General features: G+C 64.2%; 60 protein-coding genes, 3 tRNA genes and 1 pseudogene (2 of these 64 running past the window's edge). 43 read left to right on the forward strand and 21 right to left on the reverse strand.

Going from position 1 to position 54864, the window contains the following annotated elements:
- The 13 genes from cbiE to istA all read left to right on the forward strand — a co-directional run.
- Positions 1-35, forward strand: partial view of a precorrin-6y C5,15-methyltransferase (decarboxylating) subunit CbiE gene (gene cbiE / locus C1877_RS05525; protein ID WP_114568622.1) — the 3' end only. Its footprint begins 1438 nt before the window's first position; the window shows 35 of its 1473 coding nt (coding positions 1439-1473); its start codon lies off the left edge, out of view; its stop codon occupies positions 33-35.
- Positions 32-1414 carry a cobyrinic acid a,c-diamide synthase CobB gene (locus C1877_RS05530; RefSeq protein ID WP_206671494.1) on the forward strand — a complete coding sequence of 461 codons (1383 nt, stop codon included), beginning with the start codon at positions 32-34 and terminating at the stop codon, positions 1412-1414. Before cbiE ends, C1877_RS05530 begins: the two co-directional genes overlap by 4 nt.
- Positions 1407-2549 (forward strand): nicotinate-nucleotide--dimethylbenzimidazole phosphoribosyltransferase, encoded by a 1143-nt coding sequence (cobT, locus tag C1877_RS05535; RefSeq protein WP_114568623.1) that lies wholly within the window; start codon positions 1407-1409, stop codon positions 2547-2549. The genes C1877_RS05530 and cobT overlap by 8 nt, the downstream gene beginning before the upstream one ends.
- Complete coding sequence (locus tag C1877_RS05540) at positions 2546-3094, forward strand: bifunctional adenosylcobinamide kinase/adenosylcobinamide-phosphate guanylyltransferase (RefSeq protein WP_114568797.1); 549 nt, start codon at positions 2546-2548, stop codon at positions 3092-3094. The genes cobT and C1877_RS05540 overlap by 4 nt, the downstream gene beginning before the upstream one ends.
- Positions 3091-3858, forward strand: a complete 768-nt coding sequence (gene cobS, locus C1877_RS05545) for an adenosylcobinamide-GDP ribazoletransferase (protein WP_041238701.1) — start codon at positions 3091-3093, stop codon at positions 3856-3858. Before C1877_RS05540 ends, cobS begins: the two co-directional genes overlap by 4 nt.
- A 41-nt stretch (positions 3859-3899) precedes the next feature.
- Complete coding sequence (locus tag C1877_RS05550) at positions 3900-4856, forward strand: histidine phosphatase family protein (RefSeq protein WP_197533049.1); 957 nt, start codon at positions 3900-3902, stop codon at positions 4854-4856.
- Positions 4856-5830: an adenosylcobinamide-phosphate synthase CbiB gene (gene cbiB, locus C1877_RS05555; protein ID WP_114568624.1), complete on the forward strand. Its 975-nt coding sequence runs from the start codon at positions 4856-4858 to the stop codon at positions 5828-5830. Before C1877_RS05550 ends, cbiB begins: the two co-directional genes overlap by 1 nt.
- Positions 5764-7050 carry a pyridoxal phosphate-dependent aminotransferase gene (locus tag C1877_RS05560; RefSeq protein ID WP_114568625.1) on the forward strand — a complete coding sequence of 429 codons (1287 nt, stop codon included), beginning with the start codon at positions 5764-5766 and terminating at the stop codon, positions 7048-7050. The genes cbiB and C1877_RS05560 overlap by 67 nt, the downstream gene beginning before the upstream one ends.
- A complete protein-coding gene (locus tag C1877_RS05565) occupies positions 7043-8542 on the forward strand; it encodes a cobyric acid synthase (protein ID WP_227156063.1) in 1500 nt (499 codons plus the stop codon). Before C1877_RS05560 ends, C1877_RS05565 begins: the two co-directional genes overlap by 8 nt.
- Positions 8539-9054: a cob(I)yrinic acid a,c-diamide adenosyltransferase gene (locus tag C1877_RS05570; RefSeq protein WP_015538671.1), complete on the forward strand. Its 516-nt coding sequence runs from the start codon at positions 8539-8541 to the stop codon at positions 9052-9054. The genes C1877_RS05565 and C1877_RS05570 overlap by 4 nt, the downstream gene beginning before the upstream one ends.
- On the forward strand, positions 9055-9696 hold the full coding sequence (locus C1877_RS05575) for a precorrin-8X methylmutase (protein WP_015538672.1): 642 nt from the start codon (positions 9055-9057) through the stop codon (positions 9694-9696).
- The gene (cobK, locus tag C1877_RS05580) at positions 9693-10466 is read left to right on the forward strand and encodes a precorrin-6A reductase (RefSeq protein ID WP_049783966.1); all 774 of its coding nucleotides are present in this window, start codon (positions 9693-9695) and stop codon (positions 10464-10466) included. Before C1877_RS05575 ends, cobK begins: the two co-directional genes overlap by 4 nt.
- 157 nt (positions 10467-10623) lie before the next feature.
- Positions 10624-11748, forward strand: a complete 1125-nt coding sequence (gene istA, locus C1877_RS05585; RefSeq protein WP_167536567.1) for an IS21 family transposase — start codon at positions 10624-10626, stop codon at positions 11746-11748.
- Here the strand turns inward: istA and C1877_RS15995 are convergent.
- Both C1877_RS15995 and C1877_RS05595 read right to left on the reverse strand, forming a co-directional pair.
- Positions 11662-12120: pseudogene (locus C1877_RS15995) on the reverse strand (transposase); the annotation flags it as partial. The gene istA and the pseudogene C1877_RS15995 sit on opposite strands and share 87 nt — an antisense overlap.
- Entirely contained in the window at positions 12117-12524 is a 408-nt protein-coding gene (locus C1877_RS05595) for an IS110 family transposase (RefSeq protein ID WP_114568627.1), read from the reverse strand. The gene C1877_RS05595 and the pseudogene C1877_RS15995, both read right to left, overlap by 4 nt.
- Before the next feature lie 1109 nt (positions 12525-13633).
- Here C1877_RS05595 and C1877_RS05605 point away from each other — a divergent pair.
- Together C1877_RS05605 and C1877_RS15130 are read left to right on the forward strand one after the other, a co-directional pair.
- Positions 13634-13984 carry an HNH endonuclease gene (locus tag C1877_RS05605; protein WP_244909802.1) on the forward strand — a complete coding sequence of 117 codons (351 nt, stop codon included), beginning with the start codon at positions 13634-13636 and terminating at the stop codon, positions 13982-13984.
- A 99-nt stretch (positions 13985-14083) separates the two neighbouring features.
- Positions 14084-14872 carry a hypothetical protein gene (locus tag C1877_RS15130; RefSeq protein ID WP_147274514.1) on the forward strand — a complete coding sequence of 263 codons (789 nt, stop codon included), beginning with the start codon at positions 14084-14086 and terminating at the stop codon, positions 14870-14872.
- A gap of 117 nt (positions 14873-14989) precedes the next feature.
- On the opposite strand, the gene C1877_RS05610 is transcribed toward C1877_RS15130, so the two are convergent.
- The 4 genes from C1877_RS05610 to C1877_RS05625 form a co-directional block, all read right to left on the reverse strand.
- On the reverse strand, positions 14990-15976 hold the full coding sequence (locus C1877_RS05610; RefSeq protein ID WP_114568799.1) for a nucleotidyl transferase AbiEii/AbiGii toxin family protein: 987 nt from the start codon (positions 15974-15976) through the stop codon (positions 14990-14992).
- The gene (abiEi, locus tag C1877_RS05615) at positions 15966-16505 is read right to left on the reverse strand and encodes a type IV toxin-antitoxin system AbiEi family antitoxin (RefSeq protein WP_114568628.1); all 540 of its coding nucleotides are present in this window, start codon (positions 16503-16505) and stop codon (positions 15966-15968) included. Before abiEi ends, C1877_RS05610 begins: the two co-directional genes overlap by 11 nt.
- A gap of 197 nt (positions 16506-16702) precedes the next feature.
- Positions 16703-17437 carry a hypothetical protein gene (locus tag C1877_RS05620; RefSeq protein ID WP_114568629.1) on the reverse strand — a complete coding sequence of 245 codons (735 nt, stop codon included), beginning with the start codon at positions 17435-17437 and terminating at the stop codon, positions 16703-16705.
- 10 nt (positions 17438-17447) lie between these two features.
- A complete protein-coding gene (locus C1877_RS05625; protein ID WP_114568630.1) occupies positions 17448-18773 on the reverse strand; it encodes a hypothetical protein in 1326 nt (441 codons plus the stop codon).
- A 149-nt stretch (positions 18774-18922) separates the two neighbouring features.
- Between C1877_RS05625 and C1877_RS05630 the strand changes: the two genes are divergently transcribed.
- Positions 18923-19375, forward strand: coding sequence for a hypothetical protein (locus C1877_RS05630; protein ID WP_114568800.1), 453 nt, complete (start codon positions 18923-18925; stop codon positions 19373-19375).
- Positions 19363-19770, forward strand: a complete 408-nt coding sequence (locus C1877_RS16000) for a sugar transferase (RefSeq protein ID WP_114568631.1) — start codon at positions 19363-19365, stop codon at positions 19768-19770. Before C1877_RS05630 ends, C1877_RS16000 begins: the two co-directional genes overlap by 13 nt.
- Before the next feature lie 120 nt (positions 19771-19890).
- Here C1877_RS16000 and C1877_RS05640 read toward each other — a convergent pair whose 3' ends face one another.
- The 4 genes from C1877_RS05640 to C1877_RS05650 form a co-directional block, all read right to left on the reverse strand.
- Positions 19891-20496, reverse strand: coding sequence for a hypothetical protein (locus C1877_RS05640; protein ID WP_154248838.1), 606 nt, complete (start codon positions 20494-20496; stop codon positions 19891-19893).
- Positions 20497-20640 carry a hypothetical protein gene (locus tag C1877_RS15460; RefSeq protein WP_173014854.1) on the reverse strand — a complete coding sequence of 48 codons (144 nt, stop codon included), beginning with the start codon at positions 20638-20640 and terminating at the stop codon, positions 20497-20499. It lies immediately after the preceding gene.
- Complete coding sequence (locus tag C1877_RS05645; protein ID WP_114568632.1) at positions 20624-21613, reverse strand: hypothetical protein; 990 nt, start codon at positions 21611-21613, stop codon at positions 20624-20626. Before C1877_RS05645 ends, C1877_RS15460 begins: the two co-directional genes overlap by 17 nt.
- 242 nt (positions 21614-21855) lie before the next feature.
- On the reverse strand, positions 21856-22455 hold the full coding sequence (locus C1877_RS05650; RefSeq protein WP_015538739.1) for an ATP-binding protein: 600 nt from the start codon (positions 22453-22455) through the stop codon (positions 21856-21858).
- 221 nt (positions 22456-22676) lie between these two features.
- Between C1877_RS05650 and C1877_RS05655 the strand changes: the two genes are divergently transcribed.
- From C1877_RS05655 to C1877_RS15295, 8 genes are all read left to right on the forward strand, one after another.
- Positions 22677-22856 (forward strand): sugar transferase, encoded by a 180-nt coding sequence (locus C1877_RS05655; RefSeq protein ID WP_227156046.1) that lies wholly within the window; start codon positions 22677-22679, stop codon positions 22854-22856.
- The gene (locus C1877_RS05660) at positions 22822-23604 is read left to right on the forward strand and encodes a glycosyltransferase family 4 protein (protein WP_181813798.1); all 783 of its coding nucleotides are present in this window, start codon (positions 22822-22824) and stop codon (positions 23602-23604) included. The genes C1877_RS05655 and C1877_RS05660 overlap by 35 nt, the downstream gene beginning before the upstream one ends.
- Positions 23529-24482: a glycosyltransferase family protein gene (locus C1877_RS15135; protein ID WP_147274515.1), complete on the forward strand. Its 954-nt coding sequence runs from the start codon at positions 23529-23531 to the stop codon at positions 24480-24482. The genes C1877_RS05660 and C1877_RS15135 overlap by 76 nt, the downstream gene beginning before the upstream one ends.
- 47 nt (positions 24483-24529) lie before the next feature.
- Entirely contained in the window at positions 24530-24796 is a 267-nt protein-coding gene (locus C1877_RS05670) for a glycosyltransferase (protein WP_049783969.1), read from the forward strand.
- Positions 24760-25920 carry a glycosyltransferase family 2 protein gene (locus tag C1877_RS05675; RefSeq protein ID WP_114568636.1) on the forward strand — a complete coding sequence of 387 codons (1161 nt, stop codon included), beginning with the start codon at positions 24760-24762 and terminating at the stop codon, positions 25918-25920. The genes C1877_RS05670 and C1877_RS05675 overlap by 37 nt, the downstream gene beginning before the upstream one ends.
- A 9-nt stretch (positions 25921-25929) precedes the next feature.
- On the forward strand, positions 25930-27348 hold the full coding sequence (locus tag C1877_RS05680; RefSeq protein ID WP_015538735.1) for a flippase: 1419 nt from the start codon (positions 25930-25932) through the stop codon (positions 27346-27348).
- Positions 27349-27696: 348 nt separating this feature from the next.
- Positions 27697-28191, forward strand: a complete 495-nt coding sequence (locus C1877_RS05690; protein ID WP_015538734.1) for a hypothetical protein — start codon at positions 27697-27699, stop codon at positions 28189-28191.
- Between the two features lie 29 nt (positions 28192-28220).
- The gene (locus C1877_RS15295) at positions 28221-28391 is read left to right on the forward strand and encodes a hypothetical protein (RefSeq protein WP_015538733.1); all 171 of its coding nucleotides are present in this window, start codon (positions 28221-28223) and stop codon (positions 28389-28391) included.
- A gap of 61 nt (positions 28392-28452) precedes the next feature.
- Here C1877_RS15295 and C1877_RS05695 read toward each other — a convergent pair whose 3' ends face one another.
- On the reverse strand, positions 28453-28692 hold the full coding sequence (locus tag C1877_RS05695; protein ID WP_015538732.1) for a hypothetical protein: 240 nt from the start codon (positions 28690-28692) through the stop codon (positions 28453-28455).
- A gap of 98 nt (positions 28693-28790) precedes the next feature.
- Between C1877_RS05695 and C1877_RS15895 the strand changes: the two genes are divergently transcribed.
- From C1877_RS15895 to C1877_RS05710, 3 genes are all read left to right on the forward strand, one after another.
- The gene (locus C1877_RS15895) at positions 28791-28856 is read left to right on the forward strand and encodes a helix-turn-helix domain-containing protein (RefSeq protein WP_302319824.1); all 66 of its coding nucleotides are present in this window, start codon (positions 28791-28793) and stop codon (positions 28854-28856) included.
- A gap of 145 nt (positions 28857-29001) precedes the next feature.
- On the forward strand, positions 29002-29271 hold the full coding sequence (locus C1877_RS16005) for a type II toxin-antitoxin system prevent-host-death family antitoxin (RefSeq protein ID WP_041238756.1): 270 nt from the start codon (positions 29002-29004) through the stop codon (positions 29269-29271).
- Entirely contained in the window at positions 29261-29566 is a 306-nt protein-coding gene (locus C1877_RS05710) for a type II toxin-antitoxin system RelE/ParE family toxin (RefSeq protein ID WP_114568638.1), read from the forward strand. Before C1877_RS16005 ends, C1877_RS05710 begins: the two co-directional genes overlap by 11 nt.
- A gap of 17 nt (positions 29567-29583) precedes the next feature.
- On the opposite strand, the gene C1877_RS05715 is transcribed toward C1877_RS05710, so the two are convergent.
- Positions 29584-30198, reverse strand: coding sequence for a flavodoxin family protein (locus tag C1877_RS05715; RefSeq protein WP_114568639.1), 615 nt, complete (start codon positions 30196-30198; stop codon positions 29584-29586).
- A 119-nt stretch (positions 30199-30317) separates the two neighbouring features.
- On the opposite strand from C1877_RS05715, the gene murI reads away from it, so the two are divergent.
- From murI to C1877_RS05740, 5 genes are all read left to right on the forward strand, one after another.
- Positions 30318-31259 (forward strand): glutamate racemase, encoded by a 942-nt coding sequence (gene murI, locus C1877_RS05720; protein ID WP_154248841.1) that lies wholly within the window; start codon positions 30318-30320, stop codon positions 31257-31259.
- A 95-nt stretch (positions 31260-31354) separates the two neighbouring features.
- Positions 31355-31969, forward strand: a complete 615-nt coding sequence (gene rdgB, locus C1877_RS05725) for an RdgB/HAM1 family non-canonical purine NTP pyrophosphatase (RefSeq protein ID WP_114568640.1) — start codon at positions 31355-31357, stop codon at positions 31967-31969.
- A gap of 208 nt (positions 31970-32177) precedes the next feature.
- Positions 32178-32254 (forward strand) — tRNA-Pro (locus C1877_RS05730).
- Positions 32255-32381: 127 nt separating this feature from the next.
- Positions 32382-33035, forward strand: coding sequence for a hypothetical protein (locus C1877_RS05735; protein WP_114568641.1), 654 nt, complete (start codon positions 32382-32384; stop codon positions 33033-33035).
- On the forward strand, positions 33025-33456 hold the full coding sequence (locus tag C1877_RS05740) for a hypothetical protein (protein ID WP_015538728.1): 432 nt from the start codon (positions 33025-33027) through the stop codon (positions 33454-33456). The genes C1877_RS05735 and C1877_RS05740 overlap by 11 nt, the downstream gene beginning before the upstream one ends.
- On the opposite strand, the gene ligD is transcribed toward C1877_RS05740, so the two are convergent.
- A complete protein-coding gene (gene ligD, locus C1877_RS05745; RefSeq protein ID WP_114568642.1) occupies positions 33426-35978 on the reverse strand; it encodes a DNA ligase D in 2553 nt (850 codons plus the stop codon). The genes C1877_RS05740 and ligD overlap by 31 nt on opposite strands.
- Positions 35979-36071: 93 nt before the next feature.
- Between ligD and C1877_RS05750 the strand changes: the two genes are divergently transcribed.
- Positions 36072-36145: transfer RNA gene (locus C1877_RS05750), tRNA-Gly, on the forward strand.
- Between the two features lie 129 nt (positions 36146-36274).
- Here the strand turns inward: C1877_RS05750 and C1877_RS05755 are convergent.
- Positions 36275-36517, reverse strand: coding sequence for a glutaredoxin family protein (locus C1877_RS05755; protein WP_041238749.1), 243 nt, complete (start codon positions 36515-36517; stop codon positions 36275-36277).
- 174 nt (positions 36518-36691) lie between these two features.
- Positions 36692-37957, reverse strand: a complete 1266-nt coding sequence (locus tag C1877_RS05760) for an MFS transporter (protein ID WP_181813799.1) — start codon at positions 37955-37957, stop codon at positions 36692-36694.
- 114 nt (positions 37958-38071) lie between these two features.
- Between C1877_RS05760 and C1877_RS05765 the strand changes: the two genes are divergently transcribed.
- Complete coding sequence (locus C1877_RS05765; RefSeq protein WP_220149900.1) at positions 38072-39028, forward strand: helix-turn-helix transcriptional regulator; 957 nt, start codon at positions 38072-38074, stop codon at positions 39026-39028.
- A 231-nt stretch (positions 39029-39259) separates the two neighbouring features.
- Here C1877_RS05765 and C1877_RS05770 read toward each other — a convergent pair.
- Positions 39260-39335 (reverse strand) — tRNA-Arg (locus tag C1877_RS05770).
- A gap of 536 nt (positions 39336-39871) precedes the next feature.
- Between C1877_RS05770 and arcA the strand changes: the two genes are divergently transcribed.
- The 4 genes from arcA (at position 39872) to C1877_RS05790 (ending at position 45015) form a co-directional block, all read left to right on the forward strand.
- Positions 39872-41089 (forward strand): arginine deiminase, encoded by a 1218-nt coding sequence (arcA, locus tag C1877_RS05775; protein WP_015538726.1) that lies wholly within the window; start codon positions 39872-39874, stop codon positions 41087-41089.
- A 176-nt stretch (positions 41090-41265) separates the two neighbouring features.
- Entirely contained in the window at positions 41266-42261 is a 996-nt protein-coding gene (gene argF, locus C1877_RS05780) for an ornithine carbamoyltransferase (protein ID WP_015538725.1), read from the forward strand.
- Positions 42262-42288: 27 nt separating this feature from the next.
- On the forward strand, positions 42289-43242 hold the full coding sequence (arcC, locus tag C1877_RS05785) for a carbamate kinase (RefSeq protein WP_015538724.1): 954 nt from the start codon (positions 42289-42291) through the stop codon (positions 43240-43242).
- Between the two features lie 150 nt (positions 43243-43392).
- Positions 43393-45015, forward strand: a complete 1623-nt coding sequence (locus C1877_RS05790; protein WP_015538723.1) for a YfcC family protein — start codon at positions 43393-43395, stop codon at positions 45013-45015.
- A 93-nt stretch (positions 45016-45108) separates the two neighbouring features.
- Here C1877_RS05790 and C1877_RS05795 read toward each other — a convergent pair whose 3' ends face one another.
- Complete coding sequence (locus C1877_RS05795; RefSeq protein WP_114568645.1) at positions 45109-45546, reverse strand: GNAT family N-acetyltransferase; 438 nt, start codon at positions 45544-45546, stop codon at positions 45109-45111.
- Positions 45547-45770: 224 nt separating this feature from the next.
- Here C1877_RS05795 and argS point away from each other — a divergent pair, with 224 nt between their 5' ends.
- Positions 45771-47498: an arginine--tRNA ligase gene (gene argS / locus C1877_RS05800; RefSeq protein ID WP_041239914.1), complete on the forward strand. Its 1728-nt coding sequence runs from the start codon at positions 45771-45773 to the stop codon at positions 47496-47498.
- 246 nt (positions 47499-47744) lie between these two features.
- Here the strand turns inward: argS and C1877_RS05805 are convergent, their stop codons facing one another.
- Both C1877_RS05805 and C1877_RS05810 read right to left on the reverse strand, forming a co-directional pair.
- Positions 47745-49790 (reverse strand): Na+/H+ antiporter, encoded by a 2046-nt coding sequence (locus tag C1877_RS05805; protein ID WP_041238746.1) that lies wholly within the window; start codon positions 49788-49790, stop codon positions 47745-47747.
- A 117-nt stretch (positions 49791-49907) separates the two neighbouring features.
- Complete coding sequence (locus C1877_RS05810; RefSeq protein ID WP_114568646.1) at positions 49908-50483, reverse strand: DUF1836 domain-containing protein; 576 nt, start codon at positions 50481-50483, stop codon at positions 49908-49910.
- A gap of 164 nt (positions 50484-50647) precedes the next feature.
- On the opposite strand from C1877_RS05810, the gene C1877_RS05815 reads away from it, so the two are divergent.
- Entirely contained in the window at positions 50648-51502 is an 855-nt protein-coding gene (locus tag C1877_RS05815) for a DegV family protein (protein ID WP_114568647.1), read from the forward strand.
- Positions 51503-51516: 14 nt separating this feature from the next.
- On the opposite strand, the gene C1877_RS05820 is transcribed toward C1877_RS05815, so the two are convergent.
- Both C1877_RS05820 and C1877_RS05825 read right to left on the reverse strand, forming a co-directional pair.
- Entirely contained in the window at positions 51517-52974 is a 1458-nt protein-coding gene (locus C1877_RS05820) for a sensor histidine kinase (protein WP_114568802.1), read from the reverse strand.
- A gap of 2 nt (positions 52975-52976) precedes the next feature.
- Complete coding sequence (locus tag C1877_RS05825; RefSeq protein ID WP_206671507.1) at positions 52977-53726, reverse strand: response regulator transcription factor; 750 nt, start codon at positions 53724-53726, stop codon at positions 52977-52979.
- A gap of 177 nt (positions 53727-53903) precedes the next feature.
- Here C1877_RS05825 and C1877_RS05830 point away from each other — a divergent pair, with 177 nt between their 5' ends.
- Positions 53904-54740 (forward strand): ABC transporter ATP-binding protein, encoded by an 837-nt coding sequence (locus C1877_RS05830; RefSeq protein WP_041238742.1) that lies wholly within the window; start codon positions 53904-53906, stop codon positions 54738-54740.
- Positions 54730-54864 carry the 5' end (the start) of an ABC transporter permease gene (locus tag C1877_RS05835; protein WP_114568648.1) on the forward strand. 1968 nt of this gene lie beyond the right edge of the window, so 135 of the gene's 2103 nt are visible here — the first part of the coding sequence; the start codon lies at positions 54730-54732; its stop codon lies beyond the right edge, outside the window. The genes C1877_RS05830 and C1877_RS05835 overlap by 11 nt, the downstream gene beginning before the upstream one ends.

A 54864-nucleotide genomic window follows, 5' to 3' on the forward strand; every position in this document is an offset into this window, starting at 1 on the left:
GCAACGCCGCAGATGGGGAAGGCGGCGCCCGGTGAGCACGTCCATCCCGCACTTCATGGTCGCTGCGCCCTCGAGCGGGAGCGGCAAGACGGTCGTAACGTGCGCGCTCCTGCGCGCGCTCGCGCGCCGCGGCCTTGCATGCGCGGCCTTCAAATGCGGCCCCGACTACATTGACCCGCTCTTTCATCGCCGCGTCGTGGGCGCGCGCTCGGGCAACTTAGACGGCTTCTTCACCGACGCCCCGACGCTGCGCGCCCTGCTCGCACGCGGCGCCGCGGGCGCGGATGTCGCGGTGCTCGAGGGGGTCATGGGCTTCTACGACGGCATGGCGCCCGGCGTGGCCGACGCGAGCAGCTACCAGGTTGCGCGCGACACGGAAACGCCGGTCGTTTTAGTGGTGAACGGGCGCGGGGCGTCTTTATCGCTCGCCGCCGTAATCCGCGGTATCGCCGAGTTCCTGCCTTGTGCGAACGTGCGCGGCGTCGTGCTGAACAAGACGAGCGCCGCTGCCTGCGCCTACGCGGCGCCTGCGATCGAGAAGCACACGGGCGTCGCGGTTTTGGGGAATATCCCCGCCGACGAGGCGTTTTCGCTCGAAAGCCGGCATCTGGGGCTTGTGACCGCCGACGAGGTCGAGCAGCTCTCCGCGCGCATCGACAAGATGGCCGAGCTGGTGGAAAAGAGCGTCGACGTCGACCGCTTGCTCGAAATAGCGGCGACGGCACCCGATATCCGCGAGGAACCTTACCGGTTGGAGCCGATCGCGGGAGCGCGGCCCATCGTCGCCGTCGCGCGTGACGAGGCGTTCTCGTTCTACTACGAGGAGAACCTGCGCGCGCTCGAGGACCTGGGTTGCGAGCTGGCCTTTTTCAGTCCCCTGTGTGATAGCGGGTTGCCCCGGGGGACAAGCGCCCTCTATCTGGGGGGCGGCTACCCGGAGCTCCATGCGCGGCAGCTCTCCGAGAACGCGCCGATGCGCGAGGCGGTGCGGCGCGCGGTGGAATCCGGCATGCCGACGGTCGCCGAATGCGGTGGGTTTCTGTACCTGCAGCGCGAAATCGCCGATAGCGAGGGGCGGCGCTGGCCTGTTGCGGGCGCCCTTGAGGGCGCAAGCGAGAACGGGGGAAGGCTGTCCCATTTCGGGTACGTGGAGCTCACTTCCCAACGCGACGGGCTCTACGGGCCGCGCGGCACACGCATCCGCGCGCACGAGTTCCACTACTGGCAGTCCACCTGCCCGGGCGGCGACTTCTGGGCGCAGAAGCCCCGGCGCGACAAGGGCTGGCCGTGCATGACGACCACTCCGTCCCTGGTGGCGGGCTTCCCGCATGTGTACTATCCTGCGAACCCCGACGTTGCGCGCGCGTTCGCGTCTGCCGCAGCGTCGTTCGCAGAGAGGAGACGGCATGGCTGAAGCAACCGAAACCGCGCTTGCCTGCATCCGCGAGGAAGTCGAGCGTGCGTTCTCATCGGCGCCTGGCGCCGTGCTCGAAGCCGCGCTCTCCCGGATCGCGCCCGCAGACGAGTGCGCCCGCGCCGCCGCGTACGCCGCGTGGGACTCCATCGCGCACCCCTTGGGGGGATTGGGCGACTTTGAAGACGCCGTCGCGTGTATCGCCGCAGCTCAGGGGAGCGCCGAGGTGGCCGAGTTTCCCCGTGCGCTCGCGGTATTCTTCTCCGACAACGGGGTCGTTGCCGAAGGCGTGTCGCAAAGCGGGCAAGACGTGACGCGAGCCGTCGCGCGCAACATGTGCGAGGGGGCCACGAGCGCCTGCCGCATGGCGGCGTTCGCGGGTGCCGAGGTCGTGCCCGTCGACGTGGGCATGGCCCGGGGCATAGAAGACGCGCGCATGGTGCGCGCGAACGTGCGGCGGGGGAGCGGCAACATCGCGCACGGCCCCGCTATGTCTCGCGATGGGGCCGTGCGCGCGATCGAGGTCGGAATCGCCGTCGCGTGCGGGCTTGCCCGCGCCGGCGTGCGCCTTCTCGCCGCGGGCGAGATGGGCATCGGCAACACGACCACCTCGGCGGCGGTGGCCGCAGTGCTCCTCCGGGCGGACGCGCGGAGCTTCGTCGGGCGCGGCGCGGGGCTCTCGGACGCCTCGCTCGCGCGCAAGCGCGACGTGGTCAAGCGCGCTATCGACGCGAATTCGCCCGATCCCGCCGACCCGATCGACGTGCTCTCGAAGGTGGGCGGCTTCGACATCGCGGCGATGTGCGGCTTCTACCTGGGGGCCGCGGCCTCGAAGGCGCCGGCGCTCCTCGACGGGGTCATATCCTGCGCGGCGGCCCTGTGCGCGGCGCGCCTGTGCCCCAACGCCTTGGGCTACCTCGTGGGCACCCACGCATCAAGCGAACCCGCAAGCCAGGAGCTCCTTCGCGAGCTCGGCATAAAGGCACCCCTCGACGCAGGCATGCACTTGGGCGAGGGCGCGGGCGCCATGGCGTATCTGCCCCTTCTGGATTCGGCGCTGCGCGTGTACCGGGATGGGAAGACGTTCACGGCGACTGGCATGGCTGCTTACGAGCATTTCGAGGCCGGGAAATGACGGTGACGCTCGTCATCGGCGCCGCCGCGAGCGGCAAGAGCGCCTACGCCGAGTCCCTGTGCCTCGGGCACGACGGCCCCCGCGTGTACCTGGCAACGATGGAGCCCTTCGGGGGAGAGGGCGCCCGCCGCATCGCGCGCCATCGGGCGCTGCGCGAGGGCAAGGGGTTTTCCACCCTCGAGCGCACGCGTGACGTGGGCGCCGCAGTGCCCGGGCTTCCGCGCGGCTGCACGCTTCTTTTGGAGGACGTGGGCAACCTGGTTGCGAACGAGCTCTTCGCGGAAGGCGGCTTGTCCCCACGTGACCCCGATGCTACGGCGCGCGAGGTGCTCGGAGGCATCGAACGGCTCGCTCAGGCCGCTGCGTATACGGTGGTGGTCACCGTCGACGTGTTCGCCGATGGGATGCGCTATGATGAGGGGACCGAGGCATGGAGGCGCGCGCTCGCGCGCGTGAACGCGGGCGTGGCGGCGCTGGCCGACCGCGCAGTCGAAGTGGTATGCGGGATTCCCGTGTGGATGAAAGGCGAAGGACCTGCAAGGTGAAGATAGCGGAGGCGATCGGCGCGGCGTTCGGAACGTTCTCGCGCATCCCCGTCCCGAAATCGGCCTGGACCGATTTCGGGTCAACCCATGCGCTTGCCGCGTTTCCCCTGGTGGGCCTTGCGGAAGGCTTCCTCATGACGGCGTGGGGGCACATGGCGAACCTGCTCGGCGTGCCCGCGACCATCGTCGCGGCCGTGCTCGTGGCGCTGCCTGTGGCGGTGACGGGAGGCATCCACCTAGACGGGCTCTGCGACACCTCCGATGCGCTTGCAAGTTGGGCCCCGCGCGAGCGAAAGCTCGAGATCATGCACGACCCGCGGGCGGGCGCCTTCGGGGTCATCGGTGTTGTCGTGTACCTTATTCTGCAGTTTTCCCTGTTCACCGCGCTGCCGCTTACGGCGGGGGCGTTCCTCGCGCTTCTGTGCTCGCTCGTGTTCTCCCGCGCGCTTTCGGGGCTCGCCGTTGAATGCTGGCCTGCCGCGCGGGCGGACGGCATGGCCGCGGGGCTCTCGCCTGCGAAGAAGCGCGCGGCGATCGTCGTGCCGCTTTGCGCTTTCGCTGCGGCTTCGGCTGCAGGGATGGTCGCGTGCGCTCAGGCCGTCGGCGCCCTTATGGCGGTGGCGGGGCTTTTGGCGCTCGCGTGGTACCGCCATGTTGCCCTGGCCCGCTTCGGCGGGGTGACGGGGGATTTGGCCGGATGGTTTCTGCAATGGGCCGAGCTCGCGATGCTCGCCGTGCTGGTGGCGGGGGGCATGCTCCTATGATGCTCGTGGTAGGTGGCGCGCATTCGGGGAAGAGGACCTTCGTGCGCGAAAAGCTCGGGTTCGCGGCGGACGATTTCGTCGACGCGGCGCAGCTTGCGGAGGGCGGCGTGCCCGCGGCTTTTGCCGGCCGCGTCGCGTACCGTGCTGAGGAACTCGTACGCGCGCTCGACGCTGACCGGGCGCTCGAGCGGCTGATCGGCTTCGACGCAGTGATTCTGCCCTTGGTCGGCTCGGGGGTCGTCCCCATGCGTGCGGAAGACGCCCAATGGCGCGAGCGCGCGGGGCGCCTGGGATGCGCGCTCGCTGCGCGCGCCGACGTCGTCGTGCGCATGACGTGCGGGATTCCCCAGGTTATCAAAGGAAACCTTGCCGATGCGCCTCGAGGGACGCAGGGCGCGGGCGCGCCTTTGGAAGTCGTCTTTGTACGCCATGGTGCCACGGCGGGCACGGAAGACCATCGCTACAGCGGGGCGGGCGCCGACGAGCCCCTGTCGAGCGCGGGCGAGCGCGCTTTGCGCGACCTCGCGTGCGATCGTGACGTGTTCCGTGTTATCACGAGCGGCATGGCCCGCACCGACCAGACGGCGCGCATCCTCTTTCCGAACGCGGAGCTTATGGCGTGCCCCGGTCTGCGCGAGATGGATTTCGGCGACTTCGAGGGGCGAAGCGCCGCCGAGCTTAAAGAGGATGCGCGCTACCGCGCCTGGGTAGACTCCTGGTGCGAGACGCGCTGCCCGCATGGCGAGGGCAAGAGCGATTTCACCCGCCGCGTCGTCGCGGCGTTTCGGGAGGTGTGCGAATCGGAGCGCGCCCAGGGGAGTGGGCGCGCCGTCTTCGTCGTTCACGCGGGTACCGTGAAAGCGCTGCTCTCCGAGCTAGCTGTCCCGAAAATGGGATACTTCGACGTGCATACCGAGCCGGGTGGCGCATGGGCCGCCACCTGGGATGGGCGCTGCCTTCGCGACGTTCGCCCCGCTTCGGGGGGCGATGCCCGGTGATGACGATTCTTGCCGTCGCCGCCGGGTTCGCGGCCGACCTTGCCTTCGGCGACCCGCGCTGGCTTCCCCATCCCGTCGTCGCCATGGGGCGCGCGATCACGTGGGCCGAAGGCCGCCTGCGGGGCGCATTCCCGCAAACGTCCGCGGGCACGCGCGCCGCAGGGCTTGTGCTCGCCGTGGCGCTTCCGCTTGCGTGTGGGCTTTTGACCTGGGGAATCCTGCATCTTTGCGGCATGGTTCACTCCGGCTTGCGCTTCGTGGCCGAGGCATGGACGAGCTATCAGATTCTCGCGGCATGCGAGCTGCGCCGCCAGAGCCTGGCCGTGGCCCGCGCGTTCTCGAAGGGCGGCCTTGTCGCGGCGCGCGAAGCCGTCGGGCTCATCGTGGGACGCGACACGTCTGTTCTCGACGAGCAGGGCGTCGCGCGCGCCGTCGTGGAAACGGTGGCGGAGAACGCGAGCGACGGCGTCATCGCGCCGCTTTTCTACCTTATGATCGGGGGTGCGCCCTTGGGCATGGCGTACAAGGCGGTGAACACGCTCGACAGCATGGTGGGCTACAAAAACGAGCGCTACATCGACTTCGGCTGCGCCTCGGCGCGCCTCGACGATGCGGCGAACTGGATTCCCTCGCGCTTATCGGCCCTGCTCATGATCGCCGTGTGCCCGATCGTCGGGCTCGACGCGCGCGGGGCGGCGCGCATCTGGCGCCGCGACAGGCGTCGCCATGCGAGCCCGAACGCGGCGCAGACCGAGTCAGCGTGCGCGGGCGCGCTCGGGCTGCGCCTGGCAGGACCCGCGGTGTATTTCGGCAAGCTCGTTGAGAAACCGACGATAGGCGACGCGTCCCGCGAAATCGAGTGGGGCGACATCGCCCGGGCGACAAGGCTCATGCTCGCCGCGTCCGTATGCGCGCTCGTCGTCTTCGGCGCCGCGCGCGCGGCGGTCGTGCTCGCCGTGGGGGCGATGGCGTGAGGGAAGACCACGCCGCGCCCCGGGCTGCTGGGGGGATCCTGCGCGCCCGTGCGCATGGGGGCAGCGCGCAATCGCTCGGCATCGCTTGCGAAGGGGGCGCCTCCGACCTCATTGACTTCTCGGTGAACGTGAATCCGGCAGGCCCCTCGCCGCGCGCCGTCGCCGCAGCTTGCAAGGCGCTTTCTCGAATCGACGCCTACCCCGATAGGGAAAGCCTCGCCCTCGTTCGCGCCCTAGCGCGCGCCCAGGGCGTTCCCGAAGATGCTATCGTCTGCGGCGCGGGCGCGTCCGACATCATCTGGCGGCTCGCCGCGGCGGTGCGCCCGAAACGCATCGTCGTGTGCGCGCCGACGTTCTCTGAATATGCGGAGGCGGCATCGTACTACGGCGCATGCGTGCAGGAGTTCCCGCTCTCCGAAGCGGACGGCTTCGACGTGCCCGCCTCCTTCGCCCGCGCGATCGAGGGGCCGGGAGATGTGGCGTACCTCTGCAATCCGAACAACCCGACGGGGCGCCTCGTCGACCCCCGCGTGATCGATGCCGCGGCTTGCCGCTGCGAGCAGGCGGGCGCGCTGCTCGTCGTGGACGAGTGCTTCCTCGGATTTGCGCCCGACGCCCGCGAAAGGAGCGTGGCCGCACGCGCCGCGTGTTCGCGCCATGTGGCCGTGCTCTCCGCGTTCACCAAACTCTACGGAATGGCGGGGTTGCGGTTGGGATATCTGATCAGCGGAAACGCCCAACTCATCGAGGGGATTCGCCGGGCGGGGCAGGCGTGGCCCGTCTCCTCGGTCGCCGAGGCTGCGGGCATCGCCGCCCTGGAAGACGTCGAATACGTCTCGCGCACGCGCGATGTATTGGCGGGCGAGCGAGCGTGGCTTTCCCACGAGCTCTCCTCGCTCGGGCTTTCCGTCGTGCCGTCGGATGCGAACTTCCTTTTAGTCCGCACGCCGGCGAAAGACATCCCCGAGCGCCTGTATAATCAGGGGGTTTTGGTCCGCACGTGCGACTCGTTTTCGGTACTGTCCCGTTTCTGGTGCCGCGTCGCGGTGCGCACGCGCAAGGAGAACGCTCGGCTTGCGATGGCGTTCAGCCGCGCGCTTCGGGCGGAAGGCGCATCGGGCGAAGGCGAACCCGACGAACGGGGCGGCGCTTCTTGCAGCGGCGCTATGGCGGGCGCGGATGGCCGAGGCTCGGCGAAGGAGGTCGATACCCGTGGGTAGGGCGAAGCCCATCATGATCCAGGGCACCATGTCGAACGCGGGGAAGAGCCTGCTTGCGGCGGGGCTGTGCCGCGTGCTTTCGCAGGACGGCCTGCGCGTGACTCCCTTCAAGAGCCAGAACATGGCGCTCAACAGCGGTGTCACGGCCGACGGACTCGAGATGGGGCGCGCCCAGATCATGCAGGCCGAGGCGTGCGGCATCGCGCCCGACGTGCGCATGAACCCCATCCTGCTCAAGCCCGAAAGCGACCACCGAAGCCAGCTCATCGTGGCCGGCAAGGCGCAGGGAGCCTTCGCTGCGAGGGACTACTTCGCGCGAAAGAAGGCGCTCATGCCGCAGATTTTGGAGGCGTTCGATTCGCTCGCGGAGGAAAACGACGTCATCGTCATCGAGGGCGCCGGCAGCCCCGCCGAAATCAACCTTGCCGAAAACGACATCGTCAACATGGGGCTCGCGCGCGCCGTGTCCTCCCCCGTGCTGCTCGCGGGCGACATCGACCCAGGCGGGGTGTTTGCCCAGCTCTACGGCACGGTCGCGCTCCTTGCGCCCGAGGACCGCGCGCTTTTGCGGGGGCTTGTGGTGAACAAGTTCCGCGGCGATGTGGAAATCCTGCGCCCGGGTTTGGCCCCGCTCGAGAAGATGTGCGGGGTTCCCGTCGTGGGGGTCGTGCCGTATCTTACGCTCGACCTGGACGACGAGGACTCGCTCGCGCCGCGCCTATCTGCCCGCGAGGCGCGCGGCGTCATCGACGTCGCCGTCGTGCGCCTTCCGCATCTGTCGAACTTCACCGACTTCGACCCGCTTTCGCGCGTGCCCGGCGTGGGCGTGCGCTACGTTTCCTCGACGACCGATCTGGGCCGACCCGACCTGGTGGTGCTCCCCGGCTCGAAGACCACGCTCGACGACGCGCGCTGGCTTGCGGCTAGCGGCATCGGAGCCTGTGTACGCGCGCTTTCGGGCGCGGGCACGCCGGTGCTCGGCATATGCGGAGGCTACCAGCTTTTGGGAGACGAGCTTTCCGACCCGCACGGCAGGGAAGGCGCTGGCACCGCGCGCGGGCTCGGGCTCATCCCCGCAAGTACGGTGTTCAAGGAGGAAAAGCGCCTCGCCCGGTCGGAGCTGCGCATCACGGGCGCCCAAGGCGCGTTCTCGGTGTGGAACGGCATGACGGCGCGCGGGTACGAGATTCACGACGGCGAAACGACCGTCTCCTGCGCCCCTGCGGGCACGATTGGCGGCAAACCGGAAGGCGCGGCCTGCGGAAACGTGTTCGGAACCTATCTCCACGGCCTGTTCGACGAACCGGGGGTGGCGCTCGCCCTCGCGCGCTCGCTCGCGCGCATGCGCGGCCTGCCCGAGAGCGTCGTGGGTGCTGCGGGCGCGGCGTCCGCGGCCGATCACCGTGCGCGCGAGTTCGACCGCCTGGCCGACGCCGTGCGCGGGGCGCTCGACATGGAGTATGTCTACCGCATCATCGAGGAGGGCGTATGATCCACGTGTATCATGGCGACGGCAAAGGCAAGACCACGGCGGCGATGGGCCTCGCCCTTCGCATGCTCGCCGCAGGCCGCCGCGTCGTCGTCGTGCAGTTCCTGAAAGACGGCGAAAGCGGGGAGGCGCGCCTGCTCGCCGAGCATTTCGGCGTGCCCGTGTTCGCGGGGAAGGCGTCGGACAAGTTTACCTGGTCGATGACGTCGGAAGAACTTGCCGCGACGTGCGAGCTGCACGATGGGAACCTCGCTTCCGCGCTCGCCGAGCTCGAGGGCGCGCAGGAGGGGCTGCTCGTGCTCGACGAGGCGCTCGACGCGCTTTCGAAGGGGCTTGTCGACGAGGCGCTCGTGGACCGCGCGCTCGATATGTCCGCGCGCGGCGTCGAAGTAGCGCTCACCGGGCGCGCGCCTTCCCGCAAGATCGTGGAGAAGGCCGACTACATAACCAAGATGCGGTGCGAGAAACACCCCTACGAGCAGGGGATATGTGCAAGGGAAGGAGTGGAGTACTAGATGGATTCCAAGGAGATGGCGCCCGGCGACATCGAGCGGCGCAGCTTCGAGATCATCACCGAAGAGCTCGGCGGCCGCACGTTCCCGCCGCTCGAAGAGCCCGTCGTGAAGCGCGTCATCCACACCACTGCCGACTTCTCGTACGCCGATTCCCTCGTGTTCACCCATGACGCTGCGCACTGCGCGCTCGACGCACTGCGCGCAGGGGCCACGGTGCTCACCGACACGAACATGGCGCTCGCAGGCATAAGCAAGCCCGCGCTCGCGAAGCTCGGCTGCAAGGCCGTGTGCTACATGGCCGACCCTGATGTCGCCGCGGCTGCGCGCGCCGCGGGCACGACTCGCGCCGTTGCGAGCATGGACAAAGCTTGCGGCATCGAGGGTCCGCTCATCGTGGCCGTCGGCAACGCTCCCACAGCACTTCTGCGCCTCGCCGAGCTCATGGACGCGGGGAAGATCGCGCCCGCGCTCGTCGTTGGGGTGCCGGTCGGGTTTGTGAACGTGGTCGAGGCGAAAGAGGAGCTACTCGCGCGACGCGTGCCGGCCATCGTCGCGAGGGGTCGCAAGGGCGGCTCGACCGTGGCGGCCGCCATTATGAACGCGCTGCTCTACCAGATCACGCGCCCAGGCGGCCCGAAGTGACGGCGCCCGCATCCGCGCCGGCGCTGCGCATCTTCGCCGGCACCACCGAGGGCCGCCTTCTGTGCGAATGGGCGAGCGGGGCGGGCATCCCCACCCGTGCCTACGCGGCAACCGAGTACGGAGGCGAGCTTTTGGGCGAGCTTCCGGGTATCGAGGTGCATGCGGGCAGGCTCGACGAGGCCGACATGGAGCGCGAGCTTTCCGGCGCGCGCATCATCGTCGACGCCACGCACCCCTTCGCTACGCTCGCAAGCGGCAACATCCGGGCCGCTTCGCTCGCCGTGGGTGCACGATGCCTGCGCCTTGCGCGCCCGGCCGAGGCGCTGCCCAAAGGCGTCGTGTCGGTCGCGTCGATCGCCTGCGCGGCGCGCTTTCTCTCCGAGAACCCGGGTCGCGCGCTTCTCACGACGGGGAGCAAGGAGCTTGCTCCCTACACGCGCGTCGCCGATTTCGCGGAGCGCTTCTTCGTGCGCGTGCTCCCGCTGCCCGGCGCTATAACGAAGTGCATCGACGCGGGGTTTTCTCCGTCGCACGTCATCGGCATGCAGGGGCCCTTCACCCGCGAGCTCAACGAGGCGATGCTTCGGCAGGTGGGCGCCCAGTGGCTTGTGACCAAGGACTCGGGAACCGTAGGCGGCACGGCCGAGAAGCTCGCCGCCGCGCGCGACGCGGGAGCGCGCTGCATCGTGGTCGCCCGTCCCGCCGAGGGAGGCGGGGCCCTTTCGCTTCGGGAAGTGGAAGACGCGCTCTTACGGGAGTTCGCGCGCTAGGCGCTCGCCGCGCCTGCTGTATTCGCTACGATAAAACTCGACACATCGCTACGTAGGATTTCGACACTTCGCTAGCGAACATGCCGACCACCCCAATCGGTTACCTTGGTCATCGCCATCGTAGATCGACCAAGGAGGCCAGGAAGGAATGATCAGCATGTCCAAGGCATATTCTATACGCCAGCTCAGGATGGAGGGCGACTCGATCGCCGAGATATCCAGGAAGCTCGAGGTTTCCAGGGACACCGTCTACAAGTACCTCGCGATGGACGACCTCTCGCAGAGGCCGCCCGCCCCGCGCGCCAAGGGCAGCGTGCTCGACCGCTACCGGCCGCTCATCGAGAGTTGGCTCGACGAGGACGAGCGCAACTGGCGCAAGCAGCGCCACACCGCCCGCCGCATCTGGGCCCGCCTGCGCGACGAGGCCGGCGCCGACGTCGCCGAGTCGACCGTGCGCAACTACGTCAGGCGCATCAAGCTCGAGCGCGGCGCGAGCCGCGAGCAGTACCTCGACCTCGACTGGGAGCCGGGCGACGCGCAGGCGGACTTCGGCGAGGCCGACTTCTACGTCGGCGGCGTGCGCACGCGCATGAGCTTCTTCGTCATGACGTTCCCCTATTCGAACGTGGGCATCGCCCAGGTGTTCCCCGGCGAGAACGCCGAGTGCGTGTGCCAGGCGCTGCGCAACATATTCGAGCACGTGGCGGGCGTGCCCAGGCGCATCCTGTTCGACAACGCTGCCGGCGTGGGCCGCCGCGTCGGCGACGCCGTCTGCACCACCGAGATGTTCTCGGCCTTCGCCGCCCACTACGGGTTCGCCTACTCGAAGCTCCTATGTATGTCAACTTGCTTTTTTCGCCTGAGATTTCAGCCAAGCATCGTATTCTTCCAGGAACTGGACATTCATCAGACGGCCGGTCTCGGCGTAGCTTACCTTTTGGAATCCGACGTTGAGGGCCTTTCCCGCTTCCACCAAAGTAATGCCCAGAGCTTGTCTTGCGGGGCGCAGATCCTTCCACGACGGCCCTTTGATTTCGAACGGGTTGCGCAACGCCCGGAACACCTCGCGGGCGATGTAGCGCTTGAGGCACCTGATGGCCTCCTTCTTGGACTTTCCGTCGCGCTTGCGCTTCCCGACGTAATCCTTGGTCCTCTGATCATACGACATCCTGGTCACCGCGATCTGGTAAAGCGCCCTGTTGGCGCGCCTGTCGCCCCCTCTGTTCAGGCGATGGCGCTCCGTTTTGCCCGAGCTCGCCAGCAGCGGGGCGACGCCGCATAGGGAGGCGAACTCGGCCTCGCTTTTCAGCCTTTCGGGATTCCCTCCGCCAGCCACGGCCAGGGCGGCGGCGGTAACGGTGCCGCAGCCGTAGATGGCGAGCAGGGCGGGGGCGTTCGCCTCCAAAACCCGCTTCATCCTCTCCTCGATGGCGTCCGCCTCCCGATCCTGGAGATCCCAGGCTTTTCCCAAGGACCCCAGGGCCATAACGATGCCGCCGGCGGCGGGGTCGAGCGTCGAGAGAGCGTTTCTGAGGTTCTTCCTGGAAAGGCCCTCCAACGACCTTCTCAGGTCCTCTGGCGCCGTCACTATCAGGGATTTCGCAGCGTTTATCATGGCCGATGTGGCCTGCACGAGGCGACCGCGGGCTATCATGAGCTGCCTGAGTTCCTCCGTCCATCCGGACTGGTCCTTGGGCTTCGACAGGTTGACCCTGGCGAGAACCTGCCGCGCCGCCACCTCGGCGTCGGCCGGATCGCTCTTCGGACGGCCCGACTTGCGCTCGCCCTTCCCGGCACCATCACCTCGTACACGCAGTACCAAAGCTCAAGGAGCCTTCGCGTCAAGCCGGCGCCGTACGAGCCGGTCCCCTCGACGCCGACGCCGACGCACGTTGCCGGGCCTCCTATCTTGCCGGCGAGGGCATCGTAGCCTTTCGCGTCCGCGGCGAACCTGAACGTCCCGATCGCTCTCCCCATGTGGTCGAGGAGACAGAGGGTGTGGGTGTCTTTGTGGGTGTCGACGCCGGCAAAGACGAGGTCTTTCTCCAACTCGCTCATACGCAGCCTTTCAGATCAACGCTTGCGATACGGTCCGAACCGAAGGCTGGCTAGACAGAACACTGATGGGGGCTGTACCATGCGGGTTGCTAGGTCCACGCGCTCGAGCCCATGCTCCTATTAGGCCATTGGCCGGCCTTGGTCGGGGCCGACGCGAGGCTCTTCGAGTTGAGGCCAGTCGCTGGAATCGACGGCAGTTCTTTAATGGGCCATCGCGTCGGCTCATGCGCATTTTCACCGATAGCCCTCGTCGATAGCGCGATTCCCATTATCAGTGTCCTACCGCACAGATACCCTGGCGATTTCCGACGCGCCCCTCGATATCCGAAAGGCGTGGCCCCTTTACGCCGACCTAGTCGACATCGAAAGACCGTCGACGCGGCCTGTCATCGATCATCGCCTGAAAGGCGAGGGGAACGGGTTCATCAGGTTTCTCACCTTGCTCGAGACGAAACAGCCCGACGGTACCGACCGCAAAGGCCGCCCGGAAGAGGACAGATGGTGCTATCTGGTCGTAAGTTCAGATATCGGCGTCAAGCCCGTGAAAGATCAGATGCGGATAGCGAACCGACTGCTACAGGCATTTGACGGAAGGCTCTTTCGCCCGCGCGTCGCATATTCCGGTGTGAAGATGGCCGAGATCGCGCCCGAGCAAAAGCCTAGAAACATAATGGATGCCATGTGGTTACTTGCCAGAGACCATCCCGACCGCTACCTCCTGACTTGCAGGAGATGTATGCGGACCGTGCTCTCGGGAACCCAGGGCGGCGAGCGTTCATTTTGCAGCAACTCATGCCGTGCGACCTGGAGCAAGGAGCACTCGGCTAAAAAGCGATAGCGGCAGTATCGCAGCTCCGCCGGAAATCGGCGGGGCCCACAACCAAATCGACCCTAGAAAGGCACCCGGACACCGGGTGCCTTTCTAGGGTCGATAAACCTCCAGCTCAACGATTAAATCTTCTCCCCTCCGGGTACAAGATGGGCAATTGTGCACCTGATGGATAGGGGAGGAAATCTATCGTTTCCTCCGCGACCGACAGCCACAGCGCCCGGACACCGGGCGCAACCCGCACGAATAACCGCCACGAAAAGAGAAAGAGGCATCGCAAATGGATGCAATGGTAGAGGCCATGAAGCCGTACATCGGCATGATTTTCGCTATCTGGTTCATATCGGAGGTGATCACCGCCATGTTCCGCCTGCACCGCAAGAAGTCATACCAAGACCGCCGTATGGCCAACGACGCCGAGCATGCCAAGGTGACCCGCGCGATGCACTACGACGTTCTTCACCGCGACGGCTTCCACTGCGTCCGTTGCGGCCGAGGCCGCGAGGATGGCGTGAAGCTCCACGTCGACCATATCGTTCCCGTATCGCGCGGCGGCGAGTCGGTGATGGGCAACCTCCAGACCCTATGTGAGGTCTGCAACTGCGGCAAGGGAAACCGCTACCTGGAATAAACACGCGATAGAATGGCAGAAATACAAGAACTCTATCAATAACTCTATCAATAACTCTATCAATAACTGGCAATTGACTCTCTAGGAAAAGGCAACTCAATGCAAACAGACAAATACGATCGAGAACTCATAGACGCGATTGACAAATGGGAACCCAAATTAGTTGAACAGGTAAAAACGATAGAAAATGAGTGCGGCTTTCCCACTGTAATATACCGTTCGCCAAGCAGGCTCATTAAAGAATGCGAAGATGCGTACGATTGCGGGTGTGTCATAGCTGCCCTTACCTTGGTTTTAACGATTCCAGATATATGCTCGAGATTGGATGGCACTGATTATCGAACCTGGAGTGCAAGATATCTCCAGCTGAAAAGACCTAAAGGTTCCAAAGAGAAAGAGCGCGCACCGGAGAAAACGCAAAAAGAGGTTGCAGAAGATTTTAAATGCATCGAGAGTGAAGGCATATTCACGGCAGCAGATTTATATCAACTCAGATGCTCGATAGTCCATGCAGGTTCGTCGGTCATAGGCAAAGAAGAAACCAAAGATAAAGACAAAGATAAAGACAAAAAGAAAAAGAAAGATGGAGCCAAATTCAGCCCATACAGAACGATAGGGGTGGGCTTGACGGGAAACCCTGAAAACCTCCTTATCAGTTATGGGCATGATGGAGTAGGCATAGATGAGATGACAAACTGCTCCTATAGTTGCACAGTCAATCTTGAAGGCTTGATTCGTCGAATGGCAAAAGGTGTCGAGAAATTCATTTTGGAAGATCCGACAAGAGATGATGAATACTCATTTGAGAAAGCTGAAAGCATAGAAGATAAGGAAACGCCAGTAACCACCCGTAAAGGAATAGTCGACTATAGAACAATCAGCAATTAAATCGGAAAGTTCCCCGAAAACCGCCCGAACCCCGACGAAAGTAACCCGGCGGCAACCAGAACCGTCTTGGCTACTGGGTTGCACCCGACGAAGTGCGGAAAGCCTCCACCCATCTCTTTAGGAAAGCACAAGATTCCTTTTCGGCATGCCGGCGGCCGAAATCGATCCCGACGATATCTCGGTTGCGAGCCTGCGCCTTGCACGCTCGACCTGATCCGAGATGCCGAGGGAGGCGGCGACGCGGCCGTAGCACCTTTCGACGATAGCGTTGAGGGCATCGCAGTGGTTATCGAAATCGTGCGTGCGGTCGAGAACGGCAGGGGATAGGAAACGCTGCATCTGCCCGGTGAATGACCCGTCGGCATAGCAGACGTGCGCTCGTTGCATGCCGACGGCGATCATTCTGGCAAGGGGCACGGGACAGCGGTAGTCATCGTGCTTTGCCGCGACGAGTGCGGCTACGGCAGAAAAGTCGATTTCCTGCGCACGGACGATCCAGGGAATGTCCCAGAGGTCGCGATGCCTGATATGCGTATCGGTGGCGGAGAATGAGATCAGCTTATCGGCCAAGATTTCCTCGAGTGTCTGGCACCGGATTGTAAGGTCGTCGTACATTCCGGCGAGCTCGGGATAATTGACCGCGACGCGGCGGACCGTGGATGTATGCGCCGGAACGGACGCGATCTCGAGCTTGATTCGCTGTTTCGGCAAATCGGGGCGCGCGATGTTGGTGTTTACCGAAACCGTCCACCTCCGCATCCCGACGCCGTCGAGACCGTTGACGACCTTCGGTTCCCTGACGCTCACTTCGGTATCGTAGGATCTCAGCAGGTCGCAGCGCAAAGTCCTTGAGAAATCGTCCAAGGGAAGCGAATCGAACTTATCGCCGGCGACGAAATCGAGGTCTTCGCTATATCGTTGCGATCCGTAGCAGAGGCGCAGTGAAGTCCCGCCCTGAAAGGTGATGTCTTGAAGCAGACCGTTCCTCCCGAGGGACCGGATGATCTCGTAATGGACGATTTCTTTTTCGATGACGGGCGTGAGCCCGGCGCCATCGACCTTGCTGGCGATCTCCCCGGCAAGTTCTTCAAGGTCAATCAGCATCCACTTCATCCCAATCGATAAGCTCCAGGCTGCGCTTCCTCGAGACGAGGTCGTGCAGGCAGCGCTCCTCGGTCGCGATCGGCAGCCGATTCCTCGGCATACGGTCGAGTATTCCCCGTTTGACGTCATTCAAACCATCGTTCGTGTGAACGAACTCGATGGCACCGAAGCGGGTATCGACGAGACCTTCCGCGCCCGTCGTCACGCATGAGATGCGTCCGAGCGGGATCTGCGAGATGAAGCCCCACTGCGATGCCGCGGACTCGAGGCTTTCATAGGTGACCTCGCCGGGGCGCAAGAACGCCGCGATATGGCCGAGCAGGTCGCAGCCGTTGGGGTGGAAAAGCAGGTAGAGGTACGCGTCATGGGCGATGCGCTCGAGGATGCCGTCCACGGTGAGCCTCTTGATGGTCGAGCGGAGCGTATCGCCGGACTCACCGAAAAGGGCCCCCAGCTCGCGGCTGCGGAAAAGGATCCGGCCCTCCAGGTCGCACCCATGCAGAATCTTGATTGCCTCGACGCTTTTCACAGAAACCCTCCTGTCTCCCTACCGACAACTATACCCATGTGGTCTAAATATAAACCACTCACACCGAGAATACCATTCCATAAAACCCAACACGATAGCGCCCGCCGGAAACCGGCGGGCGCTGCGCATCACATCGCCACGACCCCGAAAGCGAAAGAAGGCGCCCTCGGAAACCGAGGGCGCCTTACCGACCGCACCTATTGTACCGCACGCCGATTACGCTGAATGCCGTGCTCGCGGTAATCGGTACCCGGAGCGCTATTCCCCGCGGCAGCCTTCCCCGCGGCAGCCTTCGCCGCGGCAGCCATCGCCGCAGGGCTCTTGCCGCCTTTGACCTTCGCCGGCTTGAAGAACTCCGGCGCAGGTTTCGGCTCGTCGCCATGGTAGAAATGGAGCCCGTTTACGGGCGATCCGTAGCGGACGGCCTGGCTGATCGCGGTGGGCGATACATGCAGAGGGCGGGCCGCGGCCGGGTTGCCCACAAAGGTCTCGCCGGTTTCCAGGCAGACGATGGGGCGGGTCTTCGAATGACGCTCCCTGAAGAACTCGGGCGCGGGTTTCGGCTCGTCGCCGTAATAGAAGTGCAGCCCGCCACGCTCGACGCCCGTGCTGGCCGATGTGCGCACGCCTCCGGGCGTGATGCCGAACGCGCGGCCCGCCTGGAATGACGATTCGAACGTCTCCCCGGTATCGAGGCACACCACGGGGCGCGGCGCCCTGTTGGGCGGGATGAAGAACTCCGGTGCCGGCTTCGGCTCGTCGGCATAGTAGAAGTGCAGCCCTTGGGTGCAGGTGCCGCGCTGGATGGAGCGGAAGATGTTGCGCGAGTCGGCGAAACCGAGCTCCTTGGCCGCAAGGTAGGCGGAGTCGTAGGTCACCCCGGACTCCAGGCACGTGATGGGCCTCTTGCGTTTGGCGTCCCGATTGTCCATGGCGGCACCCCTACTGCCTGATCCCGGCGCCGCGCGCACGGCCGCCGGCGGTCGAGCTGGCCGCGACTGAGGCGCGGTGACCCAGTTCGACGGGATCGGGCTTCACCGCGGCGGCGATTTCGGGCTTCTTCTCCGAATACTCGATGCGCCCTCCGAAGGGGTCGGAGAAGCCGAAGCAGTCCTGGGGGGTGTACAGGTCGATGCGGTCGGACTTCCACTCGCCGCGCACGGGTTCCATCATCGTGTACGCGATGTCGTGCGGGTCGATCTCGAAATCCCTGTCGAGCACGGTGCCCATGGTGCCGCCGCACCCGCCGACGGGGTCGTAGATACCGAAGATGGGTTCATACGTTCCGGGCTTGACCGTGAACGTGCCGGCGTTTTCGCCCTCGCCGCGGCAGATCATCGACAGGCTGGCATCCAGGAACGCGTCGAGCGGCAGCGTCGCGAGGACCGCGAGCCCGACAGGGCGATTCTGCGGCATATTGAAGATATCCTCGCGGAAGCTGCGCTCGAAAGGCGTAACGGGGTCGTTGACGACCTTTTCGACGGTCGTGCCCTGCGAGGCGCACAGCTTGTCGAAGATGCTCTTGGGGATGTCCGCGGGACGCGTGAAAGGCCTGTAGTCCTCGGCGGGCTCGTACTCCCACCTGTCATCCTCGCCCTGGCCGCCCCTATGGCAGACGCAGGGGAGGTAATCTTCCTGCCAGTCGCGCGCCGCATCGATGACGTCGCCCTCATAATACAGGTCGTTGACGGACAGTATGAGCGAGGTCTTGAAGGTGAGCCCGCTGAAATCGATGTCGTAGGAGAACCCGAACTTATCGGTCAGATCGTCGCGGAGGCAGTCGCCGTCAACGTAGAGCGCCCGCCCGAGATGCCCCGACCCGAGTCGAGATTCGATTGCCCGGGCGAACTCATCGGCGATATTCTTGCAATCCGCAAGTCTCGCCTCATCGAGCCCGTCATTGAGCCTGTCCGTGAGCACGCAGGTGACGGCATGCGACAGGTCGCCGGCGGTCAGTCCCTTGTGCGTCTTGATCTTATCCGGGTCGATGAGGCCATCGGCCCACGCAAGCGAGGTGTCCGCGAGCAGTTCGCCGCAGATGCGCGCGGCATAGTCGTACTCCCCGTATTCGGGCCAGTAGTCGAGGTGGATATCCCCTCCGTTCAGGATGGCCTTCATTATGTCCTGCCGGTTGAACCGGTTGCCGACGGCATCCGCGAGCATCGCGGCGGCCTCGCCGGCGCCGAGCAGGTTCACGACGTCATCGTAGCTGTCGATCTCGAGGCCGTCGGTAAGGGTCGCGCTGTCGTTAGGGTTGATATCGGCCATGTCGGCACCTCCAGTGAAACGGTTGTCCCCATCGATGCTACCCGCCGCGAACCCGCACGGAAACGCCCCTTCCCGAACGGGAAGGGGCGCCCCTCCATCACCGCGCCGAAGATATCCTGTTGCAAAAGACCCGTCAGTTTGGAGCGGATGTGACCGTAGAGCGAAAGTTCGATGCGAAGTCGATGCTGGGGATGCTGAGGAGATACGAGGCCACGGTCGGCGACCTTTTCGCCGTCGTGCCTCCCCTGATGTCCCGGGACAGCGTGAAGGTCGCCGATATAGACGGAGTGACCCTTAGGCGCATCTCAGTGAAAGACCTGGCGGAAGGCAACCTGATGCCGGAGGAAAAGGTGGAGGAGGTCGAGCTCATCCGGGTCGATGCGGCCAAGGCGGACCGTTACCGCCTGCGTGCGGGCGATATCCTCATGCCGAGAATGCTGCCCAGGCACAAGTACACGGACTACATGGTGGTGAACGCGGAGTATGCGGAGCAGGACCTTGCCTCGTCCCACAACATGATAACCATACGCCCGCGGGCCGTGGACATGGCCGAAGGGGAGCGCATAGCGTATTCCGAGATGATGGCGACATGGCGCTTATAGGCCCAAGGCTTGAACGCCCGGCTTTTTGCGCCGAGTTCGAGAAGCGCATTCACGGCTGGAACTATCGCGCTCTAGTGAAGCCGGGGCTCAGCGGCCTCGCGCAGGTGAGGGGCGGCTATGACCTTTTGCCGAAGGAGAAAGTTGCACTCGACTTGTGGCGCGTGGGGTATCCCAGCCTGCGCATCGCGCGCGTCACCGACCCGCCGCACTCCTCGATCATATCGACGGCCCTGCGCCTCTGCTCGTCCGTGCAGCTCGGCATTCGCGAACTCCTAACCGGACCGATTCGGTCTAACTATTTGTCTGCATCCCCATTTGTCTCGAATGCAACGACGCGATGTCCAACCATGGCTCAGCCTTCGCAACCTGCTGGACTGCTCAGTAGTGCGCAGTAACTACTTGGTAGATACCCAGTAGCTGCGGTGTGGCGCAGGTAGTCGGCGATGAAAGGCGCGGGGTGCGCCTTGCGGCCCGTCCTAGATGACGCCGCACGGTAGCGCTATCGGGCAGCTGCGCTACCGCAGGTAGACGCTCTTGAGTACCTCGACGACCTGCTGCGCCCCGACGCCCTTGATCTTGAGCGCCTTGGGATCGACGGGGTCCGACTCGTAGGCCTCCAGGAAGCGCCGCATGTCGGCGCGGACCCCCTCGCTCATGGCGGGGCGCTCGCCGCCCGCGAGCAGCGTGGCGAGGCGGCAGACGTCGTTTCGGTGCTTCTCCACGCTCTTCTCGTCGACGGCCTGGCCGCCCGCCCGCCTTGCCGAGAGGTCGAGCCACGCCTTGGCCTTGAAGGGGATCAGCCCCTCGACCGACAGGACGGCCACGCCGCTGGCCGACGCTCTGTTCTCGACGAGCAGCCGGTAGTACTCATCGTCGAGCAGGATCGCCGAAAGGTTCGACACCTCGTCGTCGATGTGGATCGGCATGAGGCCGGACTCCGCGTCGCGCAGGCCGACGTCGGTGCGCGCGAACAGCTCCAGCATGGCGGGGAAGGCCGGGTCCTCCGGCTTGGAGAACCGGTAGAACTGCGGCTTTCCGCCGCTCTTCTGCCTGTTCTCGTAGCCGCCCTCCTTGACGAAATCCCAGAAGACCTGGCCGAACTCGGGCGTCAGCGCCTCCACCTAAAGGACCAGGTCGAGGTCCTTGGTGGCCCTGAAGTCCTGCCCGGCCTCGCCGAACAGCAGGTCGCAGGCGCCGCCGCCGATCAGGACGTACTCGCCATCGTGGCCCGCGAAGCGCTCCTTGAACTTATCGATTCCCCTCATGATCGCCTCCAAGCACCCGGGTCAAAACGCTCTCGATTTCGCCCGCGACGCGCGGGTCGTCCCTCTCGTCGGCGGGAAGGGACAGGATGGCCGAAAGCGGGTCGACCGCGCATCCCGGCGCCGGCACGGGCTCGTAGCGCAGCACCTGCACCACGCACGCGGGATCCTCTGGCTCGTCGAGACCGGCGTCGCGCGCGTCGGCCGCCAGCTCCAGAGTGCGCTCCTGCGCTTTGGTCGCGGCGAAAGTCGGCCAGGGGTCGTCCTGCAGCATCGAGAGCTCGCACAGCGCCGAGATCCCGCCAAGGGGAAGCTCCGCATCGGGCACGCGGCCCAGGCGGTGCTCCCTCGCGACCGGGCTCGACATGCGCGGCTCCAAGCGACGCCACATCGCCATCTTGTCCCTGCCGGGGCGCAGCACCCGCCGCCGCCCCTCGGCGGCGACGATCGAGGGGTCGGCGGCCGCGAGCTCGTCGAATGCGCGAGAGGCGGTCATCTTCGCCGCGCCGAGGAGGCCTGCCGCCTGGGTGACGCTGGCGCCGTCGAGGTCGCCGTAGAACACCATGAGCGCGAGGCGCTGCGCCTGGGGCGAGAACGTGCCAACGTCTGTCTGCCGCCTGTCGCGCGCGTGGCTCCTTCCGCTGCTCAGCGCGATTCCCAGGAACGGCAGGTACACCTGCTTGTCCGGGGCGATGAAGGGCAGGCCCGCCTCGAGCATCCGCCCGACCCTGTAGCCCGTGGCGCCCTCGAGGGCGAAGGACACAGGGGTCCCCAGGGCCGCCTCCAGGGCGTCGCGGTGCTTCGCCATGGTCTTCACCGTCGGGCTTTCGACGGGGGAGGCCACGGCGAACGGCACGCCGAAGGCGGTCCACCGCTCCAGGGAGTACAGCCCCCTCAGGTAGAGGGGGAGCCCCGAGGCGTCGACGGGCTCGCAATCGACTCTCGTGTGCAGCGTCTTCTCGACGTACTCCCTCATGCTCCGCCTCCTCATGTAACTAAACAATTATCAATGTACCATTATGAATGGTACATAGCAAATCAATTAGTTACATTTAATGACGCCTTGCGAGCCCTCGTGGTCTTTCGGAATCGCGATGCGTCTAGCAGGGCGTACCGCTCGTTTTTCCCTGCGTTTTCGTCTCGACAAAAGAGATATCTGCTCATGCCCGCGGCATTCGGCAGGCTTGTCGAATGCCGCGGGCAGTAGCGGGCAGGCGCTTACCTCCCGCTTGCTCGATAGTACTGCCTTGGGTCGTGCTGGTTTGATCCGACCCATTCGAGAAGTCCTTTTTCGGCAAGGCGCTTCAGGGTCTCCGTCGCCTTTACCCTCCCGATCCCCGTTTGCTCCATGAGCTCTTTTCTCGCCACGCAACCCGAGTCGTGCGCAATCTGCATGGCGACCTTCTCGGTTTCGCTGAGTTTTTCGAGGGAACCGGGGGAGGCGGCGTCTGTTGAACTGATGGCCGCGGCGTCACTCGTCTGTGCCCCGGGACGCTCGAAGCGTATTACGGTTGAGTTGACGTCCTGGCGGTAGCTGAATGCCACGCCAGCGGCGTCGCGCGCCCTCTTGATGCGCGGTATGCCGGTGCCGTACTGCTCGATCATGCCCGATCTGAAGAGCACCTGCGCGATGTTCGGGTTGCGCTGCTTGGAGTCGCCGCCCGATCCCTCGAGGTGCCTGTCGGGGGAGTCGCCCTCGGGGAACAGCCCGGGGCTCATTATCTCGATGAAGTCCATGTAGACGTTTACCTGAACGGACGTGCCGGTCGTGTAGTCGCGGTGGCAAAGCGCGTTTGCTTGCCCCTTCCACGTTTTCATGCGCCTTAATGCCCTTTGTGAAGAATCGTCCCATTGGGAAACGGGTCCCAATGGGACGATTTTGGCATCAGGCATAGGGGAAATCGGTGCGTGCCGTGCGTTTGAAGCTATGTGCTATTCCGATTCTCTAATGCGTCCCAGGCGGCTCGAAATGCTCCATCGAAATTGCTGGCAATCCTCTCCACCTGCGCAAAATCCCCGTCCTGCCTTGCGTTTTCGTCTTGACAAAAGGGATGAGTGTGATTGGCCCTCGCCCTGTCGTCGAGGACGAATTGGTCGCGTACGGCGATGAGGTCGATGAATTTCTTTCCGCGAAGCCGGGTATCACAGGCTGGTGGCAGGTCGAGGCGCGCAACGACGCAATTTATGGAGATGGGAGCAGACAGGAGCTGGAGCTTTGAGAACATCATTAACAAGCTGGGTTATTCGTCGCGCAAGATCGCGGCCGTTGAATGGCATCTGCGCACTGCCGATTTCGTTGTCGCCAATTCAGAATTGCAGATGAGGTTTCTTGTAAACGAGTTGCCTGAGATTGCGGGCAGGGTGTCGTACGTCCATCTTGGTATCGAGCCATTCGAGCAGGATTCCTGCATAAGGCAAAGTAGATGTTCCGTTGTCGCAGTGAGCGGGGGCACTCGTCCAGTTAAAGGCAGCGATGTGGTTGCGCGTGCGGTGAGCTCCTTACGCGGCAGGAATGTCGACTGCGAGTTGCGCGTGTATGGCCGCCAGTATGCTGCCAACGACGATCTAAGCGCCATTATGGACGGTGCGGGAGGGGTGTTCCTCGGCCAGGTCGAACATGAAGAATTCATTAGCGGTCTCGGCGAAACCAACGTTTTTGTTATGAACTCCCGGCACGAATCCTTCGGCCTCTCCGCCATCGACGCCTTGCGAGCTGGAGCCTCGCTTCTCTTGTCTGGGAATTGCGGCGTAGGCGAGATTCTCTCTCTTGAGGATTCCGATGTCGTGCGCGACTGTGAGGATGCGTGCGAGGTTGCCGATAAAATAGAATATCTTTTAGAGTGCCCAAATGCATCCAAGCTCTATGAATCGCTGGACTTTTCAATGCTTGGATGGGATTCAGCAGCATTTCGTTTGCGCAATATCTGCAAAAGAGTAGCTATCCAATCGCGCGAGATGAGTCTTTGAAAATTCTTTTTTACACCTCATGCAAAGCTATTGCCATGAAGGGTGGCACGGAGAGGGCCACCGTCTCCGTTGCATCAGCTTTGTCGAGCCGCTATGGACACGAATGCTATTCAGCTTATTCGATCGAAGATAGTGCTCCCAAGGAACTCTGTTTCGCGGGGGAGTTAATGGTCGACGGGCATTTGAAAACCGCTGCTTCGCAGATAGCTTCGTTCGTTCAAGACAGACGCGTTGACGTGGTTGTCAGCCAAGGATCTTTCGAGCTTGTTATTGCTTTGCGAAAAGCCGGTTTGCCCAGATGCACAAAGCTTGTTCTTGCCCACCATTTCGAGCCAGGCTGGGAAGTTCATTTCGGCGATCTGCGGACGTGCTTATCGCAACTTGGATCTGCTAGTGGAACCGGAAAAGTCAAGCCGGCTGTTATGGTGCTCTGCTATCCGATTTACAAGGCTCGTTATACAAGAAGGCTGAGGGGGGACTACCAAGCGGCGTATATGGCTGCCGATGCCGTGGTGCTGCTTTCAGAGGGTTTCTCTGAGGGCTATAAAGCGTTTGGCGGATTAGAGGACGTTGAAAAGTTCAGGTTCATTCCAAATCCTTTGTCATGCGAAGAATATCTTGATCCTGCTGCCTATTGCGAGAAGAAAAAGATCGCATTGATTGTAGCGCGACTTGAGGATACTCCGAAGAAAATCTCCCTTGCCTTAAAAGCATGGGAGGCGGTCAAGTCCGATCCAGTATCGGAAGGTTGGACGCTCCGAATCGTGGGGCATGGCCGAGACGAGAGCCGCTACAAGAGGCTTGCGGCCCGCATGCGTCTACCCGACGTTGACTTCGTTGGCCGCAGAGACCCCATCGGGGGGGGGACTATTGCATAGCGTCCCTGTTCCTGATGACTTCGGCAAGCGAAGGATGGGGTCTGACGTTGACGGAGGCGCAGCAGTTCGGGGCAGTGCCCGTCGCGTTCGATTCCTACGCCTCGCTTCGAGAGATCATAACCGATGGGGAAAACGGCAGATACGTTCCCTTTGCGGATGTAAGCGCTTATGCAAAAGCCGTGCTCGAACTCATGGAGGATGCTGGCATGCGGCAGGAAATGGCTCTGTACGCCATCGAGTCTTCCAAGCGTTTCTCTTGGGGAGCGATTGCTGAGAAATGGCAAGCGCTGTTGGAGGAGCTGGGATCACTTTGAGCGTAATCGTTCCCGCATATAGGGCCGAAAAAACGATTCTACGCGCGATAAACAGTATCTTGCTATGGCCCGGCGATGATATGGAGGTCATCGTGATAGATGACGGATCGGATGATTACACGGCGGGGATAGTGCGAGAAGTGACCAAAGTGGATGCTCGTGTCAGACTTTTGCAACAGAGTAATGCAGGAAGGTCTGCGGCGAGGAACGCCGGATTCTGCGCGGCGCGAGGTGAGTGGGTCATGTTTTTGGATGCGGATGACTATCTACTCGCCGACGGCATAGGGAAGATTCGGGAGATGACGGCTTCTTCCGTTTCCCTCGTGCTGTTCCCTGTGATACTCAGTGCTAGGGAGAATGTGGTTGGCTATTCAGATATATCGTGGAAGGGCTGGGGGACTGTCGCCGAGGATAGGACGCTTCCTGCATCTGCCCTGCGGTCTTTTATGATCGATCCCGCATACGCACCGCTTTCCTCGGGGGTTCCAAAAAGGCTGGAGTGGTATGAGACCAATTCGGCGTGGTCGCGCCTCTATCGACGGAAGGCGGTTCTGCGATTGTCCTCAAAGCTCGGAGAAGGGCAAGCTCCCTTTCCCGTTAATCTGCGCTTTTCCGAAGATAAGCTATTCAACTTGGCATTACTTGATCTTCTCGGCGAGGAGCAAGTAATCTTGTCCGGCCATCCGGTTTATTATTGGGATTTGGGAAACTCGGATACCTGTGCCGTAGTTCGCGTCGATGATGCAAAGGGCCTCTTGCCGTTCAAGGATGCTGTCAATGTGTTGGTGAAGAACGACCTTCTTTCCATGAGTGAGCGGAGTTTAGTATTTACTCGGGAAGCTATCAGCCAGTTTAAAAGGAGCATGAGGCTGGGTTCTTCCGATCTACATGCATCAAAGCGTACTTGGCGCAGTCTTCTGTACGACGAGGGTATTCGTTCGTGTTTGGGAAGCGTTCCGTGTGCGTCGATGAAGGAGTCTATTCGCGTGAAGCCAATTTGCTGGCTCTTGCGCCACGAGTTCATATCCGTCGCCTTCATGTATGAGCGTAGCATCTTTTTGGTCAAGAAACTGTTTTCGGAGTCTGGTTGGTTAAGACAGTTGCTCTCTCGAAGCGTCGGATGAGGTTAGCCGATGCCCTCCCTCATGCGAAATTCCTTCTTTAATATGCTTTACCAGCTTGTGTTGCTGCTGGTGCCGCTTGCCAGTGCCATGTATGTGTCGCGTGTGGTGATGCCCGAAGGGCTCGGCGAGATCGCGACGGCGGAGAATCTGGTGTCGTATTTCACGGCGCTTGCGCCTTTGGGAATCCCGGCATACGGGCTGCGTGAGGTGGCAAAGGTGCGAGGAGACCAAAGAGCGCGCTCCAGGATTTTTTCAGAGCTCGTGCTCTTGAACTTCGCGTCAACCCTCTTGTTTCTGGGTGTCTATGCGACGTGCGTTCTCGTTTTCTTCGACGGCGCAGTACCCGCCCTTTACCTGATATTCGGTTCGCTTATTGTCGCCAACTGCCTGAATGTCGAATGGCTTTTCAGCGGTCTGGAACGTTATGTGTTCATTTCCGTGCGCGGCATGGTTGTACGTATTGCCAGTTTGATTTTGACTCTCGTTTTTGTAAAAGGTCCTGATGATGTTTTGATTTATGCTGGCGTAACCTGTCTCGCCACGGTCGCAAATTACTTGGTGAACGTTGTCTGCCTACACGGCCAAGTGAAATTCACGTTGCGCGGTATCGCTCCTTTTAGGCATCTAAGGCCTGTGCTAGTGCTTGCGGGAACGATTGTGCTGTTCAGTATTTATACAAAAGTGGATATCACAATGCTCGGTGTGTTTTGCGCAAGTTCCGTAGTGGCTTACTATGCCTACGCCTACAAAGCAGAAGAAATAGCAAAGATGCTTTGCGTGTCTTTGACGAGTGTTTATCTTCCTCGTTTGAGCTACGAGTTCATCCATGACCGAAAAGAATTTTCGCGCCTCATGCGCCAGTCGATGATGCTGAACATATGGATTTCCGCCCCCATGGCCATGGGGGTTTTCATGCTTGCCCCGCATATCGTGCCCCTTCTTTTTGGAGAGGCGTTTCTTCCGGCTGTTCTCACGTTGCAGATGTTTTCCGGATTGATCATAGCCAAAAGTATTGGTCAGATTATCTATCAAGTTACCATTGCGACCGGTAACGAACGCTTTCAACTTGTTGCCTATTCGGTAGGTGTTGCGGTCAATATCGCGTTGAATTTTGCACTAATCCCAATGCTTCAGCAAAACGGCGCCGTTGTGGCTACGGTGTTAACAGAGATCGTTCTCGATGTTGTGCTTGCGTTCTACATCAAAGAGCATATGTGTTTGGCTATACAACTTCGATTCTGGCTTTCCCTGTTCGGTGGCTTGGTCGCGACAGGAGCGGTTCTGCTCTTGTGTGGGGCTCTTATTTCAGATCATCTTCTTTGTACGGGAGTCTCGGTTGTTCTTTCTGCAATTACGTACGGGGCTGTTGGGATCGCCTGTAAGAACGAAACGGCAGTACTGTTACTGCGCAGGATCTTTCGTCGCTAGGTGTGGCTGATCGTGTAGAAAACGGCAAAGCGCCGTTCCAATAGGGAAAGGAGAAGGTCATGGTACGGGTTTCGGAGTCGAGGGTTGGCGATTATATCAGGGCTTCTTGGTTGGGATCGGGTTGGCATAAGGTTCTTGAGGTAGGCACTTCCTATTCGGATTCGTCCAAAGTGTATCTTGCGGTCGAGGGCTTCCGCGGCGTTGAAATAAGCGCCGACGAAACGGTGGAAAGGCAGTAGGCATATCCCAGCGGGGGATGGGCTGAATCGAAGGGAGTCGGGGTTCAGCGGCTTGTTTTGTGCAGGCGCTGAATCCTCGGCTCCCCGTTGAGCAGAAGGGGTGGTATGCATGTTCAAGCGCAAGGAAGTTGAGGAGATGCGCGATACCGTCTATTACAAAGACGGCGATGAAATAACGTTCGGATCGGTACAGAACGCCCTTGCAGCGCAAGCGAGCGAAGCGAGGTTGCCGATGGCCTTTCGCATGGATCATATCAAGGAAGGCGCCCTAATGGGTGACACAACTCCTTGCCTTGTCGTGTTTCATCCCGAGCATCCTACCGATTACTACAACATGCTGATCACAATTGGTCGGCAGGGAGCATATGCGCTCGTGTCGGTCTACGCAGCAGGAAAAAGCAAGCAAATGGGCAAGTTCAATAGGTCGACCGTAGGTAAGAGCATGATCGAGGATGTTCTGGCAGGGAAAGCGAGCGGGGTCGACCTTGCCATCGGAGTGATAGGTGGATTATCGGGTTCCTTCGGCAAAAACAAGAGTAAGCACCAAGAGGAGCAATTTTACTACCAGCTTTGCATGGAGATATTCGACCAGGTTCTTTCCTGATTGAAGCGAATGATTTAGGAGTTGGAAATATGACATTGGATCAAGTAATCGATACGCTTTCTTATGAAGACCTAGCTGCTCTCAAAAACATGATCGAAAGCGGGCATGGGAATGATGCGATAGCCGTGCTCGAGGATTTTGGCTGGGACGGAAGCGAAGACAATCAAGACGCCGTCGTAAAGGTTCTTCGTAGGGTATAGTGGTGCACTTTTCTTCTGTTGTGATCTCGCAAGGCGATGATTGGAAGAGGGGCAATGCCGGCTACGCGCAGCACCCTTGGCCGCTCACCGGTTCGTTGCCGATAACCTGGCAACTGGCCTCGACGGTAAGCGCGCAGTACTCGAGCAGGCAGGAGATGAGTGCGACGGCTTCCGTATCGGCCATGCCGCTTTTGGAGAGCGCCATCGCGAGCGCCGATGTTCCATCGAGTGTCATCTGCACGTCGCGCAGCTCGTCGAGGGCCTCTAGTTGCGTCGTTATAATGGGCCTTTGCCGATACATCTACTCTCCTTTGAGTGGCTGAATGTACGGAGAATATCACTTATAACGGGGCGTTTCAATCGGAGTATCTGTGCGAGCTGCTTTTACCGTAGGACACCATCTTGCGCATCTGCGAGCGGTTCGACGTGCAGCCGGGGGACATCATGGAGTATATCCCCGACTAGGCCGGGGCTGATGTGGGCAGTGACGATCTTCCGGGCGGAATCCTCATGAGCTTGCGGTTGCAGCTAAGAGTCTCCCTCTGCGTTGACGTCGCGCCCCTGCGCTGATAAACTAAAGGCCACAATTATGGCCCGAAAGGAGACGGCGATGACGGTTTGCGTACCCATAAAGGATTTAAAGAATACGGCGACGTTTTCCAAGCTTGTCGAGAGCTCGCCAGACCCGGTTATCGTTACGAGGAACGGTCGGGAGTCTTTTGCCGTCATGACAGTAGAGGAGTTGGACGCACTTCGCTTGGAAGCCGCTCGTGCTCAGTTGTATCGGGACATAGACGAAGCCGAGGATGATTTCGCCCACGGTAGGATGACGGAGGCGAACGAGTCCCAAAGAAGGACGCGCGAGCGTTATGGCCTATGACGTTGTTTGGTCGTTTTCAGCTGAGCGGGACAGAGATAGGATAGTAGAGTACCTGCTCTATGACCTTGCCTCGCCCCAAGCTGCAAGCCATGTGCTCGACGAGCTCGATAAAATGATCGTTATACTTAGTGATAACCCGAAGCTCTTTGCCCTATCGGCCGAGTCTCGGCTTGCGCGCATGGGGTATCGCAAGTACCTGTTCATGAGGTATGTGGTGCTTTATCGTGTGGAGGATCGCACGGTGAAGGTTGGCCGTATTTTCCATACAGCGCAGAATTACGCCCGGCTCGTGTAGGCCGGGCGTTTCGCTCTTTATCTGATGAAGTTCGTCATCACCTTGGGCTCCACCTCGGGGGCCGGCACCTGGGCTGTGGCCTTCAGCAGCCAGGCCATGTTCCTGCCCAGGACGCGCATGATCTGCAGGCCCTCGGCGTCCTGCGCCACGTCGTCGGCCGTCTTGCCGTGGACCATGGGCCAGTAGTTCGACGAGACGACCGGCATGCAGCTGATTTGGAAGTACTTGTTCACCTGGTCGATGGCGGGCGTCGTGCCGGCGCGGCGGGCGGAGGCGACGGCGGCCGCGGGCTTGAAGCGCAGCCGCGCGCTCGCGGCGTAGAACATGCGGTCGAGCACGGCCAGCAGGGCGCCGTTCGCGCCGGCGTAGTAGACGGGCGTGCCCACCACCAGGCCGTCGGCGGCCTCGGCCTTTGCGATGAGGCCGTTCACCACGTCGTCGTCGAAGATACAGCGGGCGTCGCCGCGCTTGGCGCAGCCGCCGCAGCCGAGGCAACCGCGCACGGCCTCGCGGCCGATCCATGCTATCTCGGTCTCCACGCCCTCGGCCTCGAGCGCGCCGGCCACCTCGGCCAGCGCGGTGTGCGTGCAGCGCTTCTCGTTCGGGCTTCCGTTGATCAGCAGGACCTTCATGGGCGTGCCTTCCTCTCGCGTGGTCGTTCCTGTTTTGCTCATGTTCCAGATTAGCAGAAACTATGGCAGCCCGGTACCGATGGCGAACAACGGCCGGGGCCTTACGCTATACTGGCCGCATGGACGACATGCAGACAACCTCCCCGGCATCCGACGCAGCCGCGGTGCCATCCTCGGCCCCGGGGCCCACAGCGCCCGCGCCCGCCTTCGACGATGCGCCCATCGGCGTGTTCGACTCCGGGTTCGGCGGCCTCACCGTGGCGCGCGAGCTGGCGAAGGCGCTTCCGAGGGAATCCATCGTGTACCTGGGCGACTCGGCGCGGTGCCCCTACGGGCCGCGCACGCTGCAGGAGGTGGACGGCTTCGTGCAGCAGATCGGCGGCTGGCTTGTGGACCGCGGCGTGAAGATGGTGGTCATAGCCTGCAACACGGCCACGGCGGCCGGGTTGGCGCACGCGCAGAGGACGTTCCCCGTGCCGGTCATCGGTGTGGTGGAGCCGGGGGCGCGCGCGGCGGCGCACGCCACGAGGAACAACCGCGTGGGCGTCGTGGCCACGAAGGCCACGGTGGAGTCGAACGCGTACACGAAGGCCATCCGGCATCTGGACGCCGGCATCACCGTGTTCTCCACTGCCACGCCGCGTTTCGTGGAGATTGCCGAACAGGGCATCCGCATGGCGGAGGGGCCGCTGGAGAACTACACGTCGCTCGCGTCGAAGGTGTACATCCGCCCGGCGTTCGAGGAGATAGCGCGCGAGTACCTGGAACCGCTGCGGCGCGCGGGCGTGGACACGCTCGTGCTGGGCTGCACGCACTTCCCGCTGCTCAAGGCGCTGATCGGCGGGGTTATGGGGCGCGAGGTCACGCTCATCTCGTCGTCGACGGAGGCGGCGCGCGACGTGGCCGAGATCCTGGCGCGCCGGAGCGCCTACGCGCGTGCCGACCACGAGGCCCGCTACGAGTTCTACACGACGGGCGACGACCTGGAGGAGTTCCGCGGCTTCGGCAGCCGCGTGTTCCGCGAGCCCATCGACACGGTGGCGCACGTCGACCTGGTTTGACGGCGGCGCGGCGAGGGCCGCGGAGCCCAGGCGGCGATGAAAGACGACGACGCACCGCGGTTTGCCACGGTGTGCGGTAGGGAAGGGGAGCTGTTATGAAGACGGTGGTGCTGGCCACGAACAACGCCCACAAGGTAGCGGAGATCGCCACGGCGCTGGACTTCCCGGGTTGGGAGTTCCGCACGCTGCGTGAACTGGGCATAGAGTCCGACCCGGCGGAGGACGCCGACACGTTCGAGGGCAACGCGCGCATCAAGGCACGCGCGGCGCACGAGGCGTCCGGCGGGCTCGCGGCACTGGCCGACGACTCCGGCCTGGTGGTTGATGCGCTCGACGGCGCGCCCGGCGTGCACTCGGCCCGCTATGCCGGTGAGCTGTGCGATGACGCCGCGAACAACGCCAAGCTGCTCGCGGCGCTGGGCAACGTGCCGGACGCCGAGCGCACCGCCCGCTTCGCAAGCACGCTCGTGTTCGTGGACGAGGACGGTTCGGAGATCGTGGCGGAGGGCACGGTCGAGGGCCGCATCGGGCACGAGGGGCGGGGAAGCGAGGGCTTCGGCTACGACCCGCTGTTCCTGCCGGACGTGTTCGGCGGCGCCCGCACGCTCGCCGAGGTCGACCGCGACGAGAAGAACGCCGTGTCCCACCGCGGCAACGCCCTGCGCCAACTGCGCGCCAAGCTCCAGGAAGCCGACGGCGCCAACGCCTAGAGCGATGCTAAGCTAGCATGCCCGGCGACGCCGGCGAGCGACCTCGGCGGACGGGACGCGTCGGCTTCATGCCGCACGGCCCCTTACCGCCCTCTGAGCAGAGTGAGCTTAGGGGCGCAGGGACGCGTAGCAAATACCGGAAACGCTGATGAAGCCGCCTTCGCCACGATGGCGGCTTCTGCTATAATAGCCCTTGCCGTTTCGACGTCGGGGCGTGGCGCAGCTTGGTAGCGCGCCTGCTTTGGGAGCAGGATGTCGCAGGTTCAAATCCTGTCGCCCCGACCACTGAAAGACTGCTGTCACGGTTTGAAATCAAGCGAGGGCCCAGCTTCTTTGGCTATTGGCATTTGAAGGGGCTGGTGCTGATCATGCATCATGGTCGGGTCGGCTTGCGAGCGGAGGGGGCGAAACGGTGATCTCGGTCTATGCGGAAAAGAATCTCCAGAGTTCTTTTGGCGGGGTTCCCTATGCGATAGCCGCCGCGATCTTCCTGGTCATAGGGGTGTCGGCTTTCGTGTCGTTCCTTGCGAGCGCATTGGGCGCCGGGCCGTCCGGCTACGACCTGGACGACGGTATCGTCGCGCTCGTCGCCTTCGTGGTTCCCGGCGCGTACTTTGCGTACCGTTGGCGTGCTGAGAGGGCCAAGCGCAACTTGTTCAAAAGCTACGTGTTCGCGATCGATGATGTGGAAACGCCCCTAATAGACCTCGCGGCGCTTGTTGGGCGCTCCCTGAATGAGACGGACCGTGACCTACGTGAGCTCATCGGCGAGGGTTGGTATCCGGGCGCGTACGTCGACCGTGGCAATTATATGTTCGTGCGCTCTCTGGAAACGGAGGCGAAGGCGTTCGGTGGTCAAGGCCCTCTGCCTCCTGCCAGCGTGACGACGGCGGGAGGCTCGCCCCGTCGTGCAAGCGTGCGAAAAACGTACAAACCCCTTGATCCTGAAATAGCCGATATCGTCCTCCAGTGTCCGCAGTGCGGCGAGCTGAACTACCGAACCCCGAACTTGGAAGCGTGCGAGTTCTGCGGTGCGGACTTGCGGGGGCTCCAGGATGGCCGTTAGCAGGAAAGATCTGTATCTCTTCAATCCGGGTGCGGTGCGCCGCGGCATCGGACTCATGCTGCTGTTTCTCGGCTCGCTTCACGTCTTCGTTGCCGTGCTCGTGGGTCTCGGCGTCCTCGAAACCACGATCACCTTCCAAGAGAGAATGGCGAGCTGCGCGGCATGCCTCATCGCTGGCTCGGCATGCCTTGCATGGGGTCGAAGCCGACGGCGATGGTTCCGCCTAGCGCGAGAGTACGACGGGCTTGTCGGCGACGGCTCCGATATCGCCGAAATCTCTTCGCGCAAGGGAACTTCTGCCGCCGAGGTCGTCGACGATCTCGGCAGGCTGAAGAAGAAGGGGCTCCTTCCCGATTGCGCCGTCGACTACGACACGGGTGAGGTGCGCCGTCACCCCAGCCCCTGGTCCACGTCGAAGTAGCCCTTCCAGGGGTCGGGGGAGGCGGCGCGGGCGAGGGCGGCTTCCAGGTGGATGGCGTCGGGGGCCACCGTGTCCAGCTCGTCCCAGGCGAGGGGGGCCGACACGGGCGCGCCCTGCCTCGCGCGCAGGGAGTAGGGGGCCACGCTCGTGGCGCCGCGGCCGTTGCGCATCCAGTCGATGAATATCTTGCCGTTGCGCTTGGCCAGGCGCACGTTGCTGGTGTAGCGGTCGGGCCACTTCTCGGCCATCACCTGCGCCATGCGGCGTGCGAACTGGCGGAACGCGTCCCAGGACGAGGCGGGCTCGAACGGCACCACCACATGGTAGCCCTTGCCCCCGCTCGTCTTCAGAAACGACGTGAGCGACAAATCGTCCAGGAGGCCCTTCAGGTCGCGCACGCCGCGGCGCACCTGCTCGAGGTCGAGGCCCTTGTCCGGGTCGAGGTCGAACACCATCGTGTCGGGGTGCTCGAGCTCGTCCACCCGGCTGCCCCACACGTGGAACTCCATGGTGTCCATCTGCGCTTCGGACACAAGCCCTTCGGCGCTCTCCAGGTAGAAGTACTCCTCCGTCCCGCCGTCGCTTGCAGGGACGTCGATGGTGACTATCCCGGAGCTGCCGGGACCCGGGTGCTTCTTGAAGAAGCAGGCCGAGCCCACGCCGCGCGGGCAGCGCACGATGCTCAGCACGCGGCCGCCCACGTAGGGCAGCATGCGCTCGGCAACCTGCGCGTAGTACCTGACCATCTGCTCCTTCGTGATGCCGCTCTCGCCGAACATCACCTTGCCGGGGTTCGTGACGGTCACGCCGTCGATGACGAGCCCGCCTTTTCTGCTCGCGGTAACCATGGGACGCTCCAATCGGTCGGGGGAATGCGGCGCTGACGACGGCCGCGCGGAAGGGCTCGCCGACGCCTGCGGGGCGGCCGCCGGCCTTGCGCCGTCCGCAGCCGCCGTGGCGGGGGAGGGGCCCGCGCTGACGTCGGCGGGCCCGCCCTCGTCCGGTTCCTCGCGCCGCACGGCGCGCGGGTCCTTGTCGGCGCGCAGGCCCAGGTAGCTGGGATGGCGCAAGAGCCCGTCCTGCGTCCATTCGGCAAAGCGGACTTCGGCCACCAGCTTCGGCTCGAGCCAGGCCGCCTGCTCGTGCGGCCGCGGCTTCGGCGGGTTCTCGAACGGCGCGTCGGCGCGCTGCAGGCCGGCGACGGCCCCTTCCAGCTCGTGCGCCTCGGCTGCCCCCAGGCCCGAACCCACGCGGCCGACGTAGCGGAGCCCGCCGTCGTCGTAGGCGCCGAGCAGCAGCGAGCTCACGCCCGTGCGGTTCTTCTCGGAGCGCGTGTAGCCGCCGACGACGAACTCCTGGCGATGGTCGCACTTCAATTTGGCCCAGTCGCCGTTGCGCGCACCGCGGTAGGGAGCCGCGGCGCGCTTGCCCACCACGCCCTCGAGTCGCAGCTCGCAGGCGGCGTGCAGGCTGTCCTCGCCCCGCCCGCGCACGTGGCTGCTGTAGCGTATGCTGGCGGGCGCGCCTTCCAGCAGCTGCTCGAGCACTTCCTTGCGCTCGAGCAAGGGGCGGTCCCGCAGGTCCGCGCCTTCAAGCGCCAGCAGGTCGAACACGAGGTAGGCGGGCTGCGGGCCGCCGGGGTTGCGCAGGAAGTTCTGGAGGGCCTGGAAGTCGGTGCGGCCGTCAGCGTCGATCATCGCCACCTCTCCGTCCAGCACGAACGCGCGGCCGGCGGACCAGTCGGCAAGCTCGGCGGCGATGGCGGGGAAATGCCCGGTGTAGTCCTTGCCGTTGCGGCTGACCAGCCGCGCGCGGTTCTCCTCCACGAACGCGAGCATGCGGTAGCCGTCGTACTTCACCTCGTACACCCACCCGTCGCCCTTCGGCGCCGCCGACACGAGCTTCGCCAGCTCCACGTCGGCGCGGTCGAAGGGGTTGCGCGCAAGCCGCCCGTCGCCGCCGGACGCTATCTCGTCCATGGTGCGGCCCGTGCGCACGCTCGTGCCGAAGCCGGCGATGCCGGGCCCATCCTGCACGTGCCCGTCCTTCTCCTTGATGAGGAGCCAGTTGTCTCCGTGCTCGCCCGCCTTGGGCTTCAGCCGCACGAGCACCCAGGCGCCCTTGAGGCGCCGTCCGTCCAGCACGAACTTCAGCTCGCCGTCGCGCAGGCCCGCCTCGACGTCGCCGAGCGGTTCCCAGAACCCCTCGTCCCAGAGCATCACCGTGCCGCCGCCGTACTCGCCCTGCGGAATGGTTCCCTCGAAGTTGCGGTACTCCAGCGGATGGTCCTCCACGTGCACGGCCAGCCGCTTGTCGCGCGGGTTGTACGAGGGCCCCTTGGGCACCGCCCAGCTCAGCAGCACCCCGTCCCATTCCAGGCGCAGGTCGTAGTGGTCGCGGCGGGCCAGGTGGTGCTGCACGAGGAACCGCAGGCGCCCCGCGGGCTCGCCGCCCACGCCCTCCGGCTCGGAGGTTCGGTTGAAATCGCGCTTCTCGTTGTAGGCGCTCAGCTTCGCGGGCACGGCGGATACCTCCGCATCTTCCGGGTTTTACTTGGATGCTCGATATTCTCGCTCGCAGGGGGCCATCTTGCGGTACAATAATCGCCGCGTTACGCGGGTGTGGTTCAATGGTAGAACCTGAGCCTTCCAAGCTCATGACGCGGGTTCGATTCCCGTCACCCGCTCCACGGAAACACGACGGCCCTGCCAATTGGCGGGGCCGTTTTCGATTGCCGGTGTTGGGGGTTGGCGCAAGCCGGATTCGGTCTGGCTCGACGCAGGGCGCCTGGCAGCTTGGGTTTCGCGACGTGCCGCGCTCAGCCCGCCTTCCCGCGCAGGTAGGCGATGATGTCGTCGGACTCGTACATCGGCTTGTTGCCGATGACGAGGCAGGGAACCTGCTTCTTGCCGCCGATATGGATGAGGTCGTTCTGGTTGCCGGGCTGGAGCGTGTCGCGCATGTCCAGGTTGATCTTGTTGTCCTGCATGAAACGCAGCACTTTCTGGCAGTAGGGACACGACTTCTTGTAGTACAGGGTGTGGTCTTCCAGATAAGGCATGGACGTTCCTTTCCTCATCGCTCGAGCAAGCGGCCTCGACGATATATATGAACGGAAACTTTATCATAGGCGAGCAACCCGATTTGTTTGCAGCCGAGGGCCAACTTGTTGCCGAGCGGTTTACTTTATTAAGATAAAGCAAAGGGGCGTCCGCACGCCCCTTGGAACCGTGCCTTAGCGTGTTCTCGCGCGCACGACATGATTCAGCCTGACGGCGCAGGCGCACGCGGCGAGGGCGAGGACGGCTCCCGCGGGGCCGAGCCAGGCGTAGGTGCCCGTCTGGGCCAGCAGCGCGCCGCCCACCAACGAGCCTGCGGCGATGCCGATGTTGTAGAACGTGGGGTTCAGCGACGAGGCGAAGTTGAGCGCCTGCGGATAGGCCTCCTCGGCCACCTCCATGAACAGCACCTGAACCTGGGAGTTGTGCAGCGCAGTGACGTAGGCGATGGCCAGGCAATTGGCGATGCCCGCAACGGGCCCCGCCGACGTCGTGGCTGGCAGCACGGCTAAGAGCGCTGCGAGCACTCCGTAGACTGCCGGCAGCGCGCGCTGCCCCCAGCGGTCGGCCACGACGCCCGCCGAGAGGTTCGAGAGTATCGCCATGGCTCCGTAGGCGGCCAGCGCCAGCGGCAACGCGGCCTCGGGCACGCCGATCACCTGCACGAGCAGGGGGCTCAGGTAGGTGTAGTACACGTAGAGCCCCGCCATGGACAGCAGGATCTGCGACGCGTTCAGCCGCACGCGCGCGTCCTTGAAAACGGCCAGCTGCGATAGCAGGAAGGCCGCGGGGCCGGTGTCGCGGGGGCGGCCGGCTTCCGCTCTTCGCGCGGCTGCGTCGGCGGCCGGCGCGCCCTTCGCCCCGTCGTGCGGCAGGACGCGCACGAGAACCGAGATCGTCGCCGCCAGAAGCGCGCAGATCACCCAGAAGGCCGCATGCCATCCGAGCGCCTGCGCGATGGCGGTGCCCAGGGGAACTCCCAGCACCGACGCCACGCTGAACCCCGCGAAGATGATCGCGATGACCTTCGGGCGCGCGCCCGGCGCGGCGATGTCGGCCACGAAGGTCATCGACACGGTGCAGGCAGCGCCCGAAACGCTGGCCGTGAGAACGCGCGCGACCATGAGCACCTCGTAGGTGGGGGCGAGGGCGGTGGCCACGTTGCCGATCGCGAAGACGGCGCACAAGGACATGAGCAACCGGAACTTCGGCACGCGCGCGGTGGCGATGGCCAGCACAGGCGTGCCGATGGCGTACACGCCCGCGAAAAGTCCCACGAGATTGCCCACGAGCGTGATGTCGACAGCGAGCGAGCCCGCTATGTCGGGCAGGATGCCCACCACGATGAACTCGCTGCACCCCAGCGCGAAGCTGAGGGTGGTGAGCGCGATAACGGGCAGCGACACTATGCCTTGCCGGGTGTTTTCCTTTGTGCGTGCCACGACGCTCCCTCCTCTTCCGACCAACCTCGTATGGTATGCTTCATCCTGTTCGAAAGCAGCGCCGAAAGTTCAGGTGCGCGTGTCGAATCATCGGATCGGGCAAGGAGGCGTGCTGTGGGAAGGGTCGAGGACGCAATCGGCGCGTTGAAGCTCGAGTACCCCACGCTCGACTTCTCCTATCGCGACTTCCCCCTGGGCGAGCCGGGCGAGAAGATGTTCACGTGGCCGGGGCCTCCCGACGAGGACGTCATGATCGTCGTGCACCAGTGCTCGGGCGTGCGCGAGCTGTTCCACCGCCACGACTTCTTCTACTTCAACTACACCTACTGCGGCTCCTACGACTCTCTGAGCCAGCGCTACGACAACGTGGTGACCATCCGCGAGGGCGAGCTGTACGCCGGCCAGCCGTCCGCGGGCCACGCCCTGCTCGTGCACGACGACGCGGACACCACCATCATCGGCATGCTCGTGAAGAAGGAGGCGTTCTTCCGGTCGTTCCTTCCGCTGCTGTCCTCCGACTCGGGCTTCCTGCGTTTCCTGCTCGATCCGTCCACCGACTGCTTCGCCGACGAGTTCATCCACTTCAAGCTGGAGGACCAGTGCACGGCGCGCGCCTTGTTCGAGATGATGGCGGTGGAGTACGCCAACAGGCGCGAGGACACCCAGGACGTGCTCAAGCCCCTCGCCCTGGCGCTGCTCATGCAGGTGGCGCGGCAGTATGCGGACGACGAGCGCGCGGACGCCGCGCCGGTCGGGACGGCGGAGCTCATGGTGCGCTACCTGGGCGAGCATGTGGACACGGTGACGTTGAGCGCGCTCGCCGCGCGCTTCTCCTACCACCCCAACTACGTGTCCACGCTGCTACGCCAGGAAACGGGCAAAACCTTCTCCGAGCTGCTATTGGAGCAGCGCATGGATCGGGCGGCCATCCTGTTGAAGGGCACCGACCTGTCCGTGGCCGAAGTGGCGCGGACGCTCGGCTACCTGAACACCTCCAACTTTCACAAGGCCTTCCGCGCGCACTATGGCATGACGCCGCGCGCGTACTGCGATCTCGCTTGCTCGGAATGAGCGCGCCTCCGGGCGACAGCCCTCCAAAGGCATGCCCGGCTGCCGGCGCCGGGGTGGCGCGTGTCGGCGGGCGCGCCGCGAGAAGGGGGTCCTCGGTTTCGGCGGGACCTGGGATCGGAAACCGGATAGCAAAAAATTTCTCCATTCCGCAAAACTTATGCTATACTTTAAAGTTTTTTCGAACAGGCATCAAAAAAGCCGCCTCCCGAGGGGGAGGCGGCTGGCGATTCCTGGTGCGCCCGGCAGGACTCGAACCTGCAACCGACGGATTAGAAGTCCGTTGCTCTATCCATTGAGCCACGAGCGCGTTTGCTTCGGCATCGGTATTATACCGTAAAATGCGCGCGTGCATCCTGCGGAGCCGAGAAAGGCCGGCGAAGCGCCCTCTACGGAGAAACCGCACGTGAAAACCTCGTTTCATGCGTGTTTCGACGAGCGGCCGAGCAGGAGCCCCCGCCGTGGCCGCCCAGCGGGCGGCCCATCGATGAGTCGTTTGCGCTAAGAATGCATCTTTGGCCTTGTTTATGCACTCCCATTTATCAGCGTGCCGCGGGGTGGGGGGCGCCCGTCCCGCAACCGGGCCGAAAAAGCGCCGTTCCGTTCGATTTACCGCTCCGTCGCAGTAAAGTGTATGTGAAGGAATTGTGAATAAAAGGTCATCTAAAAGCAACCGTTCACCGAAAAAGCACCCGATATCAAACGGGGTCCGGTTTTGTTGCGAAATTGTGGTTGCAATTCGAATCGAACCGTGCGATTTTGGGGTCATCGAGCGGGCAGACGGTGCGCAACGGATGCCCTCGAGGCCGAAAATCTGGAAAATGCATAAAGAAAAGGAGGGTTGCAATGGCTGGTGTCAACGTTAAAAGCGAGATCAAGCCTTTAAAGCGAGTCCTGCTGCACCGCCCGGGTAACGAGCTTCTGAACCTGACGCCGAACACGCTCGAAGAGCTGCTGTTCGACGACATCCCGTTCTTGAAGGTCGCCCAGGAGGAGCATGACGCGTTCGCCCAGGCTCTGCGCGACAACGGCGTGGAGGTCGTGTACCTCGAGGACCTCATGACCGAGGTGCTCGACCAGAACCCCGACGTGCGCGAGACTTTCCTGAAGCAGTTCATCGAGGAAGCCGGCATCCGCACCGACCGCTACCAGAAGATCATCTTCGACTACCTGAACGACAACTATCCCGAGAACAAGGACCTCGTGCTGAAGACGATGGAGGGCATCAACCTCACCGAGCTCCACACCGACAAGTCCAACTCCCTGGTCGACCTCGTGTCCGAGGCCTCCAAGATGGTCGTCGCCCCCATGCCGAACCTGTACTTCACGCGCGACAACTTCGCCATGATCGGCAACGGCGTGTCCATCAACCGCATGTACTCCGTCACGCGCAACCGCGAGACCATCTACGGCGAGTACATCTTCAAGTACCATCCGGACTTCAAGGACGTCCCCCAGTACTACAGCCGCTACAACACGTTCCACATCGAGGGCGGCGACATCCTCAACATCAACGACCACGTGCTCGCGGTGGGCATCTCGCAGCGCACCGAGCCCGATGCCATCGACGCGTTGGCGCATAACATCTTCAACGACGAGACCAGCCCCATCGACACCATCCTGGCGTTCAACATCCCGAACAACCGCGCCATGATGCACCTCGACACGGTGTTCACCCAGATCGACACGGACAAGTTCACCATCCACCCGGGCATCATGGGCCCGCTGACCGTGTTCGAGATCACCCCCGAGGGCGACGGCATCAAGGTCAAGGAGATGACCGGCAAGCTCGAGGACATCCTCGAGAAGTACGTCGGCGTGCCGGTCGAGCTCATCCCCTGCGGCGGCGGCGACCGTATCGCGGCCGAGCGCGAGCAGTGGAACGACGGCTCCAACACGCTGTGCATCGCTCCGGGCACCGTCGTGGTGTACGAGCGCAACGACGTGACGAACAAGGTGCTCGAGGAGAAGGGCATCAAGCTCGTCGTGATCCCCTCCGCCGAGCTCTCCCGCGGCCGTGGCGGCCCACGCTGCATGAGCATGCCCATCTGGCGCGAGGACTAGCGGCGCCGGGCCCGGGCGCACCGGGCCGCAACCCTTTGTCTTTCCAGCAGAGAGGGGAGTCCCGGGCGGGTTCCCCTCGAAGGCTGAAAGAGGCAGGCGGTTTCAAACTTGGCGACGCCTGCCTGCACGGTTCACACGTAAGAAAACTTGGCAAAGAACGACGAAAGGAATGAATCATGCCCACGAGCCTGAGCGGACGCAACTTCCTGAAGCTGCTGGATTTCACGCCTGACGAGATCCGCTACCTCATCAAGCTGTCCAAGGAGTTCAAGAACCTGAAATTGACGGGTACCCCCCATCGCTACCTCGAAGGCAAGAACATCGTCCTGCTGTTCGAGAAGACCTCCACCCGCACGCGCTGCGCGTTCGAGGTGGGCGGCATGGACCTCGGCATGGGCGTCACCTACCTCGATCCCGGCAGCTCCCAGATGGGCAAGAAGGAGTCCATCGAGGACACCGCCCGCGTGCTCGGCCGCATGTACGACGGCATCGAGTACCGCGGCTTCTCCCAGGAGATCGTCGAGGACCTGGCCGCCAACGCCGGCGTGCCGGTGTGGAACGGCCTGACCACCGAGTTCCATCCCACGCAGATGATCGCCGACATGCTGACGGTCGAGGAGAACTTCCCGCAGGGCCTCAAGGGCCTGAAGTTCGTGTTCATGGGCGACGCCGAGAACAACGTGGCGAACTCGCTCATGGTCGTGTGCGCGAAGCTGGGCCTGCACTTCGTGGCCTGCGGCCCCGAGGCCCGTATGCCGAAGGCCGATCTCGTGGCCCAGTGCCGCGAGGTTGCCGCCGAGACCGGCGCCACCATCACGCTGACCGAGGACGTGAAGGAGGCCTGCACGGGCGCCAACGTCATCTACACCGACATCTGGGTGTCCATGGGCGAGCCGGCCGAGCTCTGGGCCGAGCGCATCAAGCTCTTGGAGCCCTACCGCGTGACGAAGGAAGTCATGGCCATGGCCTCCCCGGACGCCATCTTCATGCACTGCCTGCCGTCGTTCCACGACACCAAGACCACCATCGGCGCCGAGATCGCCGAGCAGTTCGGCGTGACCGAGATGGAGGTCGAGGACGCGGTGTTCGAGTCCACGCAGTCCAAGGTGTTCGACGAGGCCGAGAACCGCATGCACACCATCAAGGCCGTCATGTACGCCACGCTCTCCTAAGCACGAGCCGGAGAAAGGAGACGAACTATGGCATACCAGAAAGGCGAAGGCAAGTCCGTGGTCATCGCGCTCGGCGGCAACGCCCTGGGCAACACGCCCCAGGAGCAGCTGGAGCTGGTGAAGAACACGGCCGAGCACATCGTGGACATGGTGGCCGAGGGCATCAACGTCGTGGTCTCCCACGGCAACGGCCCGCAGGTCGGCATGATCAACAACGCGTTCGACTACGCCTCCACGCATGACGGCAAGACGCCGGCCATGCCGTTCCCCGAGTGCGGCGCCATGAGCCAGGGCTACATCGGCTACCAGCTGTCGCAGGCAATCCTGAACGACATGAAGCGCCGCGGCATCATGCGCTCCACGGCCTGCGTCGTGACGCAGACGGTCGTCTACCCGGAGGACCCGGCGTTCCAGAACCCGACGAAGCCCGTGGGCGCCTTCCTTACCGAGGAAGAGGCCATGAAGCGCGCCGAGGAGACCGGCTACACCTACAAGGAAGACGCCGGCCGCGGCTGGCGCCAGGTGGTGGCCTCCCCGAAGCCGCAGCGCATCGTGGAGTTCGACGCCATCAAGGATCTCATGGACGACGGCTACATCGTCATCTCCACGGGTGGCGGCGGCGTTCCGGTCATCGAGAAGGACGACAGCTACCATGGCGTGCCGGCCGTCATCGACAAGGACCGTTCCAGCGCCAAGCTGGCCGCCGACTTCAAAGCCGACATGCTGGTCATCCTCACGGCCGTGGAGAAGGTGTGCATCAACTTCAACACACCCGAGCAGCAGGAGCTCAACTCCATGACGGTCGCCGAGGCCCAGAAGTACATCGAGGAGGGCCAGTTCGCGCCCGGCTCGATGCTGCCGAAGGTCGAGGCCTGCATCGAGTTCGTGCAGCAGCATCCCGAGGGCAAGGCGCTCATCACCTCGCTCGAGTGCGCTGCCGACGGCCTGAAGGGCAAGACGGGCACGGTCATCACGGCCTAGTGTTCTACCTGCGGCGGCGGACGCGCGAGCGTCTCGCCGCCGCATGGGGGTATCCGCGTGCCGGGCGGTTATGCTTCCGGCCGGCACGTTCAAGAGATTTCTCGTTCGCCAAACGTATTCACCTCGATCCTCTTCAAAGGAGGGGTTCTCATGACCGAGAAAACGAAGGAAAAAAGCAAAAAGAAGCGATCTATATCTTCATTCACCATTTTGCTCATCATGCTCGTTGCACTTGCTCTGATCACGGTGGCCATGTCTTTTGCCGGTGTTGAGGGAGTCGAGGGCGCAACCATCGCCAACGTGGCGACGGCACCCGTCAAGGGCTTCACCGATGCGCTTCCCGTGTGCCTGTTCGTGCTGATCCTGGGCGGTTTCCTGGGTATCGTGACCGAGACGGGCGCGCTGGATGCCGGCATCGCCGCACTGGTGAAGAAGCTCAAGGGCAACGAACTCGTGCTCATACCGATCCTGATGTTCATCTTCTCCATCGGCGGTACGACGTACGGCATGTGCGAGGAAACGGTCCCGTTCTACCTGCTGCTGGCGGCCACCATGGTGGCGGCCGGCTTCGACAGCGTCGTCGGCGCGGCGGTCGTCCTTCTGGGCGCCGGCTGCGGCGTGCTCGGCTCGACGGTCAACCCGTTCGCGGTCGGCGCGGCGGTCGACTCGCTGTCCGGCAGCGGCATCGTCATCAACCAGGGCACCATCATCATGCTCGGCGTGGTGCTGTGGCTCGTGACGCTGGTCATCTCCATCATCTTCGTCATGCGCTACGCGAAGAAGGTCAAGGCCAACAAGGGTTCCACCATCCTGTCGCTGCAGGAGCAGGAGACCATGAAGGCCGAGTTCGGCGAGGCGCAGCAGGAGGCGGTCGACGCCGAGGCCAACCCGAACGAGAAGCTCATGACGGGCCGCCAGAAGTGGGCGCTCATCGTGTTCGCGCTCACGTTCGTGGTCATGATCGTCGGCTTCATCCCCTGGGGCGACTTCGGCGTGGAGATATTCGACGCCGGCGCTGCCACCGAGGAGGTCACGACGCAGGTCAGCGGCGACGATATCTCGGCGACATGGGCCGATGCCGCAGATGCGGGCGCGACCGAGGGCGAGCTCACGTTCAACGGCGACGTGACCGGCACGGTCACGGCCGAGGAGCAGGTCTCCGAGGGCTGGTCCGCGTTCCTCACGGGCCTGCCGCTGGGGCAGTGGTACTTCGACGAGGCTTCCACCTGGTTCCTCATCATGGCGCTGATCATCGGCGTGGTGGGCGGCGTGTCCGAGAGCCGTTTCGTGAAGGCCTTCATCAACGGCGCGGCCGACATGATGAGCGTCGTGCTGATCATCGCGCTCGCCCGTTCCATCACGGTGCTCATGGGCGAGACCGGCCTGGACATGTGGATCCTCAACAACGCGGCCAACGCGCTGAACGGCCTGTCGGCGATCATATTCGCCCCCATGTCGTTCCTGCTCTACGTGGTGCTGTCGTTCCTCATCCCGTCGTCGTCCGGCATGGCCACGGTGTCCATGCCCATCATGGGCCCGCTGGCGAACTCGCTCGGCTTCTCGCCCGACGTGATGATCATGATCTTCAGCGCCGGCAACGGCCTGGTGAACCTGTTCACCCCCACGTCCGGCGCCATCATGGGCGGCCTGGCGCTCGCCAAGGTGGAGTACTCCACGTGGCTGAAGTTCGGCGGCAAGCTGTTCATCGTGCTGGGCGTTGCCTGCATCATCATCCTCACTGCGGCGATGATGCTCATACCGGGCGCCGCGTAACGTCGGCTGCACTCGGCTGACGCATCGCACGCTCGCGACGCGCTTCGGAATCCCCCGCTTCGGCGGGGGATTTTTCTGCTCGGGCCGTCCTTCCTACAACGCCTTCCTCATCCAGATGTGCTCCACGTGCTCGTCCAGCTCGACGGGGCCGTACTGCTCGTAGCCGCGGCGCTCGTAGAACGGGGTCGCGCGGCACTGGGCGTGCAGGTGCATCTCCGTGGCCCCGGCTTCGCGCGCAAGGCGCTCGGTCTCGGCCAGCAGCGCCGCGCCGAGGCCGCCGCCGCGCGCCTCGGGCAGCACGGCCAGGCGGCCGAACACCCAACGGCCGGGCTCGTCGGGGTGCTCGGGGTCGGGGAACGTGCGAGCGCAGCCCGCGAGCGCGCCCTCGGCGTCGTAGAGGGTCACGTGGAGGGTGGCCGGGTGCTCGTCGAGGCTGTCGAACTCGTTCGCAAAGCCCTGCTCCTCCATGAACACGCGCGTGCGCACGATGCGCGCGTCCGCGAAGTTTCCCTGCTCGAACCGGTATTCCATGGCGTTTCCTTTCCGTAAGGTGCAGGCGTCCACGATACCACAGGGCGCACGGCGGACGGGGCGCGCTTAACCGAACCTGCTTTTTACGAGGTCATGTGTGCTTTTTCTGCATAAGGAGCCACGCCTGGTCCGGGAGGCGCCGCGCAGGTCCTCCGTGCGGGCAAAAGGTGGTAGAATCGATTGATATGCAACCGTTTGGATATCGAACAGGAAAGATGCGCACCATGCAAATTCGCGAACAACTTGAACAGCTGATCGACGCGGCCGTCGCGGCTGCGTGCAAGGACGGATCGCTCGAGCTCGAGCAGGCTCCCGAGGCGGCGCTCGAGCGCCCGCGCGACGAGGCCAACGGCGACTGGGCGTCCACCGTCGCCATGCGCTCGGCCAAGCTCGCCAAGAAGAACCCGCGCGAGATCGCCCAGATCATCGTCGACCACCTGCCCGAGAACGACCTCGTGCAGAGCGTGGACATCGCCGGCCCCGGCTTCATCAACATCCGCCTGGCACCGTCGGCCCTGCAGGGCGTGGCCGCCCAGGCGCGCGCCGAGAAGGGCGACTTCGGCCGCGGCACCATCCCCGAGGGCGAGCGCAAGATCAACCTCGAGTACATCTCCGCTAACCCGACCGGCCCGTTGCACGTGGGCCACGGCCGCTGGGCTGCGCTCGGCGATGCCACGGCGCGCGTCATGCGCCACGCCGGCTACGACGTGTTCGAGGAGTTCTACATCAACGACGCGGGCACGCAGATGGACAACTTCGGCGAGTCGGTGGCGGTGCGCTACCAGCAGCTGCTCGGCCGCGACGTGGAGATGCCGGAGGCGTGCTACGCCGGCTCCTACGTGAAGGACATCGCGCAGGCCATCATCGACGAGGACGGCGACAAATGGCTCGACGCCGACCCGAAGGAGCGCATGGAGAACTTCCGCGAGCGCGCCTACGCCTACGAGCTGGCCGAGCAGCATCGCGTGACCGAGCGCTTCGGCACCACGTTCGAGTGCTGGTTCAGCGAGCGCAGCCTGTACGTGCCCGACGAGACCGGCAAGAGCGCGGTCGACCGCAGCCTCGAGGCCATGGACGCCAAGGGCTACATCTACGTCAAGGATGGCGCCACCTGGTTCAAGTCGAGCGCGTTCGACGACGAGAAGGACCGCGTGCTCATCAAGGCCAACGGCGAGATGACGTACTTCATGAGCGATGTGGCGTACCACTACAACAAGATGGAACGCGGCTTCGACCACCTCATCAACATCTGGGGTGCCGACCACCACGGCTACATCGCCCGCTGCGAGGCCATGCTGGCCGCGTGGGGCTGGCCCGGCGCGCTGGAGATCATGCTCGGCCAGCTGGTGAACCTGTTCCGCGACGGCGAGGCCGTGCGCATGTCCAAGCGCACCGGCGAGATGATCACGTTCGAGGAGCTCATCGACGAGGTGGGCGTGGACGCGACCCGCTACCTCATGCTGGCGAAGTCCTCCGACCAGCCCATCGACTTCGACATCGAGGTGGCGAAGAAGAAGGACGCATCGAACCCGGTGTACTACGTGCAGTACGCGCACGCCCGCATCTGCTCCATCCTGCGCAAGGCGGCCGACCCCGCCGACGCCGCGGCCGCCGAGGCCGGCGAGATGAGCATGGACGAGCTGGCCGCGAAGGTGATCCCGGCCGACGTGGACCTGTCGCCGCTCACGCACGAGTCCGAGCTCGCGCTCATGCGCAAGATGGACGACTTCGGACCGCTCGTGGCCCAGGCCGCCCGCGACCGCGCCGCGTTCCGCCTGACGCACTACGCGCAGGACCTCGCGTCGCTGTTCCACTCGTTCTACACGAACTGCCACGTCATCGGCGAGGAGGAGGCCGTTACGAACGCGCGCCTCGCGCTCGTGGACGCCACCCGCATCGTGCTGGCGAAGACGCTCGACCTCCTGGGCGTCACCGCTCCGGCGAAGATGTAGACACGACTACCGGCGATTCGAAGGGCTGCCCCGCGGGGCGGCCCTTTTTTGGTGCGCGGGAGGGGCTTTCTTCATATCAGCCGGCCGAGCGCGTGCTCGCAGGGGAGGCCGCCCCGGCGCACACGGTCAACCTCGGGGACTTCCGCATGCGCCGGAGGGCTCTTCCGGCGCATGCGTCCTCGGCCGGCTGATGAAGGAGGAGGCCAGTTTTCCCTTCACCAGCCGGCGTTGCCTCTTCGCCGTCCGTCACACGTTGTCCTCGAGGTCCACCTGCATCAGGTACACGTTCTCGCGGAGGCGCTTCGCGGAGGCGCGGCAGAGGTCGCCCTCCTCGTAGCGGGTCTGGATCTGCTCCAGCTCCAAGCGCAGCCCCAAACGCTCCACGTCCATCGCCAGCGCGCCGGTGCGGGCGAGCGCGGTGATGGAGGGGTTCGCGTTGCGCAGCACCGAGATGGTGCGCTGGTACTCCATGACCAGCGCGCTCACGTCCTCGGCAGGCTCGTTGCACTCCGGCGAGGTCAGCATGGCCTGCAGCTTCCCGACGACGTGCTCGGAGCCCTTGATCTGCAGCTCGCGGATGGCCTGCGTGCGCTCGGTGGGGCTCACGCCGGGCAGGCCGTTGAGCAGCCGGTGCCATCCGGTGCGGGCCAGCGCGCGCAGCCGCAGGTAGGCGTTCTGCAGCGACCAACGACCCGCATGGTGCTTCAGCAGGTTCTCTATGTGCGCGAGGCGGCTTAGGTACTGGTAGCCCACGAGGGGGTAGACCTCCTCGGCCTCGATGAGCTTCAGCACGTAGTCCTGCTCCCAATCGAGCGCGCGCAGCCGCAGGGCGGTGTTCGGCTCGTCCAGAATGTCGTTGCTGTTCTTGATGCGCGCGATGCGCTGGTTGTACGAGTGGATGACCGTCTGCGTGGCCGCGCGGTTCTCGGGCGTCTGGCGCGCGGCCAGCTCCTCTATCACGGCGCGCAGTATCTCCAGGCTCACCTGGGTCTCGTCGCAGCGCAGATCCTCGTCGGTCGGGGGCTTCCTCGGCGCCAGCAGCGGCACCACGAACGTGGCCAACAGCAGCGTGACCACGATGACGCCGCAGGCCAGGAATATGATGAGCTCGCGCTGGGGGAAGGCCACCACGCCGCGCAGCGGGTCGAGGTACGTCACCGGTATGGTCAGCACCACGGCCAGCGTGATGGTGCCCTTCGGCCCGCCCAGCGCCATGACCAGCGACGAGCGCACGTCGGCGCGCCATCCCGGCCGCTGCCCCTTCGGCGAGCGGTGCGAATGGTAGCGCTCCATGGCGAGCAGCCACACGAAGCGCACCGCCACGTAGATGAGCGTGAGCAGCAGGATGTAGCCGATGAGCACGCCGTTGTCGATGCTCACGTCGTCCCAGGTGCCCTGCATGGCCTTCGGGAGCTGCGTGCCCAGGAACACGAACACGATGCCGTTGAGCGCGAACGACAGCACGCGCCACACGCTGGACGACACGATGTTCATGCGCGAGATGGACGGCCCGATGGTGCGCGGCGATATGACGTTCACCAGGCCCGCCGCCACCACGGCGATGATGCCGCTCGTGCCCAGCTGGTTGGCCACGAGGTACACGATGAACGGCGTGAAAACCTCGAACAGCACGTGGAACGTGGTGTTCTCGAGCCCCCACGAGCGCACGCGCCGGACGAGGAAGTTGCCCAGGTACCCGAGCGCCAGGCCGATGGCGATGCCGCCGAAGAAGCTCACGACGAAGTCGAGCGAGGCGTTCAGCAGCGAGAACGTGCCCGTGGTGGCGGCGGCGAGCGCGAACTGGAACGCCACGATGCCCGAGGCGTCGTTGATGAGCGACTCGCCCTCCAGGATGCTCTTGTCGCGCGGCGCGATGTCCGTCTCCTTCGACAGCGATGCCACGGCCACGGCGTCGGTGGGCCCGAGCGCGGCGCCCAGCGCGAAGGCGGCGAACAGGCCGATGGAGGGCTCGAGCCATTCGACGGCGAACCCGATGATGAGGGCGGTGACCACCACCAGGCCGATGGCCAGCGACAGCACGGGCCGGCGGTTCTTCCACAGCGCGCCCTTGTCCACGTTCTTGGCCTCGTCGAACAGAAGCGGCGCGATGAACAGCACGAGGAACAGGTCGGGGTCGAGCGTGATGTTGATCTGCGAGGGAGCGAACAGGGCGATGAGCAGGCCCAATCCGATCTGGATGAGGGGGGAGGAAACCTTGGGGACAAGCTGGTCGATCACCGAGGAGAGCAGGACGGCCGCGAGCATGAGCAGTGCGAGCACGAGTGCCTCCACCGATCGCCCTCCTTACGTTGCGTTGCTTTCCGGGATGCCGGGCCGAGGGGCCGGCCCCTTCATTGTAACCGACCGCCGAGCGGGGGCGCCCGTCAAAGGCGAGGGTTTTTCATGTGGTTACGCGGGCCCCGCAACGCCTTGGGAGCCGATCCCCGCCGCGGACTCCTCCTGTATGAGCGCGACGCTGGCCTTGATGTGCAGCGTGTAGGCCACGGCCGCCGTGGAGGCCAGCACCAGGTCGCGCTCGAAGTCGCCGGGGGCGTCGCCGCTCGCGAGGCCCTGGGGGCTGGCGGGGCGGGCTCCGAACAGCGCACGGACGGCCGCCTCGAACGCATCGCAGTAGTAGTCGTAGGCCACGCCCGTGTCGAACGTTGCTATCTGGCGGCGTATGAGCAGGTCGATCTCCGAGAGCGAGAACGTCTGCTTCAGGGTGCAGATGACCACGAGGTAGGCCACGTGGGCGCGCGTGTACTTCTTGCCGGTGGCGGCCGCCAGCACGCCCTGCTTCACGTAGTTGTTCACCATCGAGCGCGTGATGATCTTCTCGTCGGGCTGGTAGAGGGGCGCGAGCGTCTCCTCGAGGAAGCCCACGAGCTGGTCCATGTACAGGTCGATGCGGGGGATCTCCCCGTAGCGGGGCAAGTGCAGCTCGAGGAGCCGCTGGGCGTAGGGCGTTGCGCTGACGTCTTTCATGGGCCGTGCCTTCCGGTTCGTGCGCTTTTGCGTGCCGTATCGAGGGAGCATAGCAAGAAAGGGTTTCTGCGTCAATTATTACAACTTGTTGACATGGTGACGTTAAGCACGTAATCTAGTTTTTAATACAAGATAGAGAAGCACCCGATCGAAAGCAGGCCCCCATGGAATCCTCACGCATCGCGCTCGTCGTCGACTCGTGCACGGACGTTCCCCCCGAGGATATCGAGCGCTTCGGCATGTACGTGGTGCCGCTGCAAGTGAACTACCGGGACGAGACGTTCCTGGACAAGGTCACCATCACGCCCCAGCAGGTGTACGACCGCTTTGCCGAGGAAGTGCCCACCACGTCCACGCCCACGCCGGCCGTGGCGCGCGAGGTGCTGGAGCGCGTGGTGGCCGACGGTTACGAGCAGGCCGTCGTCGTCACCATTTCGAGCGGGCTCTCGGCCACCTACGACCTCATGCGCTCGGTGGCGTCGGGGGTGGCCGGGCTGGAGTGCGCCATCGTGGACACGCGCAGCATCGGCATGGGTGCCGGGCTCGTGGCGCTGGCGGTGGCGCGCATGCTGGCGGACGGGGCGTTGCTTGCCGACGTGCGGCGCGAGAGCGAGCGCATCGTGCGCGACACGAAGGTGTTCTTCTGCGTCGATACGTTGGAGTACCTGCACAAGGGCGGGCGCATCGGCAACGTGACGTACGCCGTGGGCAGCATGCTGGACATGCGGCCGGTCATCACCTGCAACGAGCAGGGCGTGTACGTGACCGTGTCGAAGGCAAAGGGCCGCCGCCAGTCGCTCAAGAAGGCCATGGCGTGCGCCGAGAAGTTCGCGTCCCGGTTCCCGCGCTGCACGATGGCCGTGGTGAACGGCGATGCCGCAAAGGAGGCCGCCGCCGTGCGCGCCGAGCTGGGAGAGCGCGTCGGGCATGCGGACGCCTGGTACGAGGGCCAGATCAGCCCCGTGCTCGTGGTGCATACCGGACCCGGCCTCATCGGCATCGGCGTCTGCGGGGCGTAGCCCCTCGGCTCCCGTCACGCCAACGGCAGCAGGACCTCCACGGCGAAGCCGCGTCCGGGCTCGCCCTTGAGGACGAGCGAGCCGCCGTGGGCGCGGGCGATGCGGTCCACCAGCACGAGCCCCAGGCCGTGCTCCTCGCCGTAGGAGCCCGCGGCGCTGCGGGACGTGCGGGCGCGGGCCAGGCGCGCCTCGAGCGCGGCAAGCTCCTCGGGCGAGGCGCCCGCGCCGTCGTCGGCCACGCGGATCGCGGCGAAGCCCCCCGTTGCGCCCCTGCCGGCTTCCGGAGCCTGCGCGCCTTCGCGCACCGCGAGCCGGACGGCCACGTTGCAGCCGCTCTCGTTATGCAGGCGCGCGTTGGCGATGGCGTTCTCCACGGCGCGCGTGATCAGGCGCTCGTCGCCCAGCACCACGGCCTCGGCGGCGTCCTCGTCCACGTCGAGGCCGATGGGGTGCAGCTCGTCGAGCCCTGCGTTCATATGCCCCGCCACCACCGTGCGCAGAAGGCGCGGCAGGCCGATGCGCTCGAGCTTGAGCGGCTGCATGTCGTAGTCCAGCTGGGAGGCGGTGTTGAGGTCGGTGACCAGGTCCTTGATCTTGAGCCCCTGCGCGCGGATGAGGGCCGCCTGGGCGCGCGCGTCCTCCGGCACCCGCCCGTCGGCCGCCAGCGCGTCCGCGTACCCCAGGATCATCGACAGCGGCGTGCGGATGTCGTGCGACACGCCCCGTATCCAGTTCGCGCGCGCGGCGTCCTTCTGCTCGATGATGCCCGATGCCTCGGTGATCTGGTCGCCGATCTCGCGCAGGTCGCCCTTCAGGCGGAGCTCGGCGGCGCGGCCCTCGGACAGCGCGTCGAGCGCGTCGGCGATGGGGCCGACCGCCCTCTGCGTGCGCCGCCGCGACACCGCGTACACCGTGAAGAGTATTCCCAGGTCCACGGCGAACACGAGCAGCAGGTAGAACGGAACCATGCGCACGGTGGATGCGGGGAACGTGAGGCCCATGTGCCAGTACGTGCCCTTCGGGAAGCCCACCGCGAGCAATCCGTCGTCGCGGTTCCAGAAGAACGCCGGGTAGTCGGCGATGTTGGCGTAGTGCGCGGCCATGGCCAGCTCGTTGGGCGTGAACGACGCCGGCACGTCGTCGGGCGCGCCGTGCGACCAGGCCACCGCCCCCTCGCCGTCCACGAGGACGGCGAGGGGGCGGTGGGCGTCGAGCTCCGCGGCCCCCGCCTCGCCGAGCGTCCAGCCCTCCTCGCCGAGCGCGAGCGCGCCGTCCACGGCGCGTATCACCAGGGCGGGCGTGCCGTCGTCGAAGTTCTCGTTCGACTCGTGGAAGGCGATGACCGTGTACAGGAAGAAGTCCACCACCACGATGAGGAAGGCGAGCGCGGTGAACAGCAAAAGCTGCTTCGTGAAGAACCGCGCGAGGCTGGGCATGCGCTTCCCGCGCCTCCGACGCGCCGTGCCGGCCATGCTCATCCCCGCTTCACGAGCTTGTAGCCGAGCCCCCGCGCCGTGACGAGCGAGGCGGGCTTCGACGGGTTGGCCTCGATCTTCTCGCGCAGGCGGCGGATGTGCGCCATGAGCGAGTTCTCGTAGCCGAACGACGTGCCCCAGCACGCCTCGCACAAGGCGTCGATGGTGACGATGCGCCCGGCGTTGCGCGCGAGCACGCTCAATATCTCGTGCTCCTTGGCGGTGAGCAGCACCGTCTCTCCATCGGCGCGCTCCACCTCGGCCGTGGCGAAGTTCACGCGGCAGGCGTCCAGCTCGAGCGTCGGGCTCTCTTCGGCGTAGCAGCGCCGCAGCACCGCGGCGATGCGCAGCACGAGCTCCTGGGGGAGGAATGGCTTGGCGAGGTAGTCGTCGGCGCCCAGGGCCAGGCCGCTCACGCGGTCGAAGGGCTCGTCCTTTGCCGTAAGGAACACCGCGGGCACGCGGGCGCACGCGGGCCGCTCGCGCACGCGGGCGAGCAGGTCGAAGCCGTCCATGCCGGGCATCATCACGTCGAGCACGAGCAGTTGGTAGGCGCGCTCGGGCGAGGCCGCGCGGCTGTCGATGGCGGCGAGCGCCTCGGCCCCTGCATGCACGACGTCCACACAGGCGAACCCCGCGCCGTGCAGGATGGCCGCCACCATGTCGGCCAGCTCGCGCTCGTCGTCCACCACCAGGATGCGCTTGCCGCGCAGATGCTCGTCCACCATACCGAATCCGCCCGATGCCATCTGGCCTCCCTTCTCTCACGTTCGCATTATGGCACATCCGCCCCGCGCCCGGGCGGCCGCGCGCGGAGCGTAAGGCAGGCACAAGGTTGCGTAAGGGAAACGCAAGGAAGGGGAAGGGGAAGCGTAAGGCCGCCCGCGTAAGCTTGTCTGCGGAACCGATCGAGAGAAGGAGACAACATGGCGGCACAACATGCAGGGCAGCCGATGCAAACCGTGGTCGAGGTGCGCAACGTGGGCAAGCGCTACGGTATCGAGGGGCGCAAGCGCGACGGGAGCGTGACGCAGGCGCTCGACCACGTGAGCTTCGCGGTGGCGGCAGGCGAGTTCACCGGCATCATGGGGCCGAGCGGGTCGGGCAAGTCCACGCTGCTCAACTGCCTGGCCACCATCGATGCGCCCACAAGCGGCAGTATCCATATCGGCGGGCGTGACGTGGGGTCGCTCGCAGGCAAGGAGCTGGCGCGGTTCAGGCGCGAGGAGCTGGGCTTCATCTTCCAGGACTCGAACCTGCTCGACACGCTCACGGCGTACGAGAACATCGCGCTCGCGCTCACCATCCGGAAAACCCCTGCGCGCGAGATCGATGCGCGCGTGCAGGAGGCGGCGAGCACGCTCGGCATCTCCGACGTGCTGCAGAAGCATCCCTACCAGATGTCCGGCGGCCAGAAGCAGCGCGTTGCCGCTGCGCGCGCCACGGTGGGCCGCCCGCGCCTCGTGCTGGCCGACGAGCCCACCGGCGCGCTCGACTCGAAGTCGGCCAAGCAGCTTCTCGAATCGCTCGCGTACTTGAACAGCCGCGGGTCCACCATCCTCATGGTCACGCACGACTCGTTCTCGGCCAGCTACTGCAACCGCATCATCTTCATCAAGGACGGCGGCCTGTACGGCGAGCTGCGCCGATCGGGCGCCGACCGCGGGGTGTTCTACCGCAAGATCGTGGAGATGGTGTCCCATATGGGCGGCGCGGGCGAGGACGCGCCTGCCGAGGGCGAGGTGGCGCGCCATGCTTGCTAGGCTCGCGCTCGGCAACGTGCGCAAGTCCCTCGCGGACTTCGGCGTGTACTTCCTCACGGTCATGCTGGGCGTGGCCGTGTTCTACGCGTTCAACTCCATGACGGCCCAACAGGGCGTGCTCGCG

The organism is Gordonibacter pamelaeae (assembly GCF_003340385.1).
In the GTDB taxonomy this organism is placed as follows: domain Bacteria; phylum Actinomycetota; class Coriobacteriia; order Coriobacteriales; family Eggerthellaceae; genus Gordonibacter; species Gordonibacter pamelaeae.

What these genes read in the sequence shown, in the direction of transcription:
- C1877_RS05815 (WP_114568647.1), top strand. Translation starts at nt 50,648, where the DNA reads ATGGAATCCTCACGCATCGCGCTCGTCGTCGACTCGTGCACGGACGTT.
- murI (WP_154248841.1), top strand. Translation starts at nt 30,318, where the DNA reads ATGGACGACATGCAGACAACCTCCCCGGCATCCGACGCAGCCGCGGTG.
- C1877_RS15135 (WP_147274515.1), top strand. Translation starts at nt 23,529, where the DNA reads ATGGGATTCAGCAGCATTTCGTTTGCGCAATATCTGCAAAAGAGTAGC.
- C1877_RS05795 (WP_114568645.1), bottom strand. Translation starts at nt 45,546, where the DNA reads ATGGAATACCGGTTCGAGCAGGGAAACTTCGCGGACGCGCGCATCGTG.
- C1877_RS05680 (WP_015538735.1), top strand. Translation starts at nt 25,930, where the DNA reads ATGCCCTCCCTCATGCGAAATTCCTTCTTTAATATGCTTTACCAGCTT.
- argF (WP_015538725.1), top strand. Translation starts at nt 41,266, where the DNA reads ATGCCCACGAGCCTGAGCGGACGCAACTTCCTGAAGCTGCTGGATTTC.
- arcC (WP_015538724.1), top strand. Translation starts at nt 42,289, where the DNA reads ATGGCATACCAGAAAGGCGAAGGCAAGTCCGTGGTCATCGCGCTCGGC.
- C1877_RS05740 (WP_015538728.1), top strand. Translation starts at nt 33,025, where the DNA reads ATGGCCGTTAGCAGGAAAGATCTGTATCTCTTCAATCCGGGTGCGGTG.
- arcA (WP_015538726.1), top strand. Translation starts at nt 39,872, where the DNA reads ATGGCTGGTGTCAACGTTAAAAGCGAGATCAAGCCTTTAAAGCGAGTC.
- rdgB (WP_114568640.1), top strand. Translation starts at nt 31,355, where the DNA reads ATGAAGACGGTGGTGCTGGCCACGAACAACGCCCACAAGGTAGCGGAG.
- argS (WP_041239914.1), top strand. Translation starts at nt 45,771, where the DNA reads ATGCAAATTCGCGAACAACTTGAACAGCTGATCGACGCGGCCGTCGCG.
- C1877_RS05715 (WP_114568639.1), bottom strand. Translation starts at nt 30,198, where the DNA reads ATGAAGGTCCTGCTGATCAACGGAAGCCCGAACGAGAAGCGCTGCACG.
- cobT (WP_114568623.1), top strand. Translation starts at nt 1,407, where the DNA reads ATGGCTGAAGCAACCGAAACCGCGCTTGCCTGCATCCGCGAGGAAGTC.
- C1877_RS05560 (WP_114568625.1), top strand. Translation starts at nt 5,764, where the DNA reads ATGCGCGCTCGTCGTCTTCGGCGCCGCGCGCGCGGCGGTCGTGCTCGC.
- C1877_RS05755 (WP_041238749.1), bottom strand. Translation starts at nt 36,517, where the DNA reads ATGCCTTATCTGGAAGACCACACCCTGTACTACAAGAAGTCGTGTCCC.
- C1877_RS05695 (WP_015538732.1), bottom strand. Translation starts at nt 28,692, where the DNA reads ATGTATCGGCAAAGGCCCATTATAACGACGCAACTAGAGGCCCTCGAC.
- C1877_RS05575 (WP_015538672.1), top strand. Translation starts at nt 9,055, where the DNA reads ATGGATTCCAAGGAGATGGCGCCCGGCGACATCGAGCGGCGCAGCTTC.
- C1877_RS15295 (WP_015538733.1), top strand. Translation starts at nt 28,221, where the DNA reads ATGACATTGGATCAAGTAATCGATACGCTTTCTTATGAAGACCTAGCT.
- C1877_RS16000 (WP_114568631.1), top strand. Translation starts at nt 19,363, where the DNA reads ATGGCGCTTATAGGCCCAAGGCTTGAACGCCCGGCTTTTTGCGCCGAG.
- C1877_RS05825 (WP_206671507.1), bottom strand. Translation starts at nt 53,726, where the DNA reads ATGGCATCGGGCGGATTCGGTATGGTGGACGAGCATCTGCGCGGCAAG.
- C1877_RS05710 (WP_114568638.1), top strand. Translation starts at nt 29,261, where the DNA reads ATGGCCTATGACGTTGTTTGGTCGTTTTCAGCTGAGCGGGACAGAGAT.
- C1877_RS05605 (WP_244909802.1), top strand. Translation starts at nt 13,634, where the DNA reads ATGGATGCAATGGTAGAGGCCATGAAGCCGTACATCGGCATGATTTTC.
- C1877_RS05660 (WP_181813798.1), top strand. Translation starts at nt 22,822, where the DNA reads ATGGAGATGGGAGCAGACAGGAGCTGGAGCTTTGAGAACATCATTAAC.
- istA (WP_167536567.1), top strand. Translation starts at nt 10,624, where the DNA reads ATGTCCAAGGCATATTCTATACGCCAGCTCAGGATGGAGGGCGACTCG.
- C1877_RS15460 (WP_173014854.1), bottom strand. Translation starts at nt 20,640, where the DNA reads ATGAGGGGAATCGATAAGTTCAAGGAGCGCTTCGCGGGCCACGATGGC.
- C1877_RS15130 (WP_147274514.1), top strand. Translation starts at nt 14,084, where the DNA reads ATGCAAACAGACAAATACGATCGAGAACTCATAGACGCGATTGACAAA.
- C1877_RS05540 (WP_114568797.1), top strand. Translation starts at nt 2,546, where the DNA reads ATGACGGTGACGCTCGTCATCGGCGCCGCCGCGAGCGGCAAGAGCGCC.
- C1877_RS16005 (WP_041238756.1), top strand. Translation starts at nt 29,002, where the DNA reads ATGACGGTTTGCGTACCCATAAAGGATTTAAAGAATACGGCGACGTTT.
- C1877_RS05570 (WP_015538671.1), top strand. Translation starts at nt 8,539, where the DNA reads ATGATCCACGTGTATCATGGCGACGGCAAAGGCAAGACCACGGCGGCG.
- C1877_RS05675 (WP_114568636.1), top strand. Translation starts at nt 24,760, where the DNA reads ATGGCAAGCGCTGTTGGAGGAGCTGGGATCACTTTGAGCGTAATCGTT.
- C1877_RS05595 (WP_114568627.1), bottom strand. Translation starts at nt 12,524, where the DNA reads ATGAGCGAGTTGGAGAAAGACCTCGTCTTTGCCGGCGTCGACACCCAC.
- cbiB (WP_114568624.1), top strand. Translation starts at nt 4,856, where the DNA reads ATGACGATTCTTGCCGTCGCCGCCGGGTTCGCGGCCGACCTTGCCTTC.
- C1877_RS05830 (WP_041238742.1), top strand. Translation starts at nt 53,904, where the DNA reads ATGGCGGCACAACATGCAGGGCAGCCGATGCAAACCGTGGTCGAGGTG.
- C1877_RS05645 (WP_114568632.1), bottom strand. Translation starts at nt 21,613, where the DNA reads ATGAGGGAGTACGTCGAGAAGACGCTGCACACGAGAGTCGATTGCGAG.
- C1877_RS05650 (WP_015538739.1), bottom strand. Translation starts at nt 22,455, where the DNA reads ATGAAAACGTGGAAGGGGCAAGCAAACGCGCTTTGCCACCGCGACTAC.
- C1877_RS05690 (WP_015538734.1), top strand. Translation starts at nt 27,697, where the DNA reads ATGTTCAAGCGCAAGGAAGTTGAGGAGATGCGCGATACCGTCTATTAC.
- C1877_RS05790 (WP_015538723.1), top strand. Translation starts at nt 43,393, where the DNA reads ATGACCGAGAAAACGAAGGAAAAAAGCAAAAAGAAGCGATCTATATCT.
- C1877_RS05820 (WP_114568802.1), bottom strand. Translation starts at nt 52,974, where the DNA reads ATGGCCGGCACGGCGCGTCGGAGGCGCGGGAAGCGCATGCCCAGCCTC.
- C1877_RS05625 (WP_114568630.1), bottom strand. Translation starts at nt 18,773, where the DNA reads ATGGCCGATATCAACCCTAACGACAGCGCGACCCTTACCGACGGCCTC.
- C1877_RS05610 (WP_114568799.1), bottom strand. Translation starts at nt 15,976, where the DNA reads ATGCTGATTGACCTTGAAGAACTTGCCGGGGAGATCGCCAGCAAGGTC.
- C1877_RS05620 (WP_114568629.1), bottom strand. Translation starts at nt 17,437, where the DNA reads ATGGACAATCGGGACGCCAAACGCAAGAGGCCCATCACGTGCCTGGAG.
- C1877_RS05810 (WP_114568646.1), bottom strand. Translation starts at nt 50,483, where the DNA reads ATGAAAGACGTCAGCGCAACGCCCTACGCCCAGCGGCTCCTCGAGCTG.